The sequence below is a fragment of the Halopelagius longus genome (assembly GCF_900100875.1).
Taxonomy (GTDB): Archaea; Halobacteriota; Halobacteria; order Halobacteriales; family Haloferacaceae; genus Halopelagius; species Halopelagius longus.
In genome coordinates this window covers 173015-230685 of the sequence record NZ_FNKQ01000005.1, presented here as the reverse complement: position 1 = coordinate 230685, position 57671 = coordinate 173015, and the positions used below count along the sequence as shown (strand labels likewise).

Here is a 57671-nt window from a genome sequence, read left to right as displayed (position 1 = left end):
GTCGTCCGATACCGGCGCACGTGGACCGGAAGCGGACCGAACCCGCACTTCACCGGTCGCTCGGAGCGGTGTCTCCGTCTCGACTCGGCGGTGCAGATGTGCGATAGTTGGGCCGACAGCTACCACAACGGCCTCGTGGACGTGCCGATGTCGCTGTTCGAACGCGGCCCCGAGACCAAGGTACTCGTCGTCGGCGGCGGCGACTGGGTCGCCGTCGACCACCTCCGGCAGTACGACGTGACCGTCGACCAGGTCGACCTCGACGCTCGGTTCATGAACCGGACGAAGAACGACTCGTTCTTCCGACGGTGGCACGACGACGCCTACCGGTACGACCGCCTGAACGTGACCGTCGGCGACGGCTACCGCTACCTCCAGCAGACGAACGAGACGTACGACCTCGTCCTCCTCGACGTCCCCGGAGCGACGGACGACGACCTCCTGACGCTGTACTCCGAGGAGTTCTATCGGTCGGTCCGCCGCCACCTCTCGGAGGACGGCGTGGTAGTGACGTGGGCGTACTCGCCGGACGACTACCCCGAACACAACAAGGCGTTCCTCAACACGGTCGGAGCCGCCGGCTTCACTCGGCAACTCCCCTACTGGGCGGTGGAGGACATAGACTCCGACGGCGACGTCGAACGCGTCGAGCGGTTCTACGTCTTCGCCCCCGGCGAGCGTCGGTCCCTCCCCGTCGCCGACGGGACCGACTACGTTCGGCGGTACTCCGACCGCTATCGAGACGCCCGGTGGCGTCCAGTCCCCCGCTACAACGGCGTGCGGGTGAACTCCATCTTCCATCCCAACTACGACATCCTCGTCGACACCTGATCATGTCCCCAGACACCCACTCCGACGCTCCCTCCGAACTGTACTTCGCGTACGCCGGGACTCGCCCCGACTTCGACCGCCTCGACGTGAAGGCGGTCCACCCCGACGAACTCCTCGGCCGCCCGGCCGCGTTCACGGTAATCGGCGAGTCGCACTACGTCGGCCTCCCGTCGCTCGGTTTCCACGAACTCTGTTCGTGCAGGCCGCTGTCGGCCGAACCGACGCACGAGACGCCGCTCTCGGTCGGCGTCGAACGGGAGTTCCGGTTCCGCGGCGACCGCCTCAACGCGACGACGACCGTCACCGGCCGGCCCCTAGACGCGTTCTCCGGCCCGGACGAGGCGACGGTCGCCTACCGGTTCGCCCCGGAGGCGTGGACGACCATCTCGGTCGGCGCGACGGGCTACGAGACGTACCACACCTACCCCGAACACGAACTGGCGCTTCACACCGAGACGCGACTGACCGTCCGCCGGTCGCCGGCGCGGTCCGAACGACTCGACGACCCGACGCGGAACGCGACTGAAACCCATCCATGACAGACGACACCACGACCTACGACGGCGACGTAACGCTCAACGGTTCGGAACGACCGCCCGTCGAACTACTCGACCCGGCGGACGTGTTCGTGACGACGAACAGCGTCGGCGGCGACTTCGCCGTCCGCAACGCGGAGTACGTGTTCACCCACCAGTCAATCGACGTCGAACGGCCCGACGAACGCGGCGATGCCGAGACCACCATCGGCGGCAGCCTCGAAGACGGCTACGTCGAACAGGTTGACGGCGACGTGGTCGTCACCGACGCCGAGGACGTGTTCGTCGCCGCCGAGGCCGCCGAGGGCGAGTTCTCCGCGCCGGGCGCCGAGAACGTCTACGCCGACGACGTTTCGCCGACCGCCTCCCCCGAGGAGTACGACGTTTCGACCGTCGGGTGGCGGCAGTCCGCGACGGCGACGGACCCCACGACGGGCGTCTACGCCGTCGGCATGGACCACGAAATCGAACTGACGAAGGCGCGGCGGAACCTCGAACTGTACCTCGTCGGCCACGGTCACGACGTTCGCGTCGAAGGCCGAGACGCCGACGTGACGGTCCACTTCGTCGGCTACGACAACACCGTCCGCGTCGGACCGTATCTCTCGGCCGACGTCGCCTCCGAAACCGGCTTCGACAACGAAATCGACGCGGCCCCGTACCCCGCCGAGGACCTCGTCGAGATGTCGCGGTCGGAGGCGTACTCGAACGCGGGGTTCGGCCGTCGGAAGGTGACGTTTCAGGAACCGACCGACGACGAGGAGTGGTGCCCGAACTGCGGGCAGGCGGCCGATGCGGTCATCGAACGCCACCAGATGGAGGCGTTCTTCCTGTTCGGCTACCCGGTGTGGACGTACGACCGGAGCACCAACCCCGCCTGCGAGTGCGAGCACTGTTCGCCCAACGCCGTCCACGCAGAACTCTCGCCGGAGGAACGCCGGTCGGTGCTCGATTGACCGCCGCACCGACCGACTCCGTCGGATGCGACGCCCGAACGGGTACCGAAACTATATGACAGAACGTATGAAATACGTGAACAGACGAACCCCCTCCCCCGTCGAATCGCCTCGCGCGGGAGGGAGGACGGTGACGCCATAGCCATGTCGAGAAACGAATCCCTCCCCACGCCGAAGTCGTCGTCGAACTGCCGGTACCGCTTCGACCCCTCCACGCGGACGGACGCCCGACTCCAAGCGACGTGGGAGTGCCCGCACGAAGCCCACCCCGAGAGCGAGTACTGCGTCTTCCACATGAGTCGAGACGAACGCGCCGCACACGACGTGACGGCTGACGACATCCTCGAGGACCTCCGGGAGAACCTCGAATCTCCGGACACGCGGGTCAACGAGTACGTCGGTGCGGACCTGCCGCACCTCTCGCTCACCTATCAGGACGTCAACGGCTCGACGAACCACGTCCTCAACTTCCAGCACGCGGACATCGAGGGCATCGACCTCACGCACGGCCGCCTCGACCAAGGGCTCATCCTCCGGGAGGCGACCGTCGGCCGCCTCAAGTTCGAGGACGCCGTCGTCACGGGCGTCGTGGAGGCGGACGACCTGACGGTGCGGGAGGGGGTCACGACGGCGGAGGCGACGTTCCAACAGGACGTCCGATTCGACGGCGCGGTGTTCCACGGCGACGTGAACTGCGACGAGACGACGTTCCGAAGCGATACGAGCTTCGCCGAGGCGACGTTCCACGGTCAGGTCCACTTCCGGAACGCGGAAACGAGCGGTAGCAGTCACGTCCTCGACGACCACGTCTCCTTCGCCGACGCGACGTTCCGCGACGACGCCAGTTTCCGGCAGGCGACGTTCGACTACGTCACCTTCGAGGGGGCGCAGTTCACCGCTGGTTCCGACTTCGAACACGCGGTGTTCGGCGGCGACGCGCGGTTCGACGCCGCCACGTTCCAACAGGTCGCCGACTTCGACGAGGCCCGGTTCGACGACGACGTGAGCTTCGAGGACGCGCGGTTCATGCGACTGGCCGAGTTCCGCGGCGTCGAGTTCAACGGCGGCAGTCGGACGACGAGCGACGACGTGACGTTCGAGGGGGCGGTGTTCGAGGAGGAAGCCGACTACAAGTTGGCCCGCTTCCGGTACGCCGACTTCAAGGACGCGACGTTCAAAGGGCCGCTCAACTTCGACCGCGCGACGTTCACCGCGCGCGCGGACTGTCACCGTCTGGACGTCTCCGGCGAGCTCGAACTCACCGGCGCGGCGTTCGACGGGGAAACCGTCTTCGACGGGAGCCGGTTCGGCGACGCCGTCGTCGCCGTCGAGGCCGAGTTCGACGGCGACGTGACGTTCGACGACGTCGCGTTCGACGCCCGGACGCGCTTCGACGAAGCGCGGTTCAACGAGGACGCGAGCTTCCGCGAGGCGACGTTCTACGGCCCGGCGGAGTTCCGCGGGGCGGTGTTCGAGGGGAAGACGCGACACTTAGAGGAGAACGCGTCGTTCAAGGAGGCGACGTTCCGCGATGACGCCGTGTTCGAGTCGGCCAACTTCACGAACGTCTCGTTTTGGGACGCCACGTTCCACGAGCGCTGTAACTTCCGACGCGCGGTGTTCCACGAGACGGCGAAGTTCCGCCTGCTCGGCGGCGAACGCGATACGTACATCGACCTCACCGACGCGACGATAAACGGCGGCACGATAGCGCAAGTCACCGGCGACGCCACGCCGTACGACTTCACGCGGGCGACGCTCGGCAACCTCCAACTGGAAGGCGAGGGCAACGAGCACGAACTGCTCGACCACTTCCGGTTCTGTCTCACCGACTTCGACCACTTCGACTTCAGCAACCACCACGCGTACCTCGAACGCAACGACTGGACGATTCACGACTTCGTCGGCAACGAGGCCACCGGACAGTTCGCCGTCGAGATGACCGACGAAATCATCGAGGAGACGTACCGGAAGGCGCAGGACAGCGCCGACGCCGTCGGCGACACGCCCGCAAGCAGGGAGTTCGAGTTCAAACGCTACTACTACAACCGGCGGAAGAACCTCGACATCCTCCTCAACGAGTACTCGCTGAACGTCTGGGCGCGCGGGAAGAAGGCGGCCAGCGTCGTCCTCAACCTCATCATGCAGGTGACCTGCGGGTACGGCAACCGGCTCCCCCGAATCGCCGCGCTCACCTTCCTCTCGCCGATGCTGTTCGGTCTGGTGTACGCCCTCGGCGGCCCGTTCCTGACGCAGGCCGGAAGCGTGTTCGCGCCCGGCCTCGTCGACAAGTCGGCGGCACAGGTCCTCTTCGACACCGTCTACTACAGTTACATCAGCTTCAGTACGGTCGGGTACGGCGACATCAATCCGCTCGGCGGCGGGGCCAAACTGCTGGCGGCGAGCCAAGGGATGTTGAACGGCCTGCTCTTTACCCTCCTCACCTTCACGCTGTTCAAACGGGTGCTGGGCGGAAACTGAGTCGGCCCCTCCGCGCCCGCCCCCCTTTCGAGCTTCGAACTTCCGCGACCGGAAGGTATCTTCCGGGGGAACTCTAAACGCGTGTATGCGAGACTCGAACCGCGAGTGGTACTTCGCAGAGCGACCCGAGGGCGAACCGGATCTGGACTGCTTCGAGCTGCGCGAGAGCGACAGACCGGAGCCGAGGCACGGCGAACTCCTCGTCCGCGTTCGGTACCTCTCGGTGGACCCCTACATGCGAGGCCGGATGCGAGACACCGAGTCGTACGCGGAACCGTGGGAGGTCGGCGACCCGATGAAAGGCGGCGTCGTCGGCGAAGTCGTCGAGAGCGGGAGCGACCGGTACGAGGAGGGCGACTTCGTCACCGGCGAGGGGACGTGGGCCGACTACACCGTTCTCGACGCCGCCGACGTCGCGCCCGTGGACCCGGACGTCGCCGGACTGCCGGCGTACCTCGGAGTGCTCGGGATGCCCGGGCGGACGGCGTACTTCGGACTGCTCGACGTCGGCGAACCGAAGCCAGACGATACGGTCGTCGTCTCCGGCGCGGCGGGCGCGGTCGGGTCGGTCGTCGGACAGATAGCGAAACTGAGCGGCTGTCGCGTCGTCGGGTTCGCCGGGTCCGACGAGAAGACCGACTGGCTCACCGAGGACCTCGGCTTCGACGCGGCGATAAACTACAAGACGACGGACGACTACGCCGCCGCCTTAGACGACGCCGCGCCCGAGGGCGTGGACGTCTACTTCGACAACGTCGGCGGACCGATTACGGACGCGGTGTTCACGAAGCTGAATCTGGACGCGCGCGTCGCGGTCTGCGGACAGATCGCCCACTACAACGAGGAGGGCGTCCCGACGGGTCCGCGGAAACTCCCGATGCTCATAGCGCCGCGGGCGAAAGTGCAGGGCCTCCTCGTCGGCGACTACGCGACGCGGTTCGGCGAGGCGAGCGAGCAACTCGGAAAGTGGGTGGCGTCCGGCGAACTGAAACACCGCGAGACTATCGTCGAAGGGTTGGAGAACGCCCCCGACGCGTTCCTCGGACTGTTCTCCGGGGACAACATCGGGAAACAGGTCGTGCAGGTCTCCGAGTAACGAGGCCCGCGAGTCCGCGACGCGGATACCGATACCGACGCCGAGAGCGACCGACGCGGACGCCTCTCGCCGTCACTCGCCGGGACAGCCGATTTCGTACCGGTCCGTCCGCGCCGAGGACGGGATGGTGACGTTCGCCGGTTCGCCGTACCCGTAGTACCGGGTAGTCGCCTCCAGTTCGCCCGACGCGCCTCCCGTCGAGAGGCTGACGTCGAGTTCGGACTTCACGGGACGCCCCGTCTCCGCGTCTATCCACATTCTGAGCGTCGCGTTGTCGACGTCGGCTTCGGAGAGGTCCGTCGCCGTCCGGCCGACGGACGGAAGCGACGTGAGCGTCCGCTTCGAGGGGTGGGCGACGACGACGGCGGTTCGGTTGCCGTCGACCGTCCGGTTGCCCTCCCAGTAGACGTTCGACCGTTGCAGTATCTCTACCTGCCGACCGAGCGGGGTCAGCTTCGTCCACTCCGTCGAGTTGCTCGCGTTCTCGACGCTCCACCCGTCCCACGGTTCGGCGCACTCCGCGTAGGTCGTGTAGCCGTCGAGATACTGCCTGCGTGTCCTCCCGTCGACGGTGGCGTTCGACGCCATCTTCCGCTGTCGGGTGTCGACGACGCCCTCGCCGTCTACGTCCACCGTTCGCGTTCGGTCGCCGTCGGACGCGCGGACGGTACCGTCGAGGGCGAACCGATACGTCGAAACCGGGTCGAGGGCCGACGCCGCCTTCGCTGTGGCGTCTACCGCGCGTTCGTCGCTCGGCGGTCGGTCGTCGGTGAGCGCGCTACACCCGGCGGTGAGGAGGAGGAGGGCGACGACGACTGCGGGGAATCGCGTTCGCATCGGTGTACGTCACTTCTCCGGGCGGACACTTCAATATAAACGATAATCTCGTATAGTACAGAAACTTATTTGAGACACATTCACGTTCCAAAACATACTTTCGGGACGGGACGGCACCACAGGTAATATGCGTCCCCTGACACGACGGCGTGCCCTCCACGGAGTCGCCGGTATCCTCGCTTGCCTCGCCGGATGTTCCGGTACGAACAACGGGTCGGCGGGCTCCCACTCCTCAGACGCGAACGGCGAGATTTCGACCGACGCCGACACCTACTCCCTCCGGGTGTCCGGCGAGAACCCCGTCGTCCGGACCGGTTCGACCGAGACGACGGACGCCGAGGCGGCCGACGGAATCGGACTGGACAACGCGTTCGTCACCGACGCCGAGGCGGCCGACTCCCTGTCGTTTTCGACCGACGGCGCGGAGGTCGAGGCGGCCCGCGAGTTCCTCGATGCGACCGATTACGACGCCGAGACGGTCTACATCGAGCAGTCGACCGTCGGCGAGTGTTACCGACGGGAGTTCTGTTACGTCCAGTGGTCCGACGCGGAGATACGAACGAGTTACGTGCGTCGCTACCGCGACGCCGACGTCGCCTGCGAACCCGACGCGAACGACACCGTCGCGTGGTTCGTCCGCGTCCCGGACACCGTCGACCCCGACGAGATACGGAGTTACGCGTCCACATACGGGAGTGGCGGGTGTCGCCTCCCCGACGGACGACCGGTGAACGACTCCGGCGGGGGCGACTCCGGGAACGACTCGGCCCCCGCGACTGCGGGCGACGGAACCGACCGCGGCGACGCCACCGCGGAGGCGGAGCGATGAGCGACTTCGACACCACCCGACGGGGTGCGCTCGCGTTGTTCGGGAGCACCTTCCTCGCGGGGTGCTCCGAACTCGGCGTCGGCCGGGGAGACTCCGGCCCCGAACTCGACAGGTCGAAGCTCCGGACGGTCGCGAGCGGGGAGTTCCCCGACGCTTCCCGGACGTTCCCGGTCGATATCTCGACGGCGTTCGTCGACGAGAACGTCGCCCGGGCGCGGGCCGCACTCGACTCCGTCCCCGACCCGTTGGGTTCCGAAGAGGTGCCCAACGGGGCCATCCGCGAGGAGATGGCGCACGAACGGACGAGTGCCGAGGACGCACTCGATAGGGCGACGGCCGCCGCGTCCTCGTACGAACGCCTCGACGCCGCGGTGGACGCCCGCGAACACGCGGCGAATCTCCGCGGCGCGTGGCGCGCGATAGACGAGGACCTGACGCGGGCGGCGGTGGCCGAGCGCGCTTCGTCGGTTCGCGAGGACCTCTCGGCGTTCACCGACCGACGGGAGTACGTCGGCTCCGACCCCGTCCGCGCGGTACTCGTCCACGAGGAGTTCGAACACCGCGTCGCACGGGCCGACAGCGAACTCGATCTGAACTCCGGACCCCAACGGCGGTACGACGCCGACAACCCCCTCGCCGTCGGCGAGACGGCGGCCGCGGTCGAACGCGCCCGAGCGAACGTCGCCGTCGCGAACCACGTCTACGACCGATTCACCGACTCGCTCGACGAACCGCGACCTCTCGATAACCGACTCGAACGCGCGATAGCGACGCTCGGCGGTCGGCTGAGCGAGGCGCTCGACGACGTTCCGCGCGAGACGGACGGCGAGCGACCGACGTTCGTCGAACGCGACATCGAGGACACCGTCGCCGGGATGGCGCTGGACGACCTCTACGGAGAGGCCCGAGACGCTCGGAACTACCGGTACGAGGGCGAACGTCCGGCGGCGGCGGTGATTCGAATGCACAGGCTTCTCGCGGGCGTCGAGGCGTTCCGAACGCTGCGGGACCGAGTGGCCGACGGCGAGTCGTTCCCGGTCGAGTCGACCGGCGACGTGGCGGCGTACCGCACCGCCGCCGTCGAGGCTGTCGAGGCGGCGCGAGCGACCGACGACTATCCGCTCTTGACGGGCGTCGAACTACCGAAGGTCGTCGCCCGCCTCTCCCGCGCGGACGACGAACTCACCCCGGGCGACGACGGCGACGACGACGCGATTCGAGCCCGGTGGGTCCGGCGCGAAATCGCGACCTACGTCGCCCAGCGACACGTCGCCGAGGCGATTCCGAACGCGTGTCGGACGACCGGCGACGCGCTCTCGGAGTAGTCGGCGTCCCGACCGTCCGACCCGCGGACCGTAACGGCTTTGTCACCTCTCGCGAGGAATCGGCCGTGCCCTCCCCGCTTCGCTCCGGCGTTCGCGTCGCCCTCGAACGACCGCGAGCGCTCGCTCTCGTCGGTTTTGCCGTCGTCGTCGAGACGGCGCTCAGAGTCGCCGCCGGATTCGTCCACCCGCTCGCTTCCCTCCTGCTTCCGCCCGTCGTGGTCGTTCCGCTACTGGGTGCGGGCCTCCCGGCGGTCGAAGCCGCACTCGCCGACTCGGACGCCGGGTCGCCGTGGAACCTCGGTCGCCGCTTCCGAACCGTCGGCACGCGCCTCGTCGCCGCCGCAACCGCCGGCCACGCCGCCGCCGTCGTCCTCGGCGCGACGCTCTTCCTCGTCGTCGATACGCCGATTCGCTACGCCGCGTACGCGCTCGGGGCCGAACCGTTCCATTCGGCGGTGGTGTACGTCGCCCCGTTCGTCGGCGTCACCGTTGGAACCGGTCTCGCGTGGGGACTGCTCGTCCCCGCCGTCGTCCGTCTCGCGGACGGGGACGCGGCGGTCCCGGCCGTCCGAACCGCTGTCGGGGTCGCCCTCGGCGCACCGCGACGGACGGCGACCGTACTCGCACTCCACGCCGCGGGTCTGCTCGTCGTCGGCGTCTGTGTCCTAACCGCCGTCGAGTACTCGGGCGACTTCCGGGCGGTTCGGGCGTTTCTGGCCGTCGGCGGCGTCCTCGGCGCGGCGGCCGCGACGCTCTCCGTGACGTTTCTCTACCCGATTCACGTCGCGTTCGCCGCCTCCGACGCCGCGCCGCGGCGACGGGAGATACCGGTTCGTCGGTTAGGGTTGGTCGTACTGTTGCTCTCGGGACTGCTCTGCGGCGCGGCCGCCGTCCGCGTGACCGAAACCCGCCCGACGGCCGACGCTCGGCCCCTCCCCGACGACCCCACCGCCGCGTACGCGACGGCGTTCGAGAACACCGACGCGACGAGCTACGAGGTCACGTACGTCGAAACCGAACGCGGACGGCCGTTCCTCGTCCGGACGGCGGTGGACCGCCCCGACCGGCAGTTCTACTCGGAGTCGAACTTCTCGGGCGGGTACCAGTACGCGGACGCGGGCGTCGGGTACACCTCCGTCCTCTGGGCGGACTTCCTCCGACTCGGAACCCGAGATATCGACGGCCGAACCGCGGCGGTCGAACCGGCGTTCTGGTCGTACGACCGCGCGGTTCGTCTCGACGGTGTGTTCGGAATCCCGCGACCCGGGACCGGCGAGTGGCGCGCCGTCGAACGGGGCGACGGCGTTCTCGTCCTCGAGTTGACCGGCGGCGACGAGGTGTACAGTGCGCTCTACGGGTTCGAACTGGAGAACGCCACCTACGAAACCGCTCGCATCCGAATGCGCGTCGATACCGAACGGGGCGTCGTCACCGGCGGCGACGCTCGACTGCGCGCCACCGAGTCCGAGTTCGGGAGCGACGTGCGGGTTCGGACTCGATACAGCGTTCGGACGGGCGAGGACGTGGACGTGCGCCGTCCGACCGCCCTCGGTTCTCGCACCCTCGGCGAGTGGGTCTGGAAGCTGTTCGCGTACTGACCGCGGACCCGCCGTTCTCCGGGTCGCGACGGACCCGGTTCACGCCGTCGCCGCGTACCAGAGGAACACCGCGCCGAAGACGCCGAACAGCGCGCCGCCGTAGAGCGCGACGGCGCGCCCACGGCCGGGCGGGAGGAGCATCCAGAGCGTCGGTCCGACAGCGAGCGAACCGAGGCCGAACGCGGCGACGATAGCGCGTTCCGCGCCGCCGAGCGACGACCTGCTCTCGTCGCTCTCGTCGTGCCGACGCTCCGCGTCTTCGAGCACCGCGCGCACCGCCTCGAACGCGTTCGTCGGCACGACGACCGTCCGCGGCGCCCGCGGCACGCCGCGAGCGTACGACAGCCAACTGACCGCGACGCCGCCGACGGAGACGGTTCGATGGTGCGATAGCGCGTCGAGCGGAACAGACTCCCCGTCCACGACGAGCGTCCCAGTCTCCGGCGTCGCGCGCCCCTCCGTCGGAAACTCCGCCGCGAGGACCGTCGGGAGCCAACTCGCTACGAACAGCGCGAACGGCGCGACGGGGGAGACTCGCAGACTCCAGAGGACGGCCGCCGCGCCGACGACGCTGCTCGCGGCGAGTCCGCGGAGCGAGTAGCGCCCCGACGGGTCGAACGCGTCGGTGGCGCCCAACAGCGCGGGGACGTATCGACGGACGAGGAGGGCCAGCACCGCGACGCCGAGGACGCCGACTGCGCGGCCGACGTTCCCCGCTCTCACCGCATCGAGTGCGATCCTTCCCGCCAGTAGCGCGACGAGGAGCACGACTCCGCCGAGCATCCCCGGGAGGGCGTACGTGAGCGTGTGCAAGAGGCGCGAATCGGTCACGTCGTATCGCCACGAGACGGCGGGGTCTTCCGGTTGGAGGCGGGGTTCTGCCATGGGTGTGAGGGGGACCGAACCGACTCTCGGAGGGCGATCGATTCGTCCGAGTTCGCTCTCCGTTCGTCTATCGTAGTCGATTTCTCCACGGTTTTACCTTTCCCTCGTTCGATCGGCGTCTGCGGTACTTACTGCGGCCGCTCCAACTCGGGTAATTTCTATTACAAGTAAACGAGCCGGGGGATGGTTTACCCGTCCTTAACGCCGTATATCCCCGTCTAAGCACTTTCTCTGTAAACATCATCTGGTGGACTATTGTCCCGGTGGAGGATAAGACATATAATACAGAACGAACAGAGGGGTGAACGTGCGACACCGTCGAATACTACTCGTCGGCCTACTCACCGTCGGCCTTCTCGCGGGGGGATTCGTCGCGAGCGGGTTCCTCGACGGGAGCGCCGCCCCCGAACATCGGACCCCTCCGGACGCTCGACTGTACCAACCGGAGGAGACGGGGAGCTACCTCTGGCCGTACACCAGTCGCAGTCGCTCCGTCGACGGTCGAACGCTCGCCATCAACGTCGTCGTCAGGGGCGACCGAGGGACGATTCGCCGGGCCCTCGAACGCCGTTCGGAGGCCAACTGGACGGTCATCAACGAAACCGAAGGCAACGAGTCCGAGGCCCGACTCGACGACGGGCCGCCGGTACAGGTGGGGAAGTCGCCGTGGCACCCGGCCCGCGGTTCCTCGCGGTACACGTACGTCACCGCCGACCCGAACGCCTCCGGCCGGTGGGTGGAGTCTTCCTACCAACTGGCGACGGGGACGTACCTCGGACACCGGACGCACATCCGGGCGTACCCCGGCCCCTTCGGCAACTGGACGGCGTTTCAAGCCCACACGGAGTACTGGGACTGGTTCCGTCTGCGCCACACCGTCACCGGCGTCGCGCCGGGCGCGCGGTTCGTCGAACGGGACCTCCGTGACGAACCGTTCGTCGGGAGCGTCAGTCGCGAGTACCACGGACTCGGCGGCGGCGGGAGCGACGGGTGGTTGACGGTCATCGACTTCGCCTCGACCGGTCTCATCGTCGGCGTCGCGTTCCCGCGTTCCAGTCGCCGTCGGTGGAACCTCTCCGACGCCGCGCTCCCGGTGTCGCTCGCCGGACTCGTCGTCGGCGTCCGCACCGCCGGCATCACCGCCGAACAGGCGATGCCGGGAGTGACGCCGAAGCTGTTCGCCGCGGTGCTGTACCCGACGCTGGTGTTCGGCTTGCCCGCACTCGCGACCTACTTCGCGCGCGGACGCCCGCCGACTCGGACGGCACTCGTCGCAGCCGCCGGACTCGGCGCGGGGTTCGTCCTCGATTTGAGCGGCGTCGGCATCTCGACGGTTCCCGTCAGTCTGGTGCTGCACCGGTTCACGCTGATGGGCTCGATCGGATTGCTCGCGTACGGCGTCGCGCGCGACGACGGGCGGCTTACGGCGTTGGGCGTCTCCGCGTGGTTCGTCACGCTCGCCGCGTCGCTGTTCGGGTACGTCTGAAAGCCGCCCGACGCGCCGCCCGATATCACTCGGGGTCGGTCGCGCGGTAAATCGCGACGCCCTCGTTCTCGAAGGCCAGTTCCCACCGCGGCGACCGCTCGAACGACCGTTCGAGCGACCCGAACTGCACCATCCCCGCGCCGCGGACGGTGTACCTCCCTTTCGGCACGTACACGTAGTCGGGGTTCGCGCCGACGGTCGCGGCGGTTTCCTCGACGCAGGTGGCGCTCTGACAGGCGGAGACGTTCGTGTACGCGCCGAGTTGCGGTTCGTACCTCTCTGCGCCCTCCCACTCGACGCCCCACGGGCCGACGAGTATCGTCCGCTCGGCCTCCGCCGGGAACCACTCGGCGGCGTCGCCGAGGACGACGAACGTCGCGTCTTCGGGCGTCTCCGTCGCCGCCCACTCCATCGCCGCGACTGCTTCGTCGTCGAGGAACTCGGGCGTCGTGGGGTCGGTGACTAGCGTCATCTCGTAGGCGAGGTACGCGCCGCCGCAGACCGTCCCCGCGAGTATGACCGCCGCCGCCCCCACCGCGCGCCAGTCGACGCTCCGCGAACCGGCGGGGTCGAGCGCGCGAATCCGCCCGGCGGCGTCGAGGCCGACGGCGACGATGGCGAACGTCCCGGCGGTGTAGACGAACCGGGGCTGTTGGAACAGCAGTTCCGCGGCGACGACCCACGCCGACAGGAACCACTCGCGCCGGACGAGGAGGTAGGCCGCCGCCGCGAGCGGTATCGCCGTGTATATCGAAATTCCGTCCAACAGCGTGCTCACCCCGCCGCCGATTCCGCCGTGGGTGCTCGCCGCCGAGGTGAACGTTTCGACGCCGTGGACCGACGCCATCCACGCCAACCACGGGGCGGCGACGACGGTGCCGCCGACGCCGACGATTGCGCCGAGGACCAACCCCCGCGGAGAGCGGTCCAACACCGCCCACAGAAGCAGGTACGTCGCGACGACGAACAGCGAGTACGTCGGGTGGGTCAGGAGCGTCAGTCCGAACGCGAACAGTCCGCCGACGACCGCCCGGCGGTTACCGGAGGTGAAGACGTGGTAGCCGGCGTATATCGCGGTCAGCGCGTACAGGTAGGCGAACGCGCGGACGACGCCGCCGGCGGAGATGTGCCACTGTAGAATCTGCGGGTTCAGCGCCACCGCGGCGGCGGTTGCCGCCCCGGCGGGGCGGGACCCCGTGTAGTCGCGCGCGAGGAGGTAGAGGGGAATCTGGGCTGCGACGACGGCGACGCTGGGGAGGAACCGCGAGATGGTGACGGGGTCGCCGCCGATATCGATGAGCACGGCGAGCACGTAGAACTGTAGCGGCGGGTACGCGAAGGGGACGCCGTCGGCGGTGTACCCCGGAATCCGGGCCGGCGGCGCGTAGCCGCCGGCGATAATCTCCTCGGCGATTTGGGTGTACAGGCCCGCGCCGTAGGCGGGGTACGGGTTCGTCGCGAGGTAGACGCAGACGGCGACGAGGCTCGGAATCAACGCGAGCGTCAGCCACCTGCGGTCCCGCGCCTCCAGCGGAACGGCGCGGCGGAGTCTGTCCGCGTTCGACACCAATCGATGCGAGTAGGACTCTCGTACTGTCATTTACGTCCGAAGCGAAGCGGCGAACGAACGCCGACGGTCCTGTCCGTCCAGCGGTACTCGAGCGTGAGCCACCGGACGAGCGATACGGTCAACACGGCCACGGCCAGTCCCTCTACGACGCCGACCCACCGCGGGAAGGCGTACGCGATGGAGTTGACGACTTTCGGCGGCAGGGCCGCCGTCGCCCGCGCGAGGAGCGAACGCTCCCCTTCCGCGGGCGTCTTCGAGGGGACGCCGAGGCTGGCGGCGCTCTCGCCGCCCTCGCTCTCGTCGCCCGTCCCGAGTCGCTCCGACTCGTAGGGGAACCCGACCGTCGCGGACCACACCACTTCGCCCGCGCTGTTCACCTCGAACACTCGGTCGCCGTTAGAGTCGGTGACAAGGGTGTTGCCGTTCGGGAGACGGTCGGCGTCGCGCGGCCACTGGACGCGCTGGTCCGCCCACGTCCACGTCCGGTTCCACTCGCCGTTCTCCCGTTGGTACTCCACGACGCGCCCGTTCTCGGAGTCGGCGACCAGAACCGCCGGGCCGCCGTTCTCGGGCGGGATGTAGTCGGGGTTGTGCTGTTCGTACAGCGTCGAGTGGTCGCCGTCGGTGCCGAGCGTCCAGTTCTCCATCAGACCGCGCTCGAAGCTAACGAAGGCGACTTGGTCGTGGTTCCGGAGGCTCACCATGACCGCCTCCTGTCCGTCCACCTCGACGTACTCCACGTCGTTGAGGTGGGTCCAGTCGTCGGGGAACGGCCCGCCGCTCTCGGCGACGTCGAAGTCGGACTGGGCGTCCCACTCCCACTCTATGAGTTCCGTGGTGGTGTTGACGACGTACACCCGGTCCCGGTCGATGTCGGCGACCAGCAGGCGGTGTTCGTCGATTCGGTCCACGTCGTGCCAGCGAGTGGAGTGCTTGCCGGGCGTGACGCGACTGTACACCTGCGTCCGTTCGCCCGTCGTGAGGTTCACGCGTTCGACGCCGTTCTGTGTGCAGACCGTCTCGCCGCAGTCGCCGGGGGCGAGGTGGTCCGCGTAGACGAACTCGACCGTCGAGTTCGTGCCCGGGACGCGGTCCACGTCCCAGTACCGCGTGTGGTTGTCCTGATAGTAGTAGATGCTACCGTCGGGAGCGAACGCGGCGAGTTCCGCCCGCGCCCGCGCCCCGTCGCCCTCGTCGCCGACGAACGCGTTCGAGTCGGTGGCGACGACGGTGACGTTCGGGCGACTCGGGACGACCGGCGAGCGGTTCCCGGTCTTGAACGCCTGCTCGACCGATGGGTCGCCGGTCACCTTGTCGTTCGTTCGCTCGGCGTCGACGTATCCGACGACGAGCGTCGCCGCAGAGAGGAAGACGAGTGCGGCGAGCACGCTGCGAATCGTTCGCCTCCGGGAGGCCATAGCGGACCAATCTTGGTGCTCGCAAATAAGCGCCTTGCCTATCGTCTCTCGGTGACTCGGAGCGTCAGTTCTCCGAAACCCGACTGTACGGACCGCTAGACCGTCTCACCGGCGCTCGGGTGCCGGACACTCAGGACCGCCGACAGAAACGGGTGTGATCCGGTCGGTTCACGCGTCCGACGTGAAGTCCGAAGAGATATTAGAGCGGGTTCACAACGGGGCACGAACGGAATGACACAGCCGTGTACCTCCAACACCGTCCGCCGGCGGGCCGTTCTCTCCTCGCTCGCCACTGGCGTCGCTGTCCTCGGAAGCGGCTGTGCGAGTCGGCTCCGGGCGGTCACCGGGTGGAAGTCTCCCGACCAAATAACGCTCCAAATCAAGACCGTACCCGCGGACGCCGACCCCTACGCGCTTCGAGTCGCCCGCCGAGTCGCGGAGTGGCTCCGAACCGCCGGTATCGGCGTTCAAGTCACGCCGATGGCCGAGGAGGAACTGCTCAGACAGGTGCTGTTGAACCACGAGTTCGACCTGTTCGTCGCCCCCGCCCCGGCGACGTTCCGGACGCCGGACGCGCTGTACCCGCTCTTGCACTCCCGGTTCGCGGGCGCGCAAGGGTGGCAGAACCCGTTCGGCTACACGAACCTCGACGTGGACGAACTGCTCGAACAGCAGCGTCACACCTCCGGGCAGAAGCGCCGCGAGGCGGTCAACCGGCTGCTGCAGTCGGTCGCGACGACCCAGCCTTTCACCGTCGTCGCGTTCCCCGACGACATCCGCGCGGCGCGGACCGACCGGTTCACGAACTGGCAGCGCGCCGACCTGCAGTCGCCGATGGGGTATCTGAACCTCGACCGGCGCGTCGGTGCGGAGAGTCTCACCGCCGATGGATCGGACGCCGCCGAGGCCCACCTGACGGTGGCGACGACGGACGAGCGACTGACGCAGAACCTGAACCCGCTGGCCGTCGAGTTCCGCCGCACCAGCGCGATAACGGGACTGCTGTACGACTCGCTCGGCTACTCGCCCGACGGTGGGACGGTCGAACCGTGGCTCGCCTCCTCGTGGGCGTTCTCCGAGGGGAAGGAGGGACCGGTCGCGCGGGTCGAACTCCGGGAGGCGACGTGGCACGACGGCGAACGACTCACCGCCGCCGACGTGGCGTTCACCTACGCGTTCCTCGCGGACACGTCGCTCGGGTCGGTGATACAGACGGAGGACGGCGAGGACGACGACGGACCCGTCCCCGCGCCGCGATTTCAGGGACAGAGCAGTCTCGTGACGAACGCGGAAGTCGTCGACCCGCGGACGGTCGAACTTCAGTTCGTCGACTGCGACCCGCAGGTCGCGACTCGCGCGTTCACCGTCCCGGTGCTCCCGGAACACGTGTGGAGCGAACGGACGTCGGCCGCCTCCGTCGGCGGCATCGAACTCGGCAGCGCGACGGAGGCGCTCGTGACCAACAACATCCCGCCGGTGGGAAGCGGACCGCTGGAGTTCGTCCGGAACACGCCGCGAGAGGCGGTGGTACTCGAACGGTTCGACGACCACTTCCTCACCAGCGAGAACGACGACGGTATCCCGTCGCACCTCGCGAACGCCCCGGCGTTCGACCGCCTGACCGTACAGGTCGTGGGTTCGGACGTCACCGCCGCCGAGACGGTCGCCAGCGGCGACGCGGACGTGACCGGGACGCCACTCGGGGCCGCGACGGTCCCGCGCATCGGCCGAGCGAGCGAACTCGACTTGATCGTCCGCCGCTCCGAGCGGTTCTACCTCGTCGGCTACAACGCGCGCCGCCCCCCGCTCACCAACCCTCGGTTCCGAAACACGCTCGCGCACCTCGTGGACAAGGACTTCATCACGCGGGAGGTGTTCGAGGGGTACGCCCAACCCGCCGCGAGTCCGCTCGACGGCACCGGCTGGCTCCCCTCGGACCTCCGCTGGAACGGGACGGACCCGGCGACGCCGTTCCTCGGAGCGAACGGCGAACTCGACGTCGAACGCGTCAGAGAGGAGTTCCGTAACGCGGGGTATCAGTACGAGGACGAAAAGCTCGTCGGGGGCTGACAGGATGGGGCTGCTCGAAGTCGCGGCGCAAGTCGTCGGCGGCGTCCTCGTCCTCTTCGCCGTCGCCCTCGTCGTCGTCGTCGGCCCCGCGCGCCTGCGCTCGGCCTCGGATACGGTTCGGTCGAACCTCCGAACCGTCGCGCGCACCGTCGGCGCGTTGTTCGTCGTCCTCGCGGCGAACGGCGTCGTCCGCGACGTGGGACTCGAGGTGTCGTGGCTCATCGGCGTCAACATCACCGGCTACATCCACGCCGTCGAGGGCGAGTTCGTCGCCGTCCTCCAGTCGTTCGCGACGCCGGCGCTGACCGCGTACTTCGGGTTCGTCTACGTCTTCGGGTACGTCTTCCTCCTGACGTTTCCGCTGGCGGCGTACCTCCTGCACGACGACCCGCGGTCGCTCTACGAACACCTCGTCGCCTACATCGTCAACTACGGCGTCGGACTCGTCTGTTACGTGGTGTTCATCGCGTACGGGCCGCGGAACTTCATGCCCGAACTCGTGGAGTCGTTACTGTACACGACGTGGCCGGAGGCGCAACTGCTGACGACGGAGGTAAACAGGAACACGAACGTCTTCCCGTCGCTTCACACGTCGCTTTCGGTTACCGTCGCCCTCCTCGCCTACCGGTTCCGACACGTCTACCCGCGGTGGTACCCCATCTCGGTGGCGCTTGCGGCGTCCATCTCCGTCTCCACGATGTACCTCGGCATCCACTGGGCGACGGACGTGGTCGCCGGCCTCGCCGTGGCCGGTCTGAGCGTCTCCGTCGCCCGCCGGGCGGGGACGGGCCCGGACCGAGACAGCGAACGGCACTCGTATCGCTCGCTGTTCGGGCGCTAGTGGTCGGACTCGTGGGCGCGGAGCGTCGTCCCGTAGTTCTCCGCGTGCTCCGTGTACTCGATGAACCGCGGGGCGTCCGGGTCGAACGGGCGCCGAAGCGCCTCGAACGCCTTCTTCTTGTCCCACGACTGGAGGCCGCCGACGGCCGACCGGTCCTCTAAGTCGTGGTAGTCGAGGTCCGGTTCCGTCAGTTCCCACGCGTCGAGTCCCGTCGCGGTGCGGACGATGACGCTCGAATACTCGTCCGCCGACCCGACGGACCCGACGGTGATGTCGGCGCAGTAGCCCGTGAAGTCGGCGCACTCGTCGCACCCCTTGAGGGCGGCGTCGTGGAACGCCTCGACGTCCTCCTCCAGTATCATCTCGCCGTCGTGGTCGTACGCCATCATCTTCCCGTCCAGCACGTCGAGTTTGCCGATGTCCTCGGGCGGTAAGTCGCGCTTCTCGGCCAGTTGCTCGCCTATGAGGCGGTGGTAGTTGAAGTTCTTCGTGCACATCAGCGCGATGGTGTAGTCTATCGCGCGCACGCCGTCCTCCTGGGAGGCGTAGTCCCACTCGAAGTCCTGCAGGGCGCGAATCCCTTCGATTTCGCAGGGCGTCCCGACGAGTGCGAGAGAGAGGTCTTCGGGCGATTTGTCCGGCAGTTTCTCCTCCCACTGGTCCACGTCGAGGTTGCCCAGCGCCATCGTCTGGTTGTAGAAACTCCCCGCGTTCTCGATGAGTTCCTCGGGCGTCGTCGCGAGGAACGACTCCGCCTTCCAGGGGTCCTCCTCGGACTCGGTGGCGACGAGTGCGCCGTCTATCTCGCCCGCCTCCAGCAGATGAATCAGGACGGACGTGACGACGCCGCCGTCTTGGGAGTTCTCGCGCCACTCCTCTTCGACTTTCGCGGAGAACTCCGTTATCGGGTCGCCCGCGCCCTTCACGTTGTCGTCGCCGCCGGTTATCTTCCACTGGCGTTCGTACCGGAGGCCGCCGCGGGGGCAGAAGTCCCAGCAGAGCGAACACCCGGTGCACATCTTCACCAGTTCGGGGAGTCCGTCGTCGCCGATGCCGATGGAGTCGGAGGGGCAGGAGGCGACGCAGGTGCCGCACTGGATGCACCGCCCCTCGTCTATGACGGCGGTGTCCAGTTCCATGAACCACGTCTTGTCGTCGGACTCCTCGATGTCGTTCATCTCGCTCCGGATGGAGTAGCCCGGCGTGTCCAACTCGACGCCCTCGGGCACTTGCACGCGTTTGTCCGGCGCGTCGTCGTAGACGTCTTGGCTCTTCCCCGCCGTCGGTTCAGTGAAGTTCAGGTCCCGGAGGTTGCCGTCTTCGTCCACGTTCGCGGGCCGCGCGCCACCGTCCGCAACGGCCTCGCTCTCTCCGCTATCGCCGGACGCGAGTCCGCACGCACACCCGCCGCCGCATCCGCAACCGTCCGCGGAATCGGCGCGGTTGTCGGAGTCGCTCTCCGACCGCGACTTGACGCGTCGCTTTCGGTACTTGATGAGTTTCGCCTCGGGGTCGGTGTCCGGCGTCCGGGGGGCGCTTCCGTCAACGGGCGGGACGGCCGTCTCCGCGTGGTCGTCGCCGGCGTCGGGGACGCGCGGGAGCGTTCGCTCCTCTCGCCGGTTCTCGCCGCCGTCAGTCCCCATGGGCGACACCCCCGGAGACGTTCGCGTCGGCGTCCTGCATGACGGTCCGCAGGCGGTCGTTCTCGACGCGGCGGGTCCACTCGTAGAAGCGTTCGCCCGCCTCGCGTTCGTCGGCGTAGGCGTCGAACAGTTCTTCGAGTGCCGGAATCACCGACCCCGCGGGAACGGCGTTCTCCACCCAATCGAGGAACTCGTTGTCGGACCCGAGCGAACCCCCGAGTCCGAAGTCCATCCCCTCGACGATGTTGTCGCCCTCGTCGTTCGTCGTCCCCTCGGGGTCGTCCACCTTCACCGTCTCCCCGCGGAAGCCGATGTCCGCGATTTGCGGTTGGGCGCACGACGCCGAACACCCGGACATGTGCATGCGGACGACTTCCACGTCGTCGGGCGTCTCGATTCGCCGGTCGAGGGCCTTCGCCCACCGGTAGACGCGGTTCTTCGTCTCGATGATGCCGTAGTTGCAGAACTCCGACCCGGTGCATCCGACCGCGCCGCGGGAGAACGGCCCGGGGTCGTGTTCGTACTTCCGGGCGAACGGTTCGTTCAGGAGGGCGGAGAGGTTCTCCTCCGGGACGTGCGTGACGAGGAAGTTCTGGTCCGTCGCCAGACGAACCGACGCCTCGTCCGTCCCGTACTCCCTCGCCGCGCGGGCGGCCTCGGCGAACTCGTCGCCGCCCATCCGGCCCGCGATGACGTTGAACCCGACGTAGTAGAGGCCGTCCTGTTTCTGTTCGCGGACGCCGACGTGGTCGCCCGTGTAACTCCGGGTGAGGTCCGTCCCCCGCGTCGGGAGTTCCACGTCGCACCGGGCGCGGACCGCCTCCTCGAACTTCTCTTTGCCCATCTGTTCGACCAGATAGCGCATCCGGCAGACGCCGCGGTTGTTCCGGTCGCCGAGTTCCTTGAACGTCTGCGCGACGGCGCGGCAGAACTCCACGGCGTCCTCCGGCGGGACGAACACGTCGAGGTTCGACGCCATCCGCGGGCCGTCCGAGAGGCCGCCGCCGACGCGGACGTGGAAGCCGTAGACGTCCCGCCCGTCCACCTCCTTCCGCGCGGGCGTGAGGCCCACGTCGTTAATCTGCGACTGCGCGCAGTCCTCCCGGCACCCGGTGACGGTCATCTTGAACTTCCGGGGGAGGTTCGCGTACTCGCGGTTCCCTGTGAAGTAGTCGGAGACGGCGTCGACGACGGGTTGGGCGTCGAAGCACTCGTGGTCGGTCAGTCCCGCCGCGGGACACCCGAGGACGTTGCGCGCGCCGTCGCCGCACCCCTGAATCGTCGTCAGACCCACCTCGTCGTACTTCTCCCACACCTCGGGCATGTCCTCCACCTCTATCCAGTGCATCTGGATGTCCTGCCGCGTCGTGATGTCGAGAAACGCGTCGCCCCAAATCGAGTTCTGCTCTTCGCCGCCGTGTTCCGGCGGCGCGGTGGCGTGTTCCTCCGCGACTTCGCCTATCACTTCGGCCTGTTCGGGCGTGAGAAAGCCGCCGGGTACCTTCGTGCGGACCATGAAGTACCCCTCCTGTCGGCCGTGGGCGTACATCCCGGCCCACTTCAGACGCTCCCACTCTCCCTCGCCGGCCCGTTCCTCTATCTCCTCGAACGTGAGTCCGTCCTCGGCGTACTCGCGTACGTCCTCTATCACGTCGAGGGGGTGTTTCTCCTGTTTCCAGCGTTCGACAGTATTCATGATGTACCTCCTCAAAGAGGCGTGGTAGCACATAACTAACGAACGTCCATTACATCATCTCGTTTATGCGATTTCTGCCTCGGATTCCGTGTAGAGGTTCGGACCACTGTTACCTGTGACCACACAGCACAGAAAGAACGAGCGAAAGGAGAGCGGTCCACGGGGAATCCGAGGAGTACGCGCCGAACGGTGCTGTCGCAAGAATCGGGAATATATTCCGGTACCTGCGTCGCAACAGGACGCATTTCGAACCGGTAATTTCCACTTACAGACAGAGTGCTCGTCACTTTCGGCGAGATGAGCGGAAGATTTGGGAACACGTTAGATTTCGTGAACGTGTCAGATTCTGAATATCACCGATACTGATTTTATCCGATAATGCAGACATGGCGGGTATGAGGCACCTCCAGCCGCCTACGAAGAACTTCCGATTTCCCAACAGGTATGCGTCGGCCGGCCGAGACGCCACCGAAAACACGCCGGACGACACCGCAGAGTCCGGTTCCGTCCGGGCGGGCCGTGCCGCGACGGCGCGGACGTACGCGGAACCGACCGTCCCGACCGGAGGGTCGCGATGACTCGCTCACCCTTCGCGGGGAAACTCGCACCGCTACTGGTTGCCGTCGTCGTCGTCCTGTCCGCCGTCTCGCTTCCGGTCGCGGCGGCGTCCGCGACGGCCGACGGCGGAGACGCGACGTTCGGTCAAGTGACGACTGCCGACGCCGCCGAGGCGAACGAGACGCAGAATACGACCGACGCGGACGACTCCGCGGAGTCGGACTCGTTCGACATCTCACTCGGGTCCGACAAGACGTTCAAGATAGGCGAGACGCCCCGACTCCAGGCGGAATCGTCGGGGGGGACCGGGTACGTTAGCTACTCGTGGAACCACGACGTCGACGGCACCTACGCGCAGGAGTCCGACGACGGGACGGCCCTCCAGTTCGATTCGGTCGTCGTCCCCGGCACTTACACGGTCACGGTGAGCGCCACCGACGACACGGGCCAGACCGTCAGTGACACCGTCAACGTCACGGTGACCCGGGAGTTCGCCGACGCTCAACGACTCGAATCCGGTCAGGAAGTGTCCGGCGACGACATCGACGGCGCCTACTCCATCGAAGCGGAGGAAGGAGAGGCAATCGGCATCGTCACGGGCGGCGGCATGCGAGAGGCGATTCTCTACGATAGGAACGGACAGCAGATACGGTCTATCACGAGAGGCCCCGACACCGCCATGCAGGGCACGATAGCCGACTACTCGGGGAAGTACTACGTCGCGATAACCTCCTCCTCCGACAACCACGCCGAACTGACCGCCTACACTCGGAGTCAGGAAGCGTCCGAATCGAACGACGACAGGTCGCAGGCCGCTGAACTCGGCGCGAACTCGGACGCGACGGGTATTCTCACGGGTTCGGACGCCGTCGACTGGTACGCCGTGGAGGCGGGCGAGGGAACCCTGAACGTCTCCGCCGAACTGTCCGTCAACGCGCTCTATCAGGGCGACTTCGGGCTCCAAATCTACACCGCCGACGGGCGTCCGATAGGGACGATAGAACCGTCCGGCATGAGCGATACGAACGAAACGTACGCGTACGGCGGGGGCGGAACGTTCTCGGCGGAGCAGTCCGCCCAGATTTCGGAAGCTGGAACCTACTACGTCCGCGTGGCGAGACCCGACACCGAGCGAACGTACAACGTCGGCTTCACGGAGTACGACCTGACGGTGGACGCGACGGAACCCGCCGACGACAGTTCCAGTTCGTCTCCGTCGACGGCGACCGAGACCGAAACGGCGACCGAAACTTCGACGACGACGGCAACTGAGACTGCGACTGAGGCTCCGAACGAGACTGAGGTTCCGAGTACGACCGAAACCGCGGCGTCGGACTCGTCGCAGACGGACCCCGACGATTCGACGGACTCGTCCGCGTCCTCCTCGTCTGACTCGTCTGCGTCCTCCTCGTCTGACTCGTCTGCGTCCTCCTCGTCTGACTCGTCCGATTCGTCTGACTCCTCTGCGTCCAGTTCGTCCGATTCGTCTGACTCGTCCGCGTCCAGTTCGTTCGACTCGTCTGACTCGTCCGCGTCCAGTTCGTTCGACTCGTCTGACTCCTCTGCGTCCAGTTCGTCCGACTCGTCTGACTCGGCCTCGTCTTCGTCGACGCCGGAGCAGACGGACACGGCCACTTCGACGCCGACGGAGAACGCGACGCAGACGCCGACGGAAGGGTCGTCCGCGTCCGCTCAGCCGACGACGGCCGAGGACACGCCGGCGTCCACTCCGGACGCGACGCCGACGCCGAACTCGACGACCGAATCGACGGAAGAGACGACCACCGCGGCGTCGGACTCGAACGGTTCGGGTACCGGCTTGAGCGGATTCATCCGCCAAGTGATGTCCCTGTTCGGTCGGCTCGTCCAACCCTAACCACCTCGCCGCACTCCTTCTTCGGCGCGACGACGCAGTTCACGGAGAGCGGGCTACCGCGGAGACGCCGACGCCCGACGGAACGCTCGTCCTCGTCGCTCGGTCCCCCGGTCGTGGTAGTTCCGCGAGATTTTATGTCCGAACGCGGAGACGTAGCGACCGATGTCGCCCTCCACGCCCTCCCCCCGTACCCTCGCGGTACTCGCACTGCTCGTGGTCGGTATCGCCTGTAGTTTCGCGCTCCACGCCGCTATGTCCGACATGCAGGTGACGTACACCGCCACCGAGATTAGCGGCGGCGACCACCCCCACCGCGTCGCCGACGCGTCGAACTCGGTCGTCGACCTCGACGAGTGCCTCGACGGGGTGTCCGAGTCGGCCCGGCGGCCCGTCGTCCGCGCGGCCCGAAACGGCTCCTTCGAGGGGAACGTCTCCTCCGAACTGGACATCGCCCTCGACGACGTGAACGCGACGTTCGCGGTGTACGACGGCGAGTACTACCGGTGGAACTACTCGACGGAGGAGAACACCACGTTCTCCCGCATCCGGATGAACCCGGTTGACGCCGAAACCGTCCTCGCGGCGACGTCGACCCCCTACGCCGACGCCTCCCCCGACGCTCGGACGGTCATCGACTCCGGGTCGGTCTCCGGGAGGAGCGTCGAGAGGGGGGTCTACCGCCACGACGGCGCGTACTACGCCGTCGCTCCGGAGGCCGAGGCGGCCATCGCCGCGTCCATCCTCGAAGGGTTCCTCGGCTACCTGCTGACGCCCGTCGGGCGGGGGTACGTCGCCGTCGCCGTCGGCCTGTTGGCACTCCGTCGCCGGTACCCGACGGTGGACCGACCGCTGACGGTCCGTCGGGCCGTCGCCGTCGCGGCACTCGCCGTTCCCATAGCCCTCGCGGCGACGCTGGTGTTCGAGAGCGGTTCCGCGAACCGGTTCGTCAGGGGACCGGTGAGCGCGTTCGTCGTCTCCGCGGGCGTCGTCGCCGGGGTGTTGATTCACCGACGGAAGTGGCTGTGGCTCCTCGCGTGGACCGCCCTGCTCGCCGCACTCACAGTCGGCGGCGGCGTTCTGGCGCACGGCCCGTTCGGGGGTATCCTCGGCGGCGTCTCCCTTACGGTCGGACTGCTCGCGGGCGTCGTCCCTCTCGCCTACGGCGTCGTCTTCGCGGGCGACGACGCGACGGCCGACTCCGCCGCGCATTCGTCTCAGATTCGTAACAGTTAGGGAACGCCGTTCGGAACTGAATCCCGCTTCATGCCCTCCACCACTCCGAACGCCGCGATAGAGGCGACGGACCTGCGAAAGGCGTACGGTTCGGAAGTCGCCCTCGACGGCGTGTCGCTCTCGATTCCGAGCGGAACCGTCTACGGGTTCCTCGGCCCGAACGGCGCGGGGAAGACGACCACGATGCGGCTTCTGACCGGCCTCTCGCGGCCGTCCTCGGGCACCGTTCGCGTCCGCGGCGTCCCCGTGACCGACCGACGCAAACTCGCTCCGCTCGTCGGCTACCTCCCCGAGACGCCGCCCCTGTACGACGAGTTCAGCGCCCGCGAACAGCTCGAATACGTCGCGGACCTCCGGGACGTGCCGCGCGAGGACGCCCACCGCCGCATCGAGGAGTACCTCGACCGGTTCGACCTGACCGCCGACGCCGACAGGCGCATCGGCACCTACTCGAAGGGGATGCGGCAGAAGACCGCCTTCGCCCAGAGCGTCCTCCACGACCCGGACGTGCTGTTCTTGGACGAACCCACCGCCGGACTCGACCCGAAAGCCGTCCGACGCATCCGCGAGTTCGTCGTCGAGTACGCCGACGCGGGCGCGACGGTGTTCCTCTCGACGCACATCCTCCCCATCGTGGAAGCCGTCGCGGACGCGGTGGGCGTCCTGTTCGACGGTCGGGTGGTCGCCGAAGGGGCACCCGAGGCGGTGACGGCCCGCGCCGAGGCGGGCGAGAACGCGTCGCTCGAAGACGCGTTCCTCGAAATCACCGGCGGCGGCGACGGTTCCCGAGTAGCCGAGGCCGAAGAATGAACCTCGGACGTGACGTCCGCCACGGCGCGCGAATCGGACGCGCGGAGTTCCGCCGGAGCGTCAGGCAGATCCGCGGCGACAACCGCCGCCTCCTCGGCGTCGGCTTCGCCGTCCTGATCTTCGGGATGCAGATCGCCTTTTCGCTCCCCGTCGCCTACTTCGCCGGCCGCACCGCTCGCTCGGTTGCGGCGGTTCCGTTCCTCGCCCCCGGCGCGGTGATACTCCCCGCGGGGCTTCTCCTCTTCGCGGCCTTCACGACGCTCGAACGCATCGGCGGCGTCGAAGCCGAGGACCTGCTTTTGACCGCCGTCCACCCTCGGGCCGTCGTCGTCGGCCTCATCGGCGCCGAAATCGGACGACTCGCCGTCTGGCTCGGCATCCCCATCGCGGCTCTCGCCGTCGCCTTCGCGGCCGGACTCGGGTCGCCGTCGCTTGTCGTGACGGCGGTGCTCGTCTTACTTCCGCTCCTCTGTTGCGCCGCCGTTTGGGGATACGCCCTCGGTATCGCCGTCTTGCGCGTCCTGCGGCGACTGCCGGGCATCCGACGCGTCTTGAAGGCCGTCGGCATCCTCGTCTTCGTCGTCTTCGTCGTCGGGTCGCAGTTCGCCGGGCAGTACATCGCCGAACGGCCCGTCTCCGTCGAGGGACTCCTCTCCGCCGTCACCTTCGAACCGCTGACCGACTACGTCGCCCTCGCGTTCCTCGGAACGCCGCTCTCTCGGCCGATGTCACCGGAGGCGGTGGCGGTCCTCGCGGCACTGGTCGCGCTGACGCCCGTCGGATTGGCCGTCGCCTCCCGGCAGGCGTCCGAACTGTGGCTTTCCGACGCCCCGCGCCGAGAGCGCAGTCGGCGGACGAGTTCGTCCGCCGGCGGGTTCGCCCCGCCGCGCCCGTTCGCGCGAACGAAGTCGGCCCGTATCGCGTGGGGAACGCTCGTCCGCGCCGCCAGAAATCCGCAGGAGCTCAACCACCTCCTGATGGCGATATTCTTCGTCGGACCTTTCGGCGGCGTGTTCGTCCAGTCCGGTTCGCTCGGACCGCTCGCGGCCGGCGTCGGCGTCGGACTCGGAACGTACCTCGCCGGCGCGACGTTCGGACTGAACCCCCTCGGCGACGACCGACCGCAGCTACCGCTTCTGTTGCTCACGGAGACGCCGACGCGGACGCTCGTTCGCGGCCGGATGCTCGCCGGGCTGGCGGTCGGACTCCCCGTCGCGGTTCTGGTCCCCCTCGCGTCCGTCGCCGTCGGCGTCTCCCCCTCGTTCGCAGTCGCCTTCGCCGCGGCCGGCGTCGGACTGTGCGTCGCCGCCGCCGCGTTCGCAGTCGGCGTGGGCGCGGCGTACCCCATCTACGAGGAGCGCGAAGTCTGGGGCACCGAGACCGTCGTCCCCTCGACGCTCGTGATGGTGACGTACATGTTCGTCGTCGGCGGCGGGACGGCCGTCGGCGTGGTCCTCCTCTGGTTCACGCTCGCCGGCCACCTCGGCGTGACTCCCGCGTTCGTCGGCGGGGCCGGCGCGTACCTCCTGTTGGCGTGCGGCGTCCCGTTGCTCTCGTATCGGTACGCGATTCGACGCTACCGCGACTACACGTTCGACTGACGGGACCCGTCGAACTCGTCGGCTCGGCGGCGGGGTTTACTCCAGTTCGTCTTCGAGTTCCGCAACCCGCCGTTCGAGGCGCGTAATCCGCTCTTCGTATCCGCGCTTGCCGTCCAAAAAGTTGTATACGGCTACGATACCCAGAACCGGCAGTACGACGTACATCGCCACCATCAGGAGGACGATGAGGAGTTCGGGACCGCCCGGCAGTCCGGGAACGAACAGGGGGACCATACTCCGCAGTTACGGTTAGATACCTTAGACGTTTCGGGACCGACCGTCGGTTCGTGCGGACGACCCCCGCGACGCCACCGTCACAACAGCGACAGTGCCTCGCCGACCAACGCGCCGACGACCAACAGGACGAACGGGCTTAGCAGGAACGTGACGGCGACTGCCGTCCCGGCGGCGACGCCGGGCGCGACGAACAGTCCCGCCGGCACGGCCAGAAAGCAGGCCGCGAGTGCGAGTGCGACGACGACCGCCCTCCGATTCGTCTCCGGGTGACTCGCATCGTTCACGGGGAGTCCGAACGCCTCCGCGACCCGGTGGAAGTCGTCGACGGGACCGATTTCGAGCGCCGACCGCCCCGCGGACTCGACCCCCGATAACTCGACGGTCGTCGTCCCGAGCAGTCGGTCGGAGATTCGATTCCGGACCGAAACGTCGTCTACTTCGTCTGCGTCGACCGCCCACTGCGGTTCGCCGAGGGCGACGTCGTACGCCACGATGCGGTCACCCCGCCGTTGGTACTCGACCGTCCCGTAGCGGAGGTAGTAGCTCCCGACTTTGGCGGCCGCGACGACCGTCAACAGGCCGACTGCGACGGCCACGACGGCGGGTCCGAGAGCGAGGACGCCCGCCGCCGCGAGGACCGCTCCGACGTAGCCCGGACGACTCAGGAGACCGGAGGCGAGGGGGGCGAACGCGCCGAGCAACACCGCCTTCGAGTCGGTTCGGACGCGTATCCTCGGGTCGTCGTCGGGCATCTCGACGGTCGGCGGCGGGTCGGAGGCGTCCCGCGGTCCGAGGAGCCACCTCCCCACGCGCCCGGGGGAGCGGTCCAGATGCTCCGCGTAGAAACCGTACGACTCGGAGAGCGTCTTGGCGGCGACGACGCCGACGAGGAGGACGACGCCGCCCTCCCGCCCTTCGAGGACGGCCGCAATCGACGCGATGAGGGTCAGAAACAGGACCTGACGCGCGGGTGCGGCGGCTATCGTCCGCGCGGACGTGTCGGCGTACTCCGCCCGCCCGAGATACTCGACGCGGAACTCGACGATTCGAGCGAGGAGGAGTCCGCCGGCGCTCAGGAGGACTCCGGTCGAGAACGCGTCGGTCGGTCGTATCGAGAGTTCGGCCGTCAACGCGAATCCGTAGCCCGCGAGGAGTAGCGTCGACGTGCTCACGATTCCGGCCGCGAAGGGAACGTTTCGGACGTACGCTCGCGGCCACCCCGGGCGGATGCGCACCCCGCCGCGTTTCTCCCGGAGTTCGCTCAGAGGGTTGAGCCGGACGCCCTCGTCGGCGGACGCGCGTTCGGCGAACAGGGCCTTCGCCGCGGCGACCAGCGACGTCGAAACGGCCTCGAACCAGTACAACGCGAGCAGGGACGCGAGGCTCCATCCGAACGCCGCGACGCCGACCACCGGTACGAGGTTGACGGCGACGACGCTCGCCAGTCCGGCTCCCTGCCCGACGGAGAGGCGAGTTCGATTCACTTCGAGGCGGTGAGCGTCACCGAGTAGAACGCCGTTACGATGTTTATAACGCGGTAATGGGGCCGCTAACTCCGTGACCGGAGACGGCCGACGGAGTAGCCTTCAGACGCCCGCCGCCTCCGACGTCCGGGAGCGACCGCCGTGAATCTCCCTGTAGAACGCCACCGAGAACACGAGGAGGATGCTCCCGAGGAGTGCGGTCACGAGAACCGTGACGACGATGTAGCCGACCAGACCGGGAACGGCCGCTTGGTTCAGTGTCCCGTGGAGGCTCGGTTGCGGGAGGAGTAGAGTCGACGCGACCCCGATTACGGCTCCGAGCGCACCGCCGCCGACGAACGAGACGACGAGGTAGCCGGCCGCGCTCAGGAGGTTTCTCCGCACCAGCGAGGCGCTTCCCTTGAGGCCCGCGACGGCGCTGGCATCGTTTAGGACTATCTCTTGGCCGTAAAATTGGACGAAGAAGGAGAACGCGAGGTAGAGAACCGCCGCGAGGAGGGCGACCGCCCCGGCGACGAGCAGTCCGCTCCCGCTCTCTACTGCCGCGAGCGAGACGGCCCCGGTGAGGACGGCCGCCACGACGGCGATACCGATGAGGGCGTTCACTAAGAACACGATGAGGGTCGCGCCGAACAGCGACAGGTAGTTCGACTTTCCCGCGCGGAGGAACGTCCCGAGCGTCGTGCGTCCGCGGAGGGACTCGTCGGCCATGGCGATGAGGCCGCCTTGGACGAACGGCATCCCCAGCACGTACAGGAGGATCGTGAGGGCGGACAGTGCCAGTCCGACTATCGGACTCAGTTGCTGTGTGACCACCTGTACGGACTGTACGAGGCCGAACACGGCGAACAGTGCGACGATGAGGGGGTTGCGCGCCAACGCCGTCGGCACGCTTTGGAGGGCTTTTCCGACTGCCATATCACGTATTTTTGACTCTCAACTGAAAGGTTTACTGGTCATCGCGTTAACAGCCCACACTCAGAACGCCGCGAGAATCGGTACGAGCGCCGTCAGTGCGTACGCCGCTCCTCCGTGACCGGCCCGGTCACGAGTGATCGGTCTCGTTACGCTCGTAACGGTGTAAGGGTCGACGATGAACGTCCGTCGGCGGGAAGCACGCCGCGTAGAACGTCGCGGGAGTTACGCGAGGTGTCGGACGCGACGGACGGTCGCGGTCCGAAACGGACGGTTCTCGGGCGAGATTACTCGAGGTCGAAGCGGTCGAGCTTCATGACCTTGCTCCAGGTGTCCGCGAAGTCCTCGACGAACTTCTCCTCCTCGCCCGCGTAGACGTCCGCGATGGCCCGCAGACGGGAGTTCGACCCGAAGATGAGGTCGATTCGGGAGCCCTTCCACTCGACGTCGCCCGTCTCGCGGTCGACCAGTTCGTAGACTTCCTCGGACTCCGAGGCCTGCTCCCACTCGTAGCCCATGTCGGTCAGGTTCACGAAGAAGTCGTTGGTCAGCGTCCCCGGCTCGTCGGTGAAGACGCCGAGGTCGGAGTCCTGGTAGTTCGCGCCCAGCGCGCGCATGCCGCCGACCAGAACCGTCATCTCCGAGGCCGTCAGGTCCAGCAGGTCGGCGTGGTCGACCAGCAGGTCCTCTGCGGGCTGGTCGTACTCGCCGCCGAAGTAGTTGCGGAACCCGTCGACTTTCGGCTTGAGCACCTCGAAGGACTCCTCGTCGGTCTGCTCCTGCGTGGCGTCGGTGCGGCCGGGCTCGAACGGAATCTCGACGTCGTACCCGGCGTCCTCCGCGGCCTTCTCGACGGCCGCGTTACCGCCCAGAACGATGAGGTCGGCCAGCGAGACGCACACGTCGTCGGAGCGCGAGTTGTTGAACTCCTCTTGAATCTCCTCGTAGGTCGAAAGCACCGTCTCCAGCTGCGCGGGCTCGTTGACCTCCCAGCTCTTCTGCGGTTCGAGGCGGATGCGAGCGCCGTTGGCGCCGCCGCGCTTGTCGCTGTCGCGGTACGTCGACGCCGCCGCCCACGCCGTCTTGACGAGTTGGGAGACGGAGAGCTCCGAGTCGAGAATCTCCTCCTTCAGTTCGTCGGCTTCTTCCTCGCCGATGAGGTCGTAGTCGGCCTCGGGGAGGGGGTCCTGCCAGATGAACGTCTCCTCGGGGGCGTCCGGACCGAGGAACCGCTCCTTCGGGCCCATGTCGCGGTGGATGAGCTTGAACCACGCGCGAGCGAAGGCCTGCTGGAACTCCTTGGGGTCCTCGCGGAAGCCCTCGATTATCTCCCGGAACTCGGGGTCCCGCTTGAGGGCGAGGTCCGACGTCATCATCATGGGGGCGTGCTTCTCCGAGGGGTCGTGGGCGTCCGGCACGGTGTCGTGCGCCTCCTCCTCGACCGGTTCCCACTGCTTGGCCCCGGCGGGACTCTCCGTCAGTTCCCACTCGTAGTCGAGCAGGTTGTCGAGGTAGGAGGTGTCCCACATCGTCGGCCACGCGTTCCACGCGCCCTCGATGCCGCTACCGGTCGTCTCCGAGCCCTTGCCGGCGTCCGTCCAACCCAGGCCCTGAGCATCGATAGGTGCCGCTTCGGGCTCGGGTCCCGTGTCGCCGTCGGTGGCGCCGTGGGACTTCCCGAACGTGTGTCCGCCCGCGATGAGCGCGGCGGTCTCCTCGTCGTTCATCGCCATGCGGCCGAACGCCTTTCGGATGTTCTCCGCCGACGCGAGGGGGTCCGGGTTACCGTCCGGGCCCTCGGGGTCCACGTAGATGAGCCCCATCACGGTGGCGCCGAGCGGTTCGTCGAGTTCGCCCTCCTCGTCGAAGCGGTTCTCCTGGGGCGCTTCCCACTCGTCTTCGGGACCCCAGTAGACGGCCTCGTCGGGCTCGAACTCGTCCTCGCGTCCGCCGGCCCAGCCGAGCGTCTCCATTCCCATCGATTCGAGGGCGGTGTTCCCGGCCAGGACGATGAGGTCGGCCCACGAGAGCTTGCGGCCGTACTTCTGCTTTATCGGCTCCAGCAGCCTGCGCGCCTTGTCGAGGTTCACGTTGTCGGGCCAACTGTTGAGGGGCGCGAAGCGCTGGTTTCCGCCGGAGGCGCCGCCGCGGCCGTCGACGGTGCGGTAGGTGCCGGCGCTGTGCCACGCCATCCGGATGAACAGCGGACCGTAGTGGCCGTAGTCGGCCGGCCACCACTCCTGCGACGTGGTCATCAGGTCCTTGAGGTCCGCCTTCACCTCTTCGAGGTTGAGCTTCTGGAACTCCTCGGCGTAGTCGAAGTCGTCGTCGTACGGGCCGACGTTCTCGGCGTTCTGGTCGAGAACGTCTAACTTCAGCTGGTTCGGCCACCACTCGTGGTTTCGCTTGCGTTTGTTTTCAGACATCAGTTATCTCTCCTAGTTCGGAATGTGCGAGTATACCTTATGAACTCTACGGTAATTCTTTTGCTCACAGTTCTATTTGTCTCCACTCGGAAAGTGGAGTTCTTGGCTCCTAAAATTATCTTTAGCAAATGCCAACCTAGTTCTCAGTGAGCGTAGCGCGGGACGACGGCGGCGGCGCCGAGCGTTGCGAGGTATCTCCGTTGTATCCGGAGATGCCGGCCGAATATACGTCGTTAGCGGTAGCTCGGTTGAGTCAGGTGTATCGCGTGATGGTCATCTCCTCCCTTCGAAGTGTGAGGCTGTCGCTGATTAGCGAGCGAAAACGGGGCGACAGTTTGAGCGGACGAACCGAGAGGGTCCGAGTCCGACGCGGAAGCGCGCCGTCACTCCACGTCGACCGCTATCAGCGACATGTCGCCGCCCACTGCTTCCTCGATGGCCGCTTCGAGTTCCGCCCGCGACTGCGGTCGGTAGCCGTCGATTCCGAAACTCTCGGCGAAGGGAACCAGGTCGGGGTTGCCTAACCCGGTTCCGAACGATTCACCGGTGTGGTCGCGTTGCTTCTCGGAGATGAGGCCGTAGTCGTCGTCTACGAACACGACGATGGTGAACTCACAGCCGATTCGGGTCGCCGTCTCTATCTCGGCGGCGTTCATCAGGAACCCGCCGTCGCCCGTCGCGGCGACGACGTTTCCGTCCGTCGCGAGGTCCGCGGCGACGCCGCCGGGGACCGAAATCCCCATCGAGGCGAGGCCGTTCGAGACGATGCAGGTGTTCGGCTCGTACGTCGGGAAGTTCTGCGCTATCGCCATCTTGTGGCTCCCCACGTCCGAGACGAGAACGTCCTCGGGGTCCATCGCCTCCCGCAGGAGGGGGAGCACCCCCCGAACGGTGAACGGCGCCGACTCCGCGGGTTCGACGGTTACGTCCTCGACGATGCGTTCGCGCAGGTCGGCGTACCAGTCGGGGTCGAACCCCAACTCGCCGGCCCCGCACCACTCGGCGAGTTCTTCGAGCGTTCGGCCGATGTCCGCGACAACCTCCACTGCGGGGTTGTACGCCTCGTACACCTCCGCGGGTTCGGTGTCGACGTGGACGACGGGGGTGTCGCTCCGCCCCCACTTCGCCGGGTCGTGCTCGGCGATGTCGTAGCCCACCGTCAGCACGAGGTCCGACTGTTCGATGGCGCTTGCGGCCTCGCCGTCCGCGCCCGAATCGAGCGTCATCAGCGAGTGCTCGTCGGCGTCCGACACCGCGCCTTTGCCCATGTACGTCGACGCGACCGGGAGGTCCGTGACGCGCACCAGTTCGCGGAGTTGCGACGCCGCGTGCGTCCGGACCGCGCCGTTACCGGCGATTATCAGCGGTCGGTCCGCCTCCCGGAGCAACTCCTTCACCCGGTCGAGGGTGTCGGCGTCGGGGGCGGCGAAGCGGACGTCCTCCCGGACGGGAAGCGGACGCGCGTCCGTCTCTTCGGCCGCCACGTCCTCGGGGAGTTCGAGGTGCGTCGCGCCGGGCTTCTCGTACTCGGCGACCTTGAACGCCTTGCGGACCGACTCGTGGATGATGCCCGGGTCGTCCAGTTGGGTGTTCCACTTCGTCACCGACTCGTAGATTCTGACGACGTTGAGGGCTTGGTGGCTCTCCTTGTGGAGTCGTTCGAGTCCGCCCTGGGCGGTGACGGCCACCAGCGGACTCTTGTCGCGGTGGGCGTCGGCGACGCCCGTCAGCAGGTTGGTCGCGCCCGGGCCGAGCGTCGAGAGGCAGACGCCCGCCTCGCCCGTCAACCGGCCGTGCACGTCGGCCATGAACGCGGCCCCCTGTTCGTGCCGGACCGGGACGAACGTCACGTCCGAGTCGCGGAGCGAAAACAGGAGGTCCTCCGTCTCCTCGCCGGGGATGCCGAAAACGTGTTCGACGCCCTCCCGTTCGAGGCACTCGACGAACAGGTCGGATGCCTTCATTCGACCCACACCGTCTTCTCGTTGAGGAACTCCTTGATTCCGACCTCGGAGAGTTCGCGCCCGTAGCCCGACTCCTTGACGCCGCCGAACGGCACGCGGGGGTCGGACTTCACCAACTGGTTGACGTAGACGCATCCGGCGTTTATCTGCCGGGCGAGGCGTTCTCCGCGTTCGCGGTCCTCGGTCCAGACGCTCGCGCCGAGGCCGAACTGGGTGTCGTTGGCCTTCTCGACGGCCTCCTCTTCGTCGGACACCTCGTAGACGGTCGCGACCGGGCCGAACACCTCCTCGGTGTCGGCGGGGCACCCTTCGGGCACGTCGGTCAGGACCGTCGGCGGGTAGAACGCTCCTTCGCGGTCCATCGGTTCGCCGCCGAGGGCGACGTTCGCGCCCGCTTCGACGCTCTCTTCGACCTGTTCGTGGAGTTCGTCCATCAGGCTCGGTTTGGCCTGCGGGCCGACGTCCGTCTCCTCGTCCATCGGGTCGCCGACGACGTAGGAGTCTATCTCCTCGACGAACCGGTCGAGGAAGTCGTCGTAGACGGCCTCGTGGACGACGAAGCGCTTGGCGGCGATGCAGGACTGGCCGCCGTTCTGGTTGCGCGCCCACGCGCCGGTTTCGACGGCGGCGTCGAGGTCGGCGTCGTCCAAGACGACGTAGGGGTCGCTCCCGCCGAGTTCGAGGACGGTCTTCTTGAGGTTCTCCCCGGCGGTGGCGGCGACTGCGCGGCCCGCCGGTCCGCTTCCCGTGAGCGTCGCGGCTCGGACCCGGTCGTCTTCGACGATGTCGTCCACGAGGTCCGAGGGAATCAGAAGCGACTGGAAGACGTCCTCGGGGTAGCCCGCCTCGCGGAACACGTCCTCGATGGCCTTCGCACACCCCGGCACGTTCGATGCGTGCTTCAACAGGCCGACGTTCCCCGCCGTCACGTACGGCGCGGCGAACCGGAACACCTGCCAGAAGGGGAAGTTCCACGGCATGACCGCGAGCACCGGTCCGATGGGCTCGTAGACGGTCTTGACCGTCGATCCCGAGGGACTCGGGTGGTGCTCGGGTTGGAGGTACGCGCTGGCGTGTTCCGCGTAGTGGTCGCACGCCCACGCGCACTTCTCGACTTCCGACACCGCTTGGGTGATGGGCTTGCCCATCTCGCGGGTCATCGTTTCGGCGTACTCGCGCTTGTTCTCCCGAAGCACGTCGCCCGCCGCCTCCAGCAACTCCTCGCGTTCGCGGAGCGGACGCGCTCGCCACTCGTCGAACGCGTCCGTCGCCCTGTCGAGGGCGTCGTCTACGTCCTCCTCCGTCTGCGTCTCGTACGTCTCTACCTCCTCGCCGGTCGCGGGATTGACGGCTTCCATCCTCGGGTAGTTTCGGCTCGACGCGCTTAACTTCCATCTCGTACTATCGTGACACATTCCGCGGCGCTGAAATTCTCCGATTCGCCCACGTCGCCGACCCAGATGGTATTGTCCGAATACAAAATTTCTATACACGACTCACTCGACGCAGAAAACGAAGGAACGATGGCCTAGTGTAAGGACGGCGAATTCACCGGTGAAGAGGCCGCTACGGCCGTCTAGTTGACGACTCCGTATCTCATTTCTCGGCGGGATTGCGGAAGAAATTGCCTCGGACTCTGGAAGATGCGTCTAACCGACGCCTCACGGTATAGTTCTCGGTCTCTCGGCCACGGAATATGTATGCGGAAATCTATCATAAGGGTTCCGCTATCGTGGACAAATAGTACAAGATTACCTCTCTGCCGCTGAAGGACGCTCCGACGCCACGTCCCAGCGAACGGCCCATACGCGTAGCGTTACAGATGTAGGAGCGTAATGGAGAACGGTGACGCTCGGTTCCGATTCGACCGGGGTCCGCCGCCTCGTTAACTATTAGTGAACGATAGGGGACGGTAGCCGTCTCTCTACCACCCGCCGGGGAGGCGTGAACGTGTAGATTGACACCAAGCACCACGAACGCAGCGTACATCTGGGGGCGGCCCGACCCCCGTTCGCCATCGGCGAACGATTAGGTGGTGCGGACTTCCTTCTCGATGGTCTTGGCGGCAGAGACCACGAGTCCGACCACCTCCTCCTCCAACCGCTTTCCGGACATGATCTGGATGTTGCCCGTGACGCTCACCGACCCGATGGGGGAGTGGTCGCTGGCGAGAACCGGCGACGCCACGCACTGTACGCCGTCGATGAACTCCTCGCGGTCGAACGCGACCCGCTTGTCGCGTACCGACTGCAGTTCCTCGTCGAGGACCGCCCGGTCCGTTATGGTCTTGTCCGTGAACGCCTCTAACCCCGTTCGCTCGATTATCTCGTCGCGTTCGTCCTCGTCGAGGTAGGCGAATATCGACTTCCCCCCGGCGGTCGCGTGGAGGGGGGCTTCCTTCCCCTCTAACTGTGCCTTCGAAGTCATCCCCTCCGGTTCGACCCGAAGCGCGTAGATACCGCGGTCGTTCTCGCGCGCGATGAAGTTCGTGGTGTGGCCCGTCGTCTCCGCGAGTTCGGTCACGACTCTCTCTGCGACGGTGAGTGGGAGCCGTTTCCGGGCCTCCGTCCCCAGCATGAGAAACTTGAGGCTCAGGTGGTACTCGTCGCCCTCTCGAACGAGATACCCGAGTCGACAGAGGGTCTGGACGTGCTTGTAGACGGCGCTCTTCGAGAGGCCGACCTCCCGTGCGAGTTCGCTGATGCCCGCGCTCCCGTCCGCCTGAATCTGCTCTACGATCCGAAAGCAGGTGGCGATCGACTTGATTCGGATCTGTTCGTCGGCCATACGGGTACGTGACAGCAGGCACGGAAAAATGTTCGCTATCGGTAAACAACCGGGGGCGTCGAGCGTCATCGAGAGCGGTATCCGCCCCGCCCGCCCGAGCGAAACGACCCACCGGCGGCGGAATTCCGCCGAAGCGTTCTCCGTCGGTGAACGCCCGTCGCCGCCGCTCGATTGCTGCCACGAGAAGTTTTATACATTATCGATAAAGATGTTACCCCGGTGATAGGCGTACTACAGTACGCGGTTTCGGTTCGCTAGGGCCGAGAGCCTCGGCGACGGAAACCGACCGTCCGACGGCGAGACACCGGTACGTGCGGACGCCTCGGCGGTCCTCGCACGACGGCGAACCTGCGGAACAACTATGAAATCGGACACACAATCTACGAGCCGAGATGACGCAACGATGAACCAAATCGTCGATTACGAACTCTTCGAGGTGCCTCCCCGGTGGCTGTTCCTACGGGTCGAGACGGCCGACGGAACCGTCGGGTGGGGCGAACCGGTCGTCGAGGGCCGGTCGCACACGGTCCGGGCCGCCGTCGAGGAGTTGATGGACAACTACCTCCTCGGCGAACCGGTGAACCCGATCGAGGACCACTGGCAGACGATGTACCGCGGCGGCTTCTACCGCGGCGGCCCCGTCCTCATGTCGGCCATCGCCGGTATCGACCAAGCGCTCTGGGACATCAAAGGAAAGAGTCTCGGCGCGCCGGTGTACGAACTCCTCGGCGGCGCGGCGCGCGACAGCATCCGGGTCTACCAGTGGATCGGCGGCGACCGACCGTCCGAGGTGGCCGACGAGGCCCAACAGAAGGTCGAAGCGGGCTTCTCGGCGCTGAAGATGAACGCCACCGAGGAACTGGAACGCGTCGACAACCCGGCGACCGTCGAGGACGCGGTGGACCGACTCCGGAAGGTCCGGGAGGCCGTCGGCGACGGCGTCGACATCGGCGTCGACTTCCACGGCCGAGTGACGAAGCCGATGGCCAAGCGCCTCGCGAAGGCTCTCGAACCGTACGACCCCATGTTCATCGAGGAACCGGTCCTCCCGGAACACAACGACGCGCTTCCGGACATCGCGGCCCACACCACGATTCCCATCGCCACCGGCGAGCGGATGTACTCCCGGTGGGACTTCAAGGAGGTGTTCGAGGACGGGTCCGTCGACGTGATTCAACCGGACCTCTCGCACGCCGGCGGCATCACCGAGGTGAAGAAGATAGCGAGCATGGCCGAGGCGTACGACGTTGCGCTCGCGCCGCACTGTCCGCTCGGACCCATCGCCCTCGCGTCGTGCGTGCAGGTGGACGCCTGCACGCCGAACGCACTCATCCAAGAGCAGAGCCTCAACATCCACTACAACGAAACCTCGGACGTGCTCGATTACCTCGAAGACCCGACCGTCTTCGAGTACGACAACGGCTACGTGTCGGTCCCCGACGCGCCGGGCCTCGGCATCGAGATAAACGAGGCGTACGTCCGCGAACAGGCCGAGAAGACCGTCAACTGGCACAACCCCATCTGGCGGCACGAGGACGGCAGCATCACCGAGTGGTAGCGCCCGGCGCTCGGTTTCGCCCGCTCGGAATCTATTTACGACCCCCCTCGTACCGTGTGAACACGCATGACAGCACCGACTGCGAACGCGGTCGAAGGTAGACACGAGGAGCGAGTGGTTCTGGTCACCGGGTCGACGCGCGGCATCGGCGAGGGAGTCGCCCGCCGATTCGCGGCGGAGGGGGCGTCCGTCGTCGTCAACGGCCGGTCGCGGGACGCCGGCGAGGCGGTGGCCGACTCCATCCGCGCCGAGGGGGGCGAGGCCACGTTCGTCCCGGCGGACATGCGCGACCCCGCCGAGATAGAGGCGTTGATCGACCACGCCGTCGAGGAGTACGGCCGGATAGACGTCCTCGTGAACAACGCGGGCGTCCAGACGGAGACGACGGCGGAGGACGCGACGATGGACGACTGGGAGTTCGTCGTCGAGACGGACTTCCGCTCGTTTTGGCTCTGTTCGAAACACGCGGCCGAACGGATGCCGGAGGGCGGGCGCATCGTCAACATGTCCTCGAACCACGCCTACCTCACGATGCCGGGACTGTTCCCCTACAACGCGGTCAAGGCCGGTATCAACGGGATGACCCGAGCGCTCGCGTTGGAACTCGGCCCCCGCGGCATCACGGTCAACACCATCAACCCGGGGTGGATAGAGATAGCGCGAACGCAGGAGGAACTCGGCGACCGGTACGAGTACACCGAAGAGATACATCCCGTCGGCCGCCTCGGGACGCCCGCCGACGTCGCGGGGATGGCCGCGTTCCTCGCCAGCGAGGACGCCTCGTTCGTCACCGGCGAGAGCATCCTCGTCGACGGCGGCCGGACGGCCGTCATGCAGGACGAAATCTACCGCGACTACCGGTCGCAGGTGGAGTGACGCGCCGAAAAGTAGCGTCGAAGCGTTTCCATCGCGGTGCGCCGCGGACGGGCCTCAGAGTCCCTCGCCGTCGGCCGTGAACGGCCGGAGTTCGAAGGTGAACGTCGTCGGTTCGGGTTCGAGGCGGTACTGCGGAAGCGTCGGTGGGCCGCAACTGCCGGACCCGAGTCCGCAGTGGTCGTCGTCGAGAGACACCCACACGCCGTCGCGGCGCGGCAGTTCGTGCCGGTGGTCCGCGGCTTCCAAGTCGTCGGTGCTGTAGCGGTGCGCGCCGAAGTCGAACGTCCCGTCGCCCGCGACGTGGACGCCGATTCCGCGCTGGTCGGTGAACGTCACCCACCGCGTGTCCGTCCGGTTGCCGTTCTCCTGCGGGGCGACGTACGGGGTGTGCAACTCGTCGACGCTCCGGGAGTACCGACCCAACAGGTTCGCCTCCTTGCTATCGACGTACGACTCGCCGGGGCCGCGCCCGTACCACGTCACGTTGTCGAAGTCGCCGTCCAGCGTCAGATCCAGCCCGAGACGGGGGAGGGAGGGGAGCGCAGACAGGTCGCCCTCGGGTTCGACTTCGGTTTCGACGGTCACCGTGCCGTCGGATTCGATACCGTACGTCTGTTCGACGCCGAACCCGTGGTCGAAAATCGGCGGGGCGAGTCGCCCGGAGACGGAGACGGTCACCGCGTCGTCGCCGTGAACCTCGTGCGTCACGTCGTCGGTGCGGAACTGGAGGCTGTCGAGTCCGTGTTCGCGCCACAGTTGCGCGAACCCGATGGACCGAACGTCCTGCGACCCGAGGGTCTCTTCCGCCCCGTATCGCTTCGTCAGCGTCGAGAGGAGCGTTCGCGGAAGCGGTAGCCCCCGGTCGTTGTCCGTCGGCGCGCGCCACATCCCGACCCGCGGGCCGCGTTCGAGGAGGCTCCGTCCGCGGTACGACAGCGAATCGACGACGCCGTACGTGTCGTCGAAGACGAGTTCGAACTCGGCGTTCGAGACGACGATACCCTCCTCGCTCTCCTCGCACCGAAGCGGCGACGACGCGGCCGAGACGGGGTCCGAGGGGTCACCGCCGACGGGGAGTTCGAACTCGCCGGTCGCGACGGTGTGGCCGCGTTCCGCCCACGCCGTCTCCGAGGAGAGCGACACCTCGACGCCGAGGACGTGTTCGCCGTCCTCCCCCAGATACTCGCTCTCGACGGGGACGGCGACGACGTCGCTCTCGCCGGGCGCGACGGACGGCAGGTCGAGGGTTCCGCTCTGGACGAGGCGGCCGTCGGTCAGCACCCGCCACGTCGCGGTCAGGTGGTCGAGCGAACGGAAGTCGTAGCGGTTCTCGACGGTAACCCGCCCCCGTTCGGCGTCGTCGGCCTCGAGCACGACCGGTTCGATGACCTTCTTGTACTCGGTCAGACCCGGCGAGGGCGTCCGGTCGGGGAAGACGAGGCCGTTGATGTTGAAGTTGGCGTCGTTCGGTTCGTCGCCGAAGTCGCCGCCGTAGGCGAACCACTCCTCGCCGTCCGCCGTCGTCCGCCGGATGCCTTGGTCCAACCAGTCCCAGACGAACCCGCCCTGCAGGCGGTCGTGTTCGTAGAACAGGTCCCAGTACTCCCGGAGGTTCCCCGGTCCGTTGCCCATCGCGTGGGAGTACTCGCACGGAATCACCGGGTGGTCCGGGTCCTCCTCTTCGGCCCACGCTTCGAGTTCATCCAGCGTCGGGTACATCGGGCCGACGATGTCTACGACCTCCTGTTCGAAGTCTTGCTCGTAGTGGAGGGGTCGCGTCGGGTCGCGTTCGCGCGTCACCTCGGCCATCGTCCGGTGGTGCGCGCCGAACCCGGACTCGTTGCCCAGCGACCATATTATCACGCTCGGGTGGTTCTTATCGCGTTCTATCGTCCGGACCATCCGGTCGACGTACGCGTCCTCCCAGTCGGGGTCGTCGCTGACGTGTTGGACGGACTCGGCGAACTCCATCCCGTGACACTCGATGTCCGTCTCGTCGAGGACGTACAGACCGTACTCGTCGCAGAGGTCGTAGAAGCGGGTGTCGTTGGGGTAGTGGGCGGTCCGCACGGCGTTGATGTTGTGCCGCTTCATCATCTCGATATCTTCGCGCATCGCCTCGATAGGCACCGCCCGGCCCCGGTCCGGGTGGAAGTCGTGCCGGTTGACGCCGCGAATCGTCACCGCCTCGCCGTTGACCAGCAGTCGCCCGTCGCGGAGTTCGACCTCTCGGAACCCGACCGGTTGGGTGACGACGGTCGAACGACCGCCCTCGGAGACGGTCACCGCCAGGTCGTAGCGATTCGGCGTCTCGGCGGTCCACTTCTCGGGGTCGTCCACCTCGGCTTCGAACGTGACGGTGGTGCCCTCCCCGGCGTCGAGGGAGACGGTCTGCCCCGAAAGCGACGCCGGAACCGAGCCCCCGTTCTCGTCCACGAGTTCCGCTTCGACGTCCGCGGTGGCGAACGCTTCGCCCTCGTTGCGCACGTCCACCGCGGCGCGGAGGTGCGCGTCCTCGTACGCGTCGTCGAGTTCGGTTCGGATATCCACGTCCTCGACGTGGGTCGCCGGAAGCGCGTAGGCGTACACGTCCCGGAAGATGCCGCTCAGCCACCACATGTCCTGATCTTCGAGGTAGCTTCCCGTGGACCACTTGTACACGCGGACGGCGACGGTGTTCTCGCCGGGCGTCACCGCCTCGGTCACGTCGAACTCCGCGGGGAGGCGACTCCCCTCGCTGTATCCTACCTCTTCGCCGTTCACCCAGAGGTGAAACGCCGAATCGACGCCCTCGAAGTGGAGGCGAACCCGCCTCTCGTCCCACTCTTCGGGGACGTGGAACGCGCGGCGGTACGAGGCGGTCGGGTTCTCCGTCGGGACGTGCGGCGGGTCCATCGGAAACGGGTACACGACGTTCGTGTAGTGTGGGGTTCCGTACCCCTCCGTCTGCCAGTTCGACGGCACTTCGATGTCGTCCCAGTCGCTCGCGTCGTACGCCGGGTCCTGAAAGCCCGCCGGGGCGTCGTCCGGCGTCTCGGACAACTCGAACGACCACTCGCCGTTCAGAAGCGAAATCCACGGCGACGCGCCGCGGGCCCCGTCGAGTGCGGCCTCGACGTCGCCGTACGGTAACACGTCCGCGTGCGGACGGAGCCGGTTCCTGCCGATAATCTCCGGGGATTGCCAGTCGTCACCCATGTGGCAGTACGTGGCACGGTGAACGAGTATGGTTCTTTCGATTGGGTGGGTGCCGCAGTCGCGGGAACGCGGTTCCGAACGAAACCGGCCGCGGGGGGAACGCTCCGCCGAAACGGGAGGCGACCCACCGAAATGTTAATGCATTTTCACATAGATGGTCTCGATGGGTTAACCATGAAAGACTCTGCAGACCCTAGTGTACGCCGTCGACAGTTCGTGCACGCGCTCGGAATAGCGGGTGCCGCTGGAGTGGCTGGCTGCGTCAGCACCGGCGGAAGCGACGGCGGAGGTAACGGCGGATCGAACACCGGAACCGGCGGGGAGTCCACGGCGTCGATGGCGTCCTCGGCTAACGGGTGGGCCTGGAACATCGCCGCTAGAGCGCTCGCCTCCGCCGCCGAATCCTACAACGAGGAGAAAGACGCCGACGTTTCGGTCGAGGAGATGGGCGGCACCACGTGGGAACAGCGGTTCCAGACCGCGATTACGAGCGGAAAGGGAGCGCCCGACTTCTCGTCCATTCAGAACTACGACGTGACGGCCTACGGGAGCAAGAACGGCCTGATGGACCTCACCGACCGCATCGACGAGGCGGGCGTCCGCGAGGACATCGTGGAGGGAAAGTGGCAGACGGTCAGCGTCGACGGGAAGGATTACGCGCTCCCGTGGGACATCGGCCCGACCGGCGTGTTCTACAAGCGGGACCGTTACGAGGAGGCCGGCATCGACCCGAAGTCGATCGAGACGTGGGACGACTTCATCGAGGCCGGAAAGCAACTCCCCGACGACGTGGCGATGGTGAACATCCCGACGCAGGCGGTGCCGCAGATGTGGCGGATGCTGTTCCGTCAACTCGGCGGGCAACCGTTCACCGAGGACGGCGCAGTGAGCATCAACAGCGAAGAGAGCGTCCGCGCCGCCCAGCTCATCAAGGACATGCACGACGCCGGAATCACGAAGCGCATCGAGATGTGGTCCGGCGGGTGGTTCACCGCGTTCTCCGAGGGAACGCTCGCCTCCATCCCCACCGCCGCGTGGATGGACGGCACCCTCCGCGCGGAGCTTCCGGACACCGCCGGAAACTGGGGCGTGTACAAACTCCCGGCGTTCGAGAAGGGCGGCACCCGAGCGTCGAACCGCGGCGGTTCGAACATGGCGATTCCCTCCCAAATCGACGACGAGGGGACCGTCGAACGCGCGTGGGACTTCATCGAGTACGCGATGACGACGCCCGACGTCCAGAACATGATGCTCGAAGAGTACGGGCTGTTCCCGTCGCTCACCTCCGCGTACGAGTCCGACATCTACGACGAGGAACTCGACTTCTACGGCGGGCAGGCGGTGTTCCGCCTGTTCGCGGAGGTGGCGACGGAGATAGAGCCGTACCGCTACACGGTCGATACGCCGGAGGTCATCGACGCCATCAACACCGAAATCGGGAACATGCTGGACGGCAAGTCTCCGGAGAAGGCCATGCAAAGCGCCGCGGAGACGGTCGCCAGCCGAACCGACCGCGACGTAGCATAATGCGTCTCCACGCGCCCCGACCCGGAGCCACCACCATGAACCGGACGAACGCGCCAGCGACGACGGAGGTGTGACCGAATGGTACTGAACGCGATTCAATCGAGAGTTCGCTCGTCGGGCGCGTACCGGCGGCTCGCCGACCAGTTCCGGTACCGTCGCCAGCGCGTCTCCGACGTCGTTCCGCGGATACCGGCCCTTCCGTACCTGTACATCTCGCCGTTCTTCGTCCTGTTCGGGATATTCCTGCTGTTCCCGACGGCGTACACGCTGTACCTCTCGTTCTTCGAGTACCTCGGGTCGTCGAACGCGGTGCTCTTGACCGTCGACTTGGGGGTACTCCAGATAGCGATACCGCAGATAGCCGAGTTGGAGTTCGTCGGACTCAGCCACTACGAGCGGCTGTTGTTCCAAGACTCGCTGTTCCACAAGTCCCTGTTCAACACCTCGTTCATCTTCTTAATCCAAGTGCCGTTGATGGTCGTACTCGGCCTCGCGACGGCGCTCGTGCTCGACGCGAAGTTCATCAGAGCGAAGGGGCTGTTCCGGACGCTCATCGCCCTGCCGGTGGCGACGGGCTTGGTCGCGTACTCCACCATCTTCCTGTTGCTGTTCAACGGCGACGTCGGGTTGGTGAACTACGTCCTCCAGAGCCTCGGCGCCGACGCGATTCCGTGGCTGGGCGACGCGTGGTGGGCGCGAATCACGCTCGTCATCGCCGTGACCTGGCGCTGGCTCGGGTACAACATGATCATCCTGCTGGCCGGCCTCCAGACGGTCCCCGAACAGCTGTACGAAGCGGCCGAAGTCGACGGCGCGACGCGGTGGCAGAAGTTCCGCTACGTGACGCTCCCGCAGCTTCGGCCGGTGCTTCTGTTCGTGGTCGTCTCCTCGACCATCGGGACGTTCCAGATATTCGCGGAACCGTTCGTCATCACCGGCGGCGGCCCGTCCAACGCGACGATCACGATGGTACAGTACATCTACAGGCAGGCGTTCCTCCAACTGAACCTCGGATACGCGAGCGCTGTCTCGGTCGCGCTCGTCGTCCTCGTGAGCATCATGTCGATAATACAGATCCAGTACGGAGGCACCGAATAATGCGGCAAGAAACCAAGAGAGAGGCGCTGTGGAAGTTCGGAGGTTACATCTTCCTGTTGACTATCACGGCGCTCGTGATGATACCCATCTACTGGATGATCGTGGCGGCGACGATTCCGCAGTCGGAGTTCTTCTCGTGGCCGCCCCGCCTCCTTCCGGGGATCCACTACCTCGAAAACTTCCGCGCGTTGCAGGAGAACGTAGACTTCGTTCGGAGCATCGGCAACAGCCTCATCATCTCCGTCTCGTACACGGCGCTGTCGCTCGTCCTCTGTTCGATGGCGGGCTTCGCCTTCGCGAAGTACGACTTCAAGTTCAAAGAGCCGCTGTTCTACTTCATACTGGCGACGCTCGTCCTCCCGATTCAGTTGCTCATCATCCCGCTGTTCCTGTTGATGACGCAACTCGGGTGGACGAACTCGTACCTCGCGGTGATTCTCCCGTGGGCGGCGAACCCGCTGGGAATCTTCCTGATGCGGCAGAACATGAAAGCCATCCCCGACGCGTTGCTCGAATCGGCGCGGATGGACGGCGCGACGGAGTTCCAACTGTACTACAAGATAGCGCTGCCGACGATGCTTCCGTCGTTGGCGGCGCTCGCGATCATCCTCTTTCTCAACCAGTGGCAGGCGTTCCTCTACCCGCTCGTCATCCTCCAGGAGGAGGAGATGTTCACCATCCCCCTCGCGTTGGCGCAACTCGTGGGGCAACAGCGGGTGTACTTCGACCAAGTGATGGTTGCCACCTCGCTGGGGATCATCCCCATCTTCCTGACGTTCATCTTCCTGCAGCAGTACTTCATCAAGGGAATCCTCTCGGGCTCGGTCAAACAATAGGAAAAACAATGGCAACGATAGATATCACGAACCTTCGCAAGGAGTTCGGCGACGACGGCAACCGGATAGTCGCGGTCGAGGACCTCGACCTCACGATCGAGGACGGAGAGTTCATCGTCTTCGTCGGCCCCTCGGGGTGCGGGAAGACGACGACGCTCCGCTGTATCGCCGGACTCGAAGACGTCACCGACGGTCGAATCGAGTTCGACGAACACGACGTGACGGACCAACGCGCGCGCGAACGGAACGTCGCCATGGTGTTCCAGAACTACGCGCTGTACCCGCACATGACCGTGCGGAAGAACATCGGCTTCCCCCTCAGACTCTCGACGAAACAGTCGAGCGACGAGATAGACCGGCAGGTCGAGGACGTCGCCGAGTTGCTCGGCATCGAGGAGTTGCTGGACGACAAACCGAAGGAGCTCTCCGGCGGGCAACAGCAACGGGTGGCGCTCGGCCGCGCCATCATCCGCGACCCGGAGGTGTTCCTGATGGACGAACCCCTCTCGAACCTCGACGCCAAGCTTCGGTCCGTGATGCGGACCGAACTCCAAGAGCTCCAGCAGGAACTCGGCGTCACCACGGCGTACGTGACCCACGACCAAGTGGAGGCGATGGCGATGGGCGACCGAATCGCCATCCTCGACGAGGGGAAACTCCAGCAGGTCGGCACCGCGAACGAGGTGTACCGCTCGCCGGCCAACGAGTTCGTCGCCGGGTTCATCGGGAGTCCCAGCATCAACCTGTTCACCGCAGAAGTGAACGGCGACACCCTCGTCGGACCCGGCGGGTTCACGTACACGCTCGAAGACGGGTCGCCGGTCGCAGACAGAGACCGAGTGCGCGTCGGCGTCCGCCCCGAGGACATGGACCCCGTCTCGAACGGGTGCATGCCCAGCGAGGTGACCGTCGTCGAACACATGGGCAACGAGAACTTCCTCTACGCCGAGATGGGCGACGTGGCCCTGACCGCTCGCGTCGAAAGCGAGATACGCCCCGAGGAGGGGACGGTGGTCAGCTTCGACTTCGCGGAGGAGGACCTCTACCTGTTCGACGCGGACACGCAGGAGGCGCTCAAGACGAAGACGAGCGAAACCGAGGTGGACTACGACCAGTACGTCACGCGCAACAGCGTCTGACCCTTCTCCCGACCCGACACTCACAATCGTTCGTTGTGGATTCCCGCACGTTCTTATAGCGGCGCGGAGATACTGTTCGTATGTCGATAGGTGTGTGCTACTTCCCGGAGCACTGGCCGGACGAACGGACGGAGGCGGACGTCGAACGGATGGCCGACGCCGGACTGGAGTACGTCCGGATGGGCGAGTTCGCGTGGTCGCGGATGGAACCGGAACCCGGAGCGTACGACTTCGAGTGGTTGGACCGCGCCGTCTCGCGTATCGGCGACCACGGGATGCAAGCGGTGCTCTGTACGCCGACGGCCGCGCCCCCGAAGTGGTTGGTAGACGAGTATCCGGGGATACTGCAGGAGGAGGCCGACGGGACGACCCGACACTACGGCGGCCGGCGTCACTACTGCTACAACTCCGAGGAGTTCCGGCGGGAAAGTCGTCGAATCACGGAGAAACTGGCGGACCGGTACGCCGACGACCCGACGGTCGCCGGCTGGCAGACGGATAACGAGTACGGCTGTCACGGGACGCTTCGGTGTTACTGCGACGACTGCGCGAGCGCGTTTCGGGACTGGCTTCGGGAGACGTACGGCGACATCGACTCGCTCAACGAGGCGTGGGGCACCGAGTTCTGGAGTCAGACGCTGAACTCCTTCGCCCAAGTCGACCCGCCGCGGCACGCGGCCGCCGGGCACCACCCCTCCCGGTTGCTCGACTACTACCGCTTCAGCAGCGACAGCGTCGCGGAGTACAACCGGTTGCAGGTCGATATCCTCCGCGAGGCGAACGACGAGTGGTTCGTCACGCACAACTTCATGTCGCACGACGACCTCGACGCCTACGACGTGGCGGCCGACTTGGACTTCGCGTCGTGGGACTCCTACCCGACGGGGCACGTGCAGGTGCAACACGAGGCGGTATCGGACGAGGAACTGCGCGCGGGTGACCCGGACAACGTCGGACTCGACCACGACCTGTACAGGAGCGCGGCGGACGCGCCCTTCTGGGTGATGGAACAGCAACCGGGCGACATCAACTGGCCGCCGTACTCGCCGCAACCCGCCGAGGGCGCGATGCGCCTGTGGGCGCTCTACGCCGTCGCTCGCGGCGCGGACGTGGTTTCGTACTTCCGGTGGCGTCGGTGCCGGATGGGCCAAGAGCAGTACCACAGCGGTCTGCTCGCGGAGGACGGCACCCCCGACCGCGGGTACGGAGACGCCGTCGCCGCCGCGTCGGACCTCGACGAACTCGCCTCGGTCGCCGCGGGCGACGCAGACGGGTCGTTTGCGTCGCCGGACGCCGACGTGGCTCTCCTCCACGACTACGACAACCTCTGGGCGTCGGAGATCGAACCGATGACGCCCGACTTCGACTACTGGCGGCACGTCGAGACGTACTACGCGGCCCTGCGGGAGCGCTCGGTCCACGTGGACGTTGTGCCGCCGACCGCGGAGTTAGCGGCGTACGACGCGGTGGTCGCGCCGACGCTGTACCTCGCTACCGACGAACTCGCCGAGACGCTGACCGCGTACGTCGAGGGCGGCGGGGAACTGCTCGTGACGATGCGGTCCGGCGTGAAGGACGCCCACAACAAACTCCACGACGACGCCCAACCCGGCCCCCTTCGCTCTCTCGTCGGTGCTCGCGTCGAGCAACACGAGAGCGTCCCCGAGTCGCTCGAATCCCGCCTCACGTACGGCGGGCGGGAGTTCGGCTGTCGCGTCTGGAACGAGTGGCTCTCGCCGACCGAGGAGGGAGCCGAGGTTGTCGGTCGGTACGAGGGGTCGATGGCCGACGGGAGTCCGGCTATCGTCCGCAACGCCGTCGGCGACGGATCCGTCACCTACGTCGGCACGTGGCCGGACTCGGACCTCACGGGCGCGGTGGTCGGCGACCTGTTGGACCGCGCCGGGGTCGAAACCACCGACGCGTTCCCGGCGCAGGTTCGCGCCTCGCGCCGCGGCGGCCTGACGTGGATTGCGAACTTCGGCGGCGACTCGCTGTCCGTGGACGCGCCCGACGACGCCGAGTGGGTGCTCGGCGGTCCGACCGTCGGCCCCGCCGCCGTCGCCGTCACGGACGCGAACCTCTCGTCTCTCTCGCCGGCCGAGGAGTAATCGGCGCTCTCCGTCGGGGAGCGACCCCACGGATAGTTCGGTCACCTCTCCGGAGTTGCTTCGCGCGGACGTTCGAACGGACCCTACGGCGTCGTTCGGAACGCTTACAGTCGCATCCGTCGTCGCGTGACGTAGCGAGACGAGTGACAAAGATGGCTTCACTGCTCACATTCGGCGAGACGATGCTCCGCCTGTCGCCGCAGGCGGGCGAGCGAATCGAGACGGCCCGCGAACTGGCGTTCCGCACCGCGGGCGCGGAGAGCAACGTCGCCGTCGCGGCGGCGCGACTCGGCGCGGACGCGTGCTGGCTCTCGAAACTCCCCGACTCGGCGTTGGGTCGGCGGGCGGTCCGCGACGTGGCCGCGCACGGCGTCGAGACGGAGATTTCGTGGAGCGACGACGGTCGGATGGGGACGTACTACATCGAACGAGGGGGGGACCCCCGCGGGACGACCGTCATCTACGACCGCGAGGACGCCGCCGTCCGGACCGCGACGCCCGAGGAGTTCCCGGTCGAGGACCTGTTCGCCGCCGCCGCCGCGTTCTACACCAGCGGGATCACCCCCGCGCTCTCGCCGCGCCTCCGCGAGACGACGGCGGCGTTGCTCCGCCGAGCGAACGACGAGGGTCTCACGACCTACTTCGACGTGAACTACCGAGAGAAACTCTGGTCGCCCGCGGAGGCCCGCGAGACGCTGACCGACCTCTTCCCGCACGTGGACGTTCTCGTCGTCGCCCGGCGCGACGCGGAACGGGTGTTGAACCGGAGCGGAACCGCGGCGTCCGTCGCCGAGGAACTCAGGCGCGACGGCGGCCACGAGACGGTGATACTCACGCGGGGGGCCGAGGGGGCCGTCGCCGCGACGGGCGAGGCGGTGCTCGAACAACCTGCGTTCGAGGCGGACACGCTCGACCCGATAGGTACCGGCGACGCGTTCGTCGGCGGGTACGTCGCCGCGCGACTCGACGGGAGCGCTGTCGACGACGCCTTGGAGACGGCGGCGGCGACGGCGGCCGTCAAACGAACGATAGACGGCGACCTCGCTGTCGTGACGCCCGAGGAGGTAGCCAGCGTCAGAGCGGAACGGGCGAGCGAAATCGACCGGTGAGGCGCCGCCGGAAGCGGAACGAGAACCGTCGAACTCTCGGCTCCTCTCGACCCCCGCGACGGTTCAGTCCGACCGGGCGGCTTCGACCGCCTCGACGAACTCGGCGGCCTGCGCCGTGACGGCGTCCATGTCGTCGTCTTCGATGGCCTCGTAGTCGACGAGCGCCGACCCCGCGCCGACGGCGACGGCACCGGCCTCGAAGTAGTCGGCCACGTCGTCGGCCGAGACGCCACCGGTGGGCATGATGGGTACGTCGCCCAACGGTCCGCGCAACGCGCTGACGTGGTCGGGACCGACGGTCGAGGCCGGGAACATCTTGAGGATGTCCGCCCCCGCTTCCAACGCGGTGACGGCCTCCGTCGGCGTCGTGACGCCCGGCGCGGAGACGACGCCCTCGCGGTTGCAGACGCGGACGACGCTCTCGCTGAGGTCGGGCGCGAGAACGAACTCCGCGCCGGCGTCGATGGCGTTTCGCGCGGTGGCGGCGTCCGTGACGGTTCCGGCGCCGACGACGGCGTCTGTCCCGTCGAGCGCCGCGGCGACCGCCGAAATCATCTCCGGATACCGCTCCGCGTCGGCCGTGATTTCGAGGGCGGTGACGCCCCCCTCGTGAATCGCGCTCGCCACGTCGACGACTTTCTCCCGCGGAATGCCGCGCAGAACCGCGACGACTCCGCTCTCTACGAGCTGTCGCTGGACCGCCTGCTTTCTCGTCATGGTTCGACCTCCGAGAGAGACCACCAAAAATGTGTTCGCTCTCGATCCGTCCTGGTACCGAAGCCGGTACTCCCCCCTGTCAGAGACGTGGGACGCCACGAGCTAGACGGGCGGTGAGATATCGGCGCAGTGAGCCGAAACGAACCTTCAGTTCAGTTCCGGCAGGTACTCCTCGTTGGCCGTGAGCAGTTCCTCGGTCATCTCGTGAATCTCGTCGAGGCTCAGCGCGGCGGCCGTCAGCGGGTCCTGCTTGACGGCGCGGTGGATCTTCTCGCGGTCGTTCTTCAGAGCGCCTTCGACGACGAGGCGGTGGACGGCGACGTGTTGCTGGGGGAAGGTCCGGACCGAGGCTGGGAGGTCGCCGACGGAACAGGGGTGCAGGCCCGTCCCGTCGACGAGCACCGGGACCTCGACGCAGGCGTCCGACGGGAGGTTCGTGATCGCGTCGGTCGCGTTGCTGACGTTGAGGTTCAGCCGGCGGGTCGTGTCCGTCTCGATGGAGTGGATGAGCCGGGAGGCGTACTCCTCGGAGCGTTCGACCGAAACCTCGTCCAAGTCGACGTCGAGGTCCGGGTCGTCGCGGCGCTCGGAGCGCTCCTGCCAGCCCTCGAGGTAGGTCGCGGTGGGCATGCGCTCGGCGTAGTCCGTGCCGGTCATCTCCTCGATAGTTTCCGGGTCGGTCCGGAAGTAAGGGACGTACTCCGACATGTGGTGGGACGACTCGGTCGGGAAGTAGCCGAAGTGGTCCATCATCTCGAAGCGGACCGTGTCGCGTTCGTATATCTCGGGGTCTTCCATCGCGTCGCGGAGCGCCGGATAGACGCTCTCTCCCTCGTGGGTGGCTTCGAGGAACCAGGCGACGTGGTTGATACCCGCGACCCAGTAGTCGAGGTCCTCCTGGGGAACGTCGACGTAGTCGGCGATAGCCTCCACCGTGTGGGGGACGCTGTGACAGAGCCCGACTGTCTCGACGTCCGTCGCCTCGAACATGGTCTGACAGAGGATGGACATCGGGTTCGTGTAGTTCAACAGCAGGGCGTCGGGACACACCTCTTCGATGTCGCTCGCGATGTCGAGCATCGTGGGGATGGTCCTGAGCCCGCGGAAGATACCGCCCGGCCCGATCGTGTCACCGATGGACTGCTCGACGCCGTACTTCTCCGGGATGCGGATCTCGTTCTCGAACGGCTCCGTTCCGCCGACGTTGATCATGTTCAGCACGTAGTCGGCTCCGTCGAGCGCCTCGACTCGGTCGGTGGTCGACTCGACCGTCGCCTCGAGCCCCTCGTTAGCGACCATGGCCTCGGCGACCCGCGTCGTCTTCTCTAAGCTGTCCGCGTCGATGTCCATCAACGCGATCGTGCTGTCGTCGAGCTCCGGAAACGAGAGGATGTCGCCCACGAGCTTCGTGGAAAACACCATACTACCCGCTCCGATGAAGGTAATCTTCACCATTCGGTCTCCTCTCGTAGATAGAAGCTAATAAAATCTCGTTCGAACTGTCTATCTCTATTCATTAATGGTGGGTAAATTATAAATGGGGATAGTCCTTCCCCAATGACAAGGAGCGACCCATGACAGAGTCATATCCGCCAGACCTCAGTAGACGTTCGCTCGTGAAAACACTCGGCGTCGGCGCGGCCGTCGGCATCGCCGGTTGTAGCGGCGACGGTGGCGGCGGCACCGCGGGCACCGGCGGCGGTGAATCCACCGACGGTGGTTCGGGCGAGACGACCACGCTGACCGTCGCCAGTTGGGGCGAGGGACTCGAACGAGAGATCGTGACCGGCATTCTAAACGATTACGAGGAGTCGACGGACGGCGTCAAGGTCAAGTACCAGAACACGCCCAACGAGCAGTTCTATCAGAACCTTCAGACCCAGTTCGCCGGCGGCAAGGAGCCCGACGTTTTCTACATGATCGCCGACGAGGCGCCCCAATTCATGCGAAACGGCGCGCTCCTCGGCGTCGGGTCCGAGCTAAAAGACGCCGAGGAGTACAACTTCGACGACATCCTCGACAACCTGCTCGAACCGTTCACGTACGAGGGGACGGTGTACGGCATCCCCAAGGACTTCACGCCGGTCGGCCTGTTCTACAACACCGACCACCTCGAGACCGCCGGGGTGTCGGCACCGACGACGTGGAGCGAACTCCGGAGCGCGCTCGAAGCTATCGGCGAGTCGACCGACGTCGACTTTCCGATGGCGGTCGGGAGTCAGCCGCGGAACACGCTCATACAGCTCATCTGGCAGAACGGCGGCAACGTGCTCTCCGAGGACGGGAGCGAAGCCGTCGTCGGCTCCCAGGAGGCCGTCGAAGCCATGCAGTTCCTCAACGGACTCGTCGAGGACGACCTCGCGGGTATCTACGGCGACGACATCGAAGCGACGTGGGCGCCGCCTGCGATGGGCGACGGAAGCATCAGCATGGCGATGACCGGTGCGTGGTCGGTGTCTACGCTCGAACAGGACTACGGCGACATCTACGAGGCGACGGAGGTCGGGATGCCGACCCCGGAGGGCGGCGAGAAAGTGACCATCTCGTTCACGACGGCCTGGTCCGCGTCTGCGAAAACGAACGCTCCCGGTGCCTCGGTCGATCTGATCAAGGCGCTCACGAACAAAGAGGGAATGTGGGAGTGGGCCAGCACCGGGACCGCACTCCCTTCGCGCCAGTCGCTGCTCGACCGCGACTTCTACAACGACCGCCCCCTGCTCTCGGGACTCGGCGACCTGGGCGACGCCAGCCGTCCGATGGTGTTCGGTCCCAAGACGTCGACCATCCTCGACACCATCATGAACGAAGCGGAGGCCGTACTGACCGGCAACAAGGACCCCGAAACCGCCATGACCGCCGCCGAACGGCAGATCAACGAACAACTCTAGAATGGCACGAACGACGCTCGACGGCGTGACGAAGCGGTTCGGCGACGACATCGTCGCCGTCGACGACCTGTCGCTCGAAATTCGCGACGGGGAGTTCCTCGTCCTCGTCGGCCCGTCCGGGTGCGGGAAGTCGACGACGCTGCGAACGATCGCAGGGCTCGAGACGGTCAGCGAGGGCGAAATCCGTATCGACGGTCGCGACGTCACGGACGTAAAGCCCAAGGACCGCGACATAGCGATGGTGTTCCAGAACTACGCGCTGTACCCTCAGAAGACGGTCTCGGGGAACATGCGATTCGGGCTGGAGATGACGACCGACCTCGACGACGAGGAGATCACGCGTCGCGTCGAGGAAGCCGCCGAACTGCTCGATATCACGGAGTTACTGGACCGGCGTCCGCGGGCCCTCTCCGGCGGACAGCAACAGCGCGTCGCTCTCGGTCGGGCTATCGTGCGGAACCCGGCGGTGTTCCTGATGGACGAACCCCTCTCGAACCTCGACGCCAAACTCCGGACGCAGATGCGGACGGAACTCCAGGAGCTTCACGGTGAACTCGAGGCCACGACGGTGTACGTCACGCACGATCAGACGGAGGCGATGACGATGGGCGACCGCATCGCCGTCCTCGAATCCGGGCAACTCCAGCAGGTCGGCACGCCGATGGAGATGTACTACGAACCGGCCAACGAGTTCGTCGCGACGTTCATCGGCTCCCCCTCCATGAACACACTGGACGCGACGTTCGACGGCGAACACCTGCAACTCCCCGGGTACACGTACGAACTGACCGAGGCCCAGCGCGAGGCACTGTCCGCGGACCTCGGCGGCGACTCGGTGACGCTCGGCGTCCGACCGGAGGACGTCGTCCTCGCCGACGAACCCGGGCCGCGGACGACGGAGTTCGTCGCCAGCATCGTCGAACCGATGGGGAGCGAGAACGTCCTCCATCTGCGCCACGAGATGGGCGAAATCGTCGCCACCGTTTCGGGCGGCCAGCGCGTCCGCGAGGGCGACCGCGTCCGAGTGTCTCTCCCGGTCGACCACGTCCACGCGTTCGACGGTGAGACGGGGGAGGCCGTCTTCAACCGGACGCGGACCGAGGAGACCGCACCGGGCGTCGTGGGGACGTCGACCAGGTCGGACGGCGATACGCTCGCCGACGGGGCGGGCGAGACGAACACTGGTGATCGACCGTGAGCACGCCTACCGAGTCCATCCGGTCGTCGTTCCGGCGCGCCGGATCGGCGGTCCGTTCGGTCGCGGGCCGTGTCGTCGATCGGCCGACCGAGGAGAACAACCTCGCCGGCTTCCTCTTCGTCATCCCTAACGTGGTGGTGTTCTCGGTGTTCCTGCTCGGGCCGATACTGTACGCCTTCGTCCTCTCCTTCCAGGAGTGGAACCTGTTCCTCGGAACCGGGAAACCGGCCTGGACGGAGGTGTTCGGTCTGCGCCTCCCCGTGGGGAACTACGTCGAAATACTGCAACCGCTCCCGTGGGAGAACAACTGGGCCTCCCTGCGGAGCCCGTCGTTCAATCTCTGGTGGTTCGCCGTCCGGAACACGGTGGCCTACACGGCGGTCGTGGTCCCCGTCCAGATCATCGGAGGGTTCCTCGTGGCGTTGGCCCTGGACAGTCGCATCCGCGGCAAGAAGGTGTACCGCGCCGCGTACTTCCTCCCGGTGATGCTGTCTGCGGCCGCGAGCGGCGTCATCTGGCGCTGGATCCTGTCGCAGAACGGCGTCGTCAACGAGTTCCTCCGCCCGGTGGGCCTCGCCTACGGCTGGGCGAACAGCCCGAACACGGCGCTGGGCGCGTTGATGCTCATCGGCCTGTGGGGCGGCATCGGGTTCAACATGATCCTCTACCTCGCCGGCCTCCAGAACATCCCCGACGAACTGTACGAAGCGGCTCGGATCGACGGCGCCGACGGGCTGGACCGGATCCGCCACGTGACTTGGCCGAACCTCCGGAACACCCACTTCTTCGTCACTGTGCTTGCCATCATCGGCACGTTCCAGGTGTTCGGCATCGCGCTGGCGTTCGCGGAGGGTGGCCCGGCCCGCGCCACGACGACGGTCGTCGTCCTCATCTACGAGACGGCGTTCGTCAAGAGCAGTTTCGGACGAGCGAGCGCGATGGCGTTCTTCCTGTTCGCCGTCGTGTTCGTGTTCAGCTACTACCGTTACCGGATCGAACAACAGGACGAGGTGGCTTACTGATGTCCAAATCGAGCTACGACTACCCCGGATACGAGCGAGCAGGTGCCCGCTACTGGTCGAAGACGGCGTTGCTGTACGGAAGCATCACGCTCGGCGCGCTGCTTTGGTCCCTCCCGTTTTGGTGGATGCTGTCGACCGCGCTCAGCGCGAACCCCACGGCCGGGTCCGTGTCGCTCGTCCCCGAGCAGACGACGCTCGCGAACTTCGAGGAGTTGTTCGCGACCCAGCCCGTCGGCCGGTGGTTCTTCAACACCATCGTCTTCGCCGGCAGCGTCACGGCGTTCAACCTCGTGTTCGACAGCCTCGCGGGGTACGCCCTGGCAAAGATCGAGTTCGTCGGTCGCGAGAAGTTGTTCCTGCTGTTCGTCGCGACGATCATGGTCCCGGCGATGGTGACGCTGATCC

At 66.7% G+C, this 57671-nt stretch carries 43 protein-coding genes (2 of these 43 running past the window's edge); 27 read left to right on the top strand and 16 right to left on the bottom strand.

The features are described 5' to 3' along the window. From BLS11_RS17375 to BLS11_RS17355, 5 genes are all read left to right on the top strand, one after another. Positions 1-831: the final stretch of a spermidine synthase gene (locus BLS11_RS17375; RefSeq protein WP_092539063.1), read on the top strand. 927 nt of this gene lie to the left of the window's left edge; only the last 831 of its 1758 coding nucleotides appear in the window; the start codon falls outside the window, past its left edge; the stop codon is at positions 829-831. 2 nt (positions 832-833) lie between these two features. Beyond that, on the top strand, positions 834-1370 hold the full coding sequence (locus BLS11_RS17370) for a hypothetical protein (RefSeq protein ID WP_217629039.1): 537 nt from the start codon (positions 834-836) through the stop codon (positions 1368-1370). Next, positions 1367-2323 (top strand): DUF8108 domain-containing protein, encoded by a 957-nt coding sequence (locus BLS11_RS17365; protein WP_092539062.1) that lies wholly within the window; start codon positions 1367-1369, stop codon positions 2321-2323. Before BLS11_RS17370 ends, BLS11_RS17365 begins: the two co-directional genes overlap by 4 nt. 144 nt (positions 2324-2467) lie before the next feature. Beyond that, positions 2468-4804: a pentapeptide repeat-containing protein gene (locus BLS11_RS17360; protein WP_092539061.1), complete on the top strand. Its 2337-nt coding sequence runs from the start codon at positions 2468-2470 to the stop codon at positions 4802-4804. An 85-nt stretch (positions 4805-4889) separates the two neighbouring features. Further along, complete coding sequence (locus BLS11_RS17355; protein ID WP_092539060.1) at positions 4890-5900, top strand: NADP-dependent oxidoreductase; 1011 nt, start codon at positions 4890-4892, stop codon at positions 5898-5900. Positions 5901-5972: 72 nt separating this feature from the next. On the opposite strand, the gene BLS11_RS17350 is transcribed toward BLS11_RS17355, so the two are convergent. Then, on the bottom strand, positions 5973-6737 hold the full coding sequence (locus BLS11_RS17350; protein WP_092539059.1) for a hypothetical protein: 765 nt from the start codon (positions 6735-6737) through the stop codon (positions 5973-5975). Positions 6738-6864: 127 nt separating this feature from the next. Between BLS11_RS17350 and BLS11_RS17345 the strand changes: the two genes are divergently transcribed. From BLS11_RS17345 to BLS11_RS17335, 3 genes are all read left to right on the top strand, one after another. Next, positions 6865-7566, top strand: coding sequence for a hypothetical protein (locus BLS11_RS17345; protein ID WP_092539058.1), 702 nt, complete (start codon positions 6865-6867; stop codon positions 7564-7566). Further along, on the top strand, positions 7563-8891 hold the full coding sequence (locus BLS11_RS17340; protein WP_092539057.1) for a hypothetical protein: 1329 nt from the start codon (positions 7563-7565) through the stop codon (positions 8889-8891). The genes BLS11_RS17345 and BLS11_RS17340 overlap by 4 nt, the downstream gene beginning before the upstream one ends. 65 nt (positions 8892-8956) lie before the next feature. Then, positions 8957-10489 (top strand): hypothetical protein, encoded by a 1533-nt coding sequence (locus tag BLS11_RS17335; RefSeq protein WP_139172820.1) that lies wholly within the window; start codon positions 8957-8959, stop codon positions 10487-10489. A gap of 39 nt (positions 10490-10528) precedes the next feature. Here the strand turns inward: BLS11_RS17335 and BLS11_RS17330 are convergent, their stop codons facing one another. Further along, complete coding sequence (locus tag BLS11_RS17330) at positions 10529-11374, bottom strand: hypothetical protein (protein ID WP_092539055.1); 846 nt, start codon at positions 11372-11374, stop codon at positions 10529-10531. 307 nt (positions 11375-11681) lie between these two features. Between BLS11_RS17330 and BLS11_RS17325 the strand changes: the two genes are divergently transcribed. Beyond that, the gene (locus BLS11_RS17325; protein ID WP_092539054.1) at positions 11682-12860 is read left to right on the top strand and encodes a hypothetical protein; all 1179 of its coding nucleotides are present in this window, start codon (positions 11682-11684) and stop codon (positions 12858-12860) included. A gap of 25 nt (positions 12861-12885) precedes the next feature. Here the strand turns inward: BLS11_RS17325 and BLS11_RS17320 are convergent, their stop codons facing one another. Both BLS11_RS17320 and BLS11_RS17315 read right to left on the bottom strand, forming a co-directional pair. Further along, positions 12886-14460, bottom strand: a complete 1575-nt coding sequence (locus BLS11_RS17320; RefSeq protein ID WP_092539053.1) for an ArnT family glycosyltransferase — start codon at positions 14458-14460, stop codon at positions 12886-12888. Further along, entirely contained in the window at positions 14457-15848 is a 1392-nt protein-coding gene (locus tag BLS11_RS17315; RefSeq protein ID WP_092539052.1) for an arylsulfotransferase family protein, read from the bottom strand. Before BLS11_RS17315 ends, BLS11_RS17320 begins: the two co-directional genes overlap by 4 nt. A gap of 231 nt (positions 15849-16079) precedes the next feature. Between BLS11_RS17315 and BLS11_RS17310 the strand changes: the two genes are divergently transcribed. Further along, positions 16080-17918, top strand: a complete 1839-nt coding sequence (locus BLS11_RS17310; RefSeq protein ID WP_092539051.1) for an ABC transporter substrate-binding protein — start codon at positions 16080-16082, stop codon at positions 17916-17918. A 4-nt stretch (positions 17919-17922) separates the two neighbouring features. Then, positions 17923-18759, top strand: coding sequence for a phosphatase PAP2 family protein (locus BLS11_RS17305; RefSeq protein ID WP_092539050.1), 837 nt, complete (start codon positions 17923-17925; stop codon positions 18757-18759). Here BLS11_RS17305 and BLS11_RS17300 read toward each other — a convergent pair. After that, entirely contained in the window at positions 18756-20402 is a 1647-nt protein-coding gene (locus tag BLS11_RS17300) for a Coenzyme F420 hydrogenase/dehydrogenase, beta subunit C-terminal domain (RefSeq protein ID WP_092539049.1), read from the bottom strand. The genes BLS11_RS17305 and BLS11_RS17300 overlap by 4 nt on opposite strands. After that, positions 20392-22098 (bottom strand): nitrite/sulfite reductase, encoded by a 1707-nt coding sequence (locus BLS11_RS17295; protein WP_092539048.1) that lies wholly within the window; start codon positions 22096-22098, stop codon positions 20392-20394. The genes BLS11_RS17300 and BLS11_RS17295 overlap by 11 nt, the downstream gene beginning before the upstream one ends. Positions 22099-22672: 574 nt before the next feature. Here BLS11_RS17295 and BLS11_RS17285 point away from each other — a divergent pair. The 4 genes from BLS11_RS17285 to BLS11_RS17270 all read left to right on the top strand — a co-directional run bounded on the left by BLS11_RS17285 (position 22673) and on the right by BLS11_RS17270 (position 28176). Continuing rightward, positions 22673-24532: a hypothetical protein gene (locus tag BLS11_RS17285; protein ID WP_092539046.1), complete on the top strand. Its 1860-nt coding sequence runs from the start codon at positions 22673-22675 to the stop codon at positions 24530-24532. 162 nt (positions 24533-24694) lie between these two features. Then, positions 24695-25765, top strand: a complete 1071-nt coding sequence (locus tag BLS11_RS17280; protein WP_092539045.1) for a DUF8127 domain-containing protein — start codon at positions 24695-24697, stop codon at positions 25763-25765. Positions 25766-25795: 30 nt separating this feature from the next. Further along, on the top strand, positions 25796-26575 hold the full coding sequence (locus tag BLS11_RS17275) for an ABC transporter ATP-binding protein (protein ID WP_092539044.1): 780 nt from the start codon (positions 25796-25798) through the stop codon (positions 26573-26575). Continuing rightward, complete coding sequence (locus BLS11_RS17270) at positions 26572-28176, top strand: hypothetical protein (protein ID WP_092539043.1); 1605 nt, start codon at positions 26572-26574, stop codon at positions 28174-28176. The genes BLS11_RS17275 and BLS11_RS17270 overlap by 4 nt, the downstream gene beginning before the upstream one ends. 36 nt (positions 28177-28212) lie before the next feature. On the opposite strand, the gene BLS11_RS17265 is transcribed toward BLS11_RS17270, so the two are convergent. From BLS11_RS17265 to BLS11_RS17235, 7 genes are all read right to left on the bottom strand, one after another. Next, positions 28213-28410, bottom strand: coding sequence for a hypothetical protein (locus BLS11_RS17265; protein WP_092539042.1), 198 nt, complete (start codon positions 28408-28410; stop codon positions 28213-28215). An 80-nt stretch (positions 28411-28490) separates the two neighbouring features. Next, positions 28491-29897 carry a DUF6498-containing protein gene (locus BLS11_RS17260; protein WP_092539041.1) on the bottom strand — a complete coding sequence of 469 codons (1407 nt, stop codon included), beginning with the start codon at positions 29895-29897 and terminating at the stop codon, positions 28491-28493. 102 nt (positions 29898-29999) lie between these two features. Then, positions 30000-30815: a DUF7847 domain-containing protein gene (locus BLS11_RS17255; RefSeq protein ID WP_092539040.1), complete on the bottom strand. Its 816-nt coding sequence runs from the start codon at positions 30813-30815 to the stop codon at positions 30000-30002. A gap of 284 nt (positions 30816-31099) precedes the next feature. Next, positions 31100-33238, bottom strand: coding sequence for a catalase/peroxidase HPI (gene katG, locus BLS11_RS17250; protein ID WP_092539039.1), 2139 nt, complete (start codon positions 33236-33238; stop codon positions 31100-31102). 383 nt (positions 33239-33621) lie between these two features. Continuing rightward, the gene (locus BLS11_RS17245; RefSeq protein ID WP_092539038.1) at positions 33622-35202 is read right to left on the bottom strand and encodes an acetolactate synthase large subunit; all 1581 of its coding nucleotides are present in this window, start codon (positions 35200-35202) and stop codon (positions 33622-33624) included. Then, entirely contained in the window at positions 35199-36560 is a 1362-nt protein-coding gene (locus BLS11_RS17240) for an NAD-dependent succinate-semialdehyde dehydrogenase (protein WP_092539037.1), read from the bottom strand. Before BLS11_RS17240 ends, BLS11_RS17245 begins: the two co-directional genes overlap by 4 nt. A 670-nt stretch (positions 36561-37230) precedes the next feature. Further along, positions 37231-37989: an IclR family transcriptional regulator gene (locus BLS11_RS17235; protein WP_175454492.1), complete on the bottom strand. Its 759-nt coding sequence runs from the start codon at positions 37987-37989 to the stop codon at positions 37231-37233. A gap of 403 nt (positions 37990-38392) precedes the next feature. Between BLS11_RS17235 and dgoD the strand changes: the two genes are divergently transcribed. After that, positions 38393-39547: a galactonate dehydratase gene (dgoD, locus tag BLS11_RS17230; RefSeq protein ID WP_092539035.1), complete on the top strand. Its 1155-nt coding sequence runs from the start codon at positions 38393-38395 to the stop codon at positions 39545-39547. A gap of 66 nt (positions 39548-39613) precedes the next feature. Continuing rightward, positions 39614-40423, top strand: coding sequence for an SDR family NAD(P)-dependent oxidoreductase (locus BLS11_RS17225; RefSeq protein ID WP_092539034.1), 810 nt, complete (start codon positions 39614-39616; stop codon positions 40421-40423). A 54-nt stretch (positions 40424-40477) separates the two neighbouring features. Here the strand turns inward: BLS11_RS17225 and BLS11_RS17220 are convergent, their stop codons facing one another. Then, a complete protein-coding gene (locus tag BLS11_RS17220) occupies positions 40478-43621 on the bottom strand; it encodes a beta-galactosidase, LacZ type (RefSeq protein WP_092539033.1) in 3144 nt (1047 codons plus the stop codon). Positions 43622-43870: 249 nt separating this feature from the next. Here BLS11_RS17220 and BLS11_RS17215 point away from each other — a divergent pair, with 249 nt between their 5' ends. The 6 genes from BLS11_RS17215 (at position 43871) to kdgK1 (ending at position 51441) form a co-directional block, all read left to right on the top strand. Next, positions 43871-45148, top strand: coding sequence for an ABC transporter substrate-binding protein (locus tag BLS11_RS17215; RefSeq protein ID WP_309473057.1), 1278 nt, complete (start codon positions 43871-43873; stop codon positions 45146-45148). Positions 45149-45226: 78 nt separating this feature from the next. Continuing rightward, a complete protein-coding gene (locus BLS11_RS17210) occupies positions 45227-46246 on the top strand; it encodes a carbohydrate ABC transporter permease (protein WP_092539032.1) in 1020 nt (339 codons plus the stop codon). Continuing rightward, positions 46246-47082, top strand: coding sequence for a carbohydrate ABC transporter permease (locus BLS11_RS17205; protein ID WP_092539031.1), 837 nt, complete (start codon positions 46246-46248; stop codon positions 47080-47082). The genes BLS11_RS17210 and BLS11_RS17205 overlap by 1 nt, the downstream gene beginning before the upstream one ends. An 8-nt stretch (positions 47083-47090) precedes the next feature. After that, entirely contained in the window at positions 47091-48221 is a 1131-nt protein-coding gene (locus BLS11_RS17200) for an ABC transporter ATP-binding protein (protein WP_092539030.1), read from the top strand. Positions 48222-48301: 80 nt separating this feature from the next. Beyond that, positions 48302-50332 carry a beta-galactosidase gene (locus BLS11_RS17195; RefSeq protein WP_092539029.1) on the top strand — a complete coding sequence of 677 codons (2031 nt, stop codon included), beginning with the start codon at positions 48302-48304 and terminating at the stop codon, positions 50330-50332. A gap of 152 nt (positions 50333-50484) precedes the next feature. After that, positions 50485-51441, top strand: a complete 957-nt coding sequence (gene kdgK1, locus BLS11_RS17190; protein WP_092539028.1) for a bifunctional 2-dehydro-3-deoxygluconokinase/2-dehydro-3-deoxygalactonokinase — start codon at positions 50485-50487, stop codon at positions 51439-51441. 63 nt (positions 51442-51504) lie between these two features. On the opposite strand, the gene BLS11_RS17185 is transcribed toward kdgK1, so the two are convergent. Both BLS11_RS17185 and melA read right to left on the bottom strand, forming a co-directional pair. Next, on the bottom strand, positions 51505-52158 hold the full coding sequence (locus tag BLS11_RS17185) for a bifunctional 4-hydroxy-2-oxoglutarate aldolase/2-dehydro-3-deoxy-phosphogluconate aldolase (protein WP_092539027.1): 654 nt from the start codon (positions 52156-52158) through the stop codon (positions 51505-51507). A gap of 147 nt (positions 52159-52305) precedes the next feature. Continuing rightward, positions 52306-53613 (bottom strand): alpha-galactosidase, encoded by a 1308-nt coding sequence (gene melA / locus BLS11_RS17180; protein ID WP_092539026.1) that lies wholly within the window; start codon positions 53611-53613, stop codon positions 52306-52308. A 161-nt stretch (positions 53614-53774) separates the two neighbouring features. Here melA and BLS11_RS17175 point away from each other — a divergent pair, with 161 nt between their 5' ends. The 4 genes in view from BLS11_RS17175 to BLS11_RS17160 are tightly spaced (at most 1 nt apart) and all read left to right on the top strand, a layout consistent with a single transcriptional unit that may run on beyond the window. Next, positions 53775-55046, top strand: coding sequence for an ABC transporter substrate-binding protein (locus BLS11_RS17175; protein ID WP_175454491.1), 1272 nt, complete (start codon positions 53775-53777; stop codon positions 55044-55046). A gap of 1 nt (position 55047) precedes the next feature. Further along, complete coding sequence (locus BLS11_RS17170; RefSeq protein ID WP_092539024.1) at positions 55048-56244, top strand: ABC transporter ATP-binding protein; 1197 nt, start codon at positions 55048-55050, stop codon at positions 56242-56244. Continuing rightward, positions 56241-57266 carry a carbohydrate ABC transporter permease gene (locus BLS11_RS17165; protein ID WP_092539023.1) on the top strand — a complete coding sequence of 342 codons (1026 nt, stop codon included), beginning with the start codon at positions 56241-56243 and terminating at the stop codon, positions 57264-57266. Before BLS11_RS17170 ends, BLS11_RS17165 begins: the two co-directional genes overlap by 4 nt. Beyond that, positions 57266-57671 carry the beginning of a carbohydrate ABC transporter permease gene (locus tag BLS11_RS17160; RefSeq protein ID WP_092539022.1) on the top strand. 455 nt of this gene lie beyond the right edge of the window, so the window shows 406 of its 861 coding nt (coding positions 1-406); its start codon is at positions 57266-57268; the stop codon falls past the right edge of the window. The genes BLS11_RS17165 and BLS11_RS17160 overlap by 1 nt, the downstream gene beginning before the upstream one ends.

Coding starts and splice junctions, on each gene's coding strand:
- BLS11_RS17365 (WP_092539062.1), top strand. CDS start 1,367: ATGACAGACGACACCACGACCTACGACGGCGACGTAACGCTCAACGGT.
- BLS11_RS17285 (WP_092539046.1), top strand. CDS start 22,673: ATGACTCGCTCACCCTTCGCGGGGAAACTCGCACCGCTACTGGTTGCC.
- BLS11_RS17355 (WP_092539060.1), top strand. CDS start 4,890: ATGCGAGACTCGAACCGCGAGTGGTACTTCGCAGAGCGACCCGAGGGC.
- BLS11_RS17225 (WP_092539034.1), top strand. CDS start 39,614: ATGACAGCACCGACTGCGAACGCGGTCGAAGGTAGACACGAGGAGCGA.
- BLS11_RS17240 (WP_092539037.1), bottom strand. CDS start 36,560: ATGGAAGCCGTCAATCCCGCGACCGGCGAGGAGGTAGAGACGTACGAG.
- kdgK1 (WP_092539028.1), top strand. CDS start 50,485: ATGGCTTCACTGCTCACATTCGGCGAGACGATGCTCCGCCTGTCGCCG.
- BLS11_RS17205 (WP_092539031.1), top strand. CDS start 46,246: ATGCGGCAAGAAACCAAGAGAGAGGCGCTGTGGAAGTTCGGAGGTTAC.
- BLS11_RS17360 (WP_092539061.1), top strand. CDS start 2,468: ATGTCGAGAAACGAATCCCTCCCCACGCCGAAGTCGTCGTCGAACTGC.
- BLS11_RS17200 (WP_092539030.1), top strand. CDS start 47,091: ATGGCAACGATAGATATCACGAACCTTCGCAAGGAGTTCGGCGACGAC.
- dgoD (WP_092539035.1), top strand. CDS start 38,393: ATGAACCAAATCGTCGATTACGAACTCTTCGAGGTGCCTCCCCGGTGG.
- BLS11_RS17305 (WP_092539050.1), top strand. CDS start 17,923: ATGGGGCTGCTCGAAGTCGCGGCGCAAGTCGTCGGCGGCGTCCTCGTC.
- BLS11_RS17280 (WP_092539045.1), top strand. CDS start 24,695: ATGTCGCCCTCCACGCCCTCCCCCCGTACCCTCGCGGTACTCGCACTG.
- BLS11_RS17320 (WP_092539053.1), bottom strand. CDS start 14,460: ATGACAGTACGAGAGTCCTACTCGCATCGATTGGTGTCGAACGCGGAC.
- BLS11_RS17370 (WP_217629039.1), top strand. CDS start 834: ATGTCCCCAGACACCCACTCCGACGCTCCCTCCGAACTGTACTTCGCG.
- BLS11_RS17220 (WP_092539033.1), bottom strand. CDS start 43,621: ATGGGTGACGACTGGCAATCCCCGGAGATTATCGGCAGGAACCGGCTC.
- BLS11_RS17245 (WP_092539038.1), bottom strand. CDS start 35,202: ATGAAGGCATCCGACCTGTTCGTCGAGTGCCTCGAACGGGAGGGCGTC.
- BLS11_RS17340 (WP_092539057.1), top strand. CDS start 7,563: ATGAGCGACTTCGACACCACCCGACGGGGTGCGCTCGCGTTGTTCGGG.
- BLS11_RS17185 (WP_092539027.1), bottom strand. CDS start 52,158: ATGACGAGAAAGCAGGCGGTCCAGCGACAGCTCGTAGAGAGCGGAGTC.
- BLS11_RS17295 (WP_092539048.1), bottom strand. CDS start 22,098: ATGAATACTGTCGAACGCTGGAAACAGGAGAAACACCCCCTCGACGTG.
- BLS11_RS17345 (WP_092539058.1), top strand. CDS start 6,865: ATGCGTCCCCTGACACGACGGCGTGCCCTCCACGGAGTCGCCGGTATC.
- BLS11_RS17330 (WP_092539055.1), bottom strand. CDS start 11,374: ATGGCAGAACCCCGCCTCCAACCGGAAGACCCCGCCGTCTCGTGGCGA.
- BLS11_RS17275 (WP_092539044.1), top strand. CDS start 25,796: ATGCCCTCCACCACTCCGAACGCCGCGATAGAGGCGACGGACCTGCGA.
- BLS11_RS17210 (WP_092539032.1), top strand. CDS start 45,227: ATGGTACTGAACGCGATTCAATCGAGAGTTCGCTCGTCGGGCGCGTAC.
- BLS11_RS17195 (WP_092539029.1), top strand. CDS start 48,302: ATGTCGATAGGTGTGTGCTACTTCCCGGAGCACTGGCCGGACGAACGG.
- BLS11_RS17315 (WP_092539052.1), bottom strand. CDS start 15,848: ATGGCCTCCCGGAGGCGAACGATTCGCAGCGTGCTCGCCGCACTCGTC.
- BLS11_RS17310 (WP_092539051.1), top strand. CDS start 16,080: ATGACACAGCCGTGTACCTCCAACACCGTCCGCCGGCGGGCCGTTCTC.
- BLS11_RS17300 (WP_092539049.1), bottom strand. CDS start 20,402: ATGGGGACTGACGGCGGCGAGAACCGGCGAGAGGAGCGAACGCTCCCG.
- BLS11_RS17235 (WP_175454492.1), bottom strand. CDS start 37,989: ATGGCCGACGAACAGATCCGAATCAAGTCGATCGCCACCTGCTTTCGG.
- BLS11_RS17170 (WP_092539024.1), top strand. CDS start 55,048: ATGGCACGAACGACGCTCGACGGCGTGACGAAGCGGTTCGGCGACGAC.
- BLS11_RS17255 (WP_092539040.1), bottom strand. CDS start 30,815: ATGGCAGTCGGAAAAGCCCTCCAAAGCGTGCCGACGGCGTTGGCGCGC.
- melA (WP_092539026.1), bottom strand. CDS start 53,613: ATGGTGAAGATTACCTTCATCGGAGCGGGTAGTATGGTGTTTTCCACG.
- katG (WP_092539039.1), bottom strand. CDS start 33,238: ATGTCTGAAAACAAACGCAAGCGAAACCACGAGTGGTGGCCGAACCAG.
- BLS11_RS17350 (WP_092539059.1), bottom strand. CDS start 6,737: ATGCGAACGCGATTCCCCGCAGTCGTCGTCGCCCTCCTCCTCCTCACC.
- BLS11_RS17265 (WP_092539042.1), bottom strand. CDS start 28,410: ATGGTCCCCCTGTTCGTTCCCGGACTGCCGGGCGGTCCCGAACTCCTC.
- BLS11_RS17270 (WP_092539043.1), top strand. CDS start 26,572: ATGAACCTCGGACGTGACGTCCGCCACGGCGCGCGAATCGGACGCGCG.